Here is a 56,687-nt window from a genome sequence, read left to right as displayed (position 1 = left end):
TTGTTTGGGTCAAGCAAAAGCTGTGATACAGGTAGGCGATGTGACCATGCCTCGAAACGACGTACAGCAGAGAAGTTGGATAATCTGTTGAACGGAGGTCAATATGGGCGAAAAAGGCGTACCGAATCGTCGCTACACGGATGAGTTCCGAGTGGAAGCGGCGAGGCTGGCAAATTCTGTGGGACACAATGAGGCGGCACGCCGTCTCGGCGTGCCGGTGGCAACCATCGGCAACTGGGCGCGCAAGCTGCGCGAAGGGGTGGCGAGCACGTCTGACGCGGCAGCCTCTGTGAGCCGTGCCAAGCCCGGCGTATCAGAGCTGGAAGCCGAGGTCAGTCGGCTGCGCAAAGAGTTGGCCAGTGCGAAGCTTGATGTGGAAATCCTCTCAAAAGCGACGGCATACTTCGCGAAGGGGTCGCGGTGAAGTATGCGTGGATCGACGCTCACCGCGACCAATACGGTGTAAGCCGTCTGTGCCGAGTGCTGGCGGTCTCGAGAAGTGGCTACTGCCAATGGCGGGTGCGACGGCCGAGCGAGCGTCGGCAGCGGCAGGCTGCCTTCGATGACGAAGTGGCGCGCCTGCACGCGCAAAGTCGCGGCTGCTACGGACGCCCGAGACTGGTCAAGGCGCTGGCCGCACAGGGTACGAAGACGAGCGCAGAGCGTGTGCGCCGCAGCTTGATACGTCAAGGGTTACGGCCGGTGTACCGGCGAGCATGGCAGACAACCACAGACTCGGCGCACCGCTTGCCGGTGGCACCGAACCTGCTGGCGCGACGCTTTGATGGCTGGGCGCCGAACCAAGCGTGGGTGGCGGATATAACGTACCTGCCCACAGACGAAGGTTGGTTGTATCTGGCGGCCATTCTGGACTTGGGAAGTCGCCGCATCGTCGGGTGGTCAATGTCCGAGCGCATCGATGCGAAGCTCGTGTGTACGGCGCTGCGCTCGGCGTACCGGCAACGTCAGCCGCCTCGGGGCTTGATTGTGCATAGCGATCGCGGCGTGCAATACGCGAGCTGGGCACACCGCGAGCTTGCCCAGGGGTACGGCATGGTCATGTCGATGAGCCGGCGCGCCAATGCTTGGGACAACGCGCCGATGGAGAGCTTTTTTAAGACGCTAAAAGTCGAGCAAACGTCGCGATGCCACTACGAGACGCGAGCGCAAGCACGATTGGACGTGGTTGATTGGGTTGAAGGCTTTTACAATCGCCAACGCATTCATTCGTCGATCGGGTACCGCACGCCGTCCGATTACGAAGCGATGCAACAAGTGGCGTGAGTTGCTGTACGTGAAATCGAGGCAAGGTCAATGCGATTGAGTTTGCATGTCTTCTCCGTTCATCGAATTGGCACATTCGAAAAGAAACGCCGATGTTCTTAGCGGAATTTCGTCGTAGGCACATTATCGCTCATTTGCAGGCTCGAGCACGTCGAGTTCTCGAAGCTACTTAATGTCGCCGGCGGGTTTCGGTGCGAATTTGAGTAGCTCGTCCACCTCGCGGTCACGCGCATCGGTGGAAGCAGTGCTGCTGGTTCCGGCAATGAGAGTTGCGTCGATAGGCCTTTGCCGGCGTCGCGCTTCGGATGGATACCGCCAGTGCTCGACGATTAATTTGCTGATTGGCGTCAGCGATTGCGACCGATCATGCTTGTGGGCCTTCCAAGTAGACTAGATGAGTGACCGTTCTCTAGCAGCGAAGCAGCCGTTCGATCGCCCAATCGAGGGTGCGGGTGAACGTGGCCTCCTGGCCGACTTCAGCCTATCAAAAATTCTCTCCGCACTGCCTCGAAAGGGAGTAGGAGTGCCGGGGACCAGAACCCTATAACCAATCAGATCAATAACATCGCGCCAATCGGTGCACATTTGGTGCACCGACGCGAGAGTTTTCGCCGAGGGAAATTAGTCGTCGTGGATGAACGATTCCGACCCCAAGCTGCCGGTCGCGACGTCTCGCAGCAGACATTCCGGCCCAACTTCAATGAGGCTATTAGCGCCGGGAACTAGCCAGCGGGCTGCCAGCGATGCGTCCCCAATTGATCTGACCGAGTGCGGCACCCGTACCGATCCTGAACTCGATCTCGCGAGGGTCAGAACTTGAGGCTGCTGGGTGCGGCCGTGCCCGAGGTGCTGGCTTTGGCCTTTTGCTCGGCCTGCCATTTCCGGTGCTGTTGGATGCTTTTTTCTGCGTCAGCGATGCGCAATTCGTAGCCGATGACCGCGTCACCGTTGAGCACCACGCGCACCGCCACGTACTGGCCGCCGATGCGTTCGGCATCTTCGTACGACGCAAACGCCATTTTGAAATCCTTGGCCGGCAACGTCTTCCCGCCCCAGGCGTACGTCCGCTCGGTCAAGCCATCACGGTGGACATCTTGACCCGTCAGGTACACCGCGTCGGGCTTACCGTACGTGCCGGTTAGGCGCTCCAGAAACGCGGGCAATGCCACCGGCTTGCCAAAACTCTGATCTGCCGTAATTTGCAGCACCTGGATGCGATCGTCGACGAGCCGAAGGACCACCATCGCCTTCAGGCAATCGTCGCGCAAAGGACCTTTCGCAGAGATTGGGCAACGGTTGCGTGACATTCCGTCTTTGTCGCCAGCGTTGACCGACCAGAAGTCTCCCGGGAATTTCTCAATCGCCCTGACGAGGGGGAACTGTTCAGGCATCACTTTTTGGACGTGCTCCGGCGAGTCGCCCAAACCGATTCCGCGGAACTTGTACGGGTTGTCTTGTGCAAAGACCGGGCCAGCCAGCAGCAGGGCAAGAGCAGGGACGAGGACTTGAAAGGTGCGCATGTTGTTGAACTTTTTCAGGCTTTGGATTTATCAGCGCGTGCTGTTATTTAGCGAGGTTCTAACCGTTTCAGATTCATATTTTCTAGTGACAACCGGCTAGCCAAAAGCTTGACCAGTAGTGAATAGTGGCACTATCCCGTGAGCGGCAGCTTCTGGCCGAGATCTGCCTGATGCGGTTAGCCGAGATGAATTCGATAGTCAGGTACGCTGGACTTCGTGGTTGCGCTTGATGTCTGTTGCAAGCTCCCACGCCTTAGTTCTTAAGCCATCTATCTTATCGTTCAGTTCAACATAACCGAGTTTCCCGGTGGGCTGCCCGACTATAGCGCTCGGTGCCGCAACAAAGTCGTTAAACGAGCCCATACCTCCGTACGCTTGAAGCAAATATTCAATACCGTAGTAATCTGCGTTTTCTAAACGAGCTTTGGCACGAAGCAACCAAGCGCGCCAGTGCTGTCCGCCGTTAGTTTCAAGTAGGTCGGCGAGTTTGGCTAACACCTCAACCAGCTCTTGTTTTTTTGGTCCCATATTTGCCTCCATCCGTTCAGCGCCGCTCTTGATAAAGTCGAATTGTCGACGATCTGCGCGGGTCACGTCGACTGATCGAAATTGGCCGGAAACGGCCGTCACCCTGTTGGCCGCTTCCGACTGTGGATTCAACCGGAGAGAAGCCGGATGAGCGCGTGGAGCCAGTGCGTGATGCGCCGTAGGTTTGAGAAACACTCTCCCGAGGCTGCTTTGCCTCAGCTGCCGCGAAGATATTTGATTCTCAATGCGAACGCACGCTGGCGGAGACGCTGAGAGCAGCCCCGTCGATCCTCCGAAATGGTTAGTAGCAAGTCAGCGACCTCCGTGTCCAACGGCGCTCCCTGTTCAATCCAGCGTACGGCCAAGTCTCGCCAGTACTCACTTGGCCATCTCAGCCCAGCCAGGACAACTTCACGAGCGAATGATTCTCCAGGAGAGAATTCGCCGTATGGGCGTTCGAGCGGAAGAACCATCGATGGTGAACTCATATGCTAACTATCTCGACGAATCGCTTCGATCCTGAGTGCTGCGTTGGTCGAAGCGAGTTGATATGAAAATGGGCGGGCGAAGTCGTTTGCTTATGTATATGTATTCCGGGCTGGATCGATTGACGCATCACCCAAATCTTAGCTTAGGATGGGTGACTGCTTCTGGCTGTGGATTCAATTGGTCGTCGCGTCTGAATCAATCTCTCGCGCGCGGACGTCCAACGCATTTTCTGCGGTGTGAGTCGACCCAGTCTATTACCTCAGTCGCTTTCCATAGCGGTTGTCCCGTCGACTTGTCCGAATGTGGTTGCGCAATGCTCTTCGACGTCGATCGAGTGGAGGGAAGCCGAATCGGAGGTGGAAAGCCGGGAAGGGTGACGACGCGTTCCAGTACAACTGCTGGCGAGCGTTGCAAGTAGGCCGCGATTATCTTGGCGTTCCAGAGCTGGATCGACAGAGGTAGCGGCGGCGTCAGTCGCTCCGCGACTGCTTGAGCAATGAGTTCGACGAGATGGCGATCGTCGACCTCGGCTGATTGGCTTTCGGCATTATCCATTTTCGCTCTCCCGAGTTGCCAGCCAAAAGTAGCCAAGATCCTGGCTCCAAAACGTCTGGCAGCGGTCAAGCGTCGCGCCAGTCAGTTGTGCGGCTTCGAACGCAGTCACGATAGCTTTCACCGGGTCGTCGCTCAGGATGTGGTCGATTGGATGGCGCTCGGGGATCACGATCCCTCGGCTCGACCAATATCGCTTCTCGTTCATCTTGTGCTCGGCGAAGTCCTTTGTAAGGTACTTTCCGAGGTAAGCCGCCAGCTTGTGTTGCTGACCGCGCTGACGAAATGGATTGCGGACATTGACGTTGCCGTTATCTGCGCCAACGATGGATATCCAGATCGCACGAAGCACTCTGTAGTTTTGTCTCCCTCTAACCGCGATGTGCAGGTGCCACGCTCCCCGCTTCTGACGTTCGGGGACGGCGACGTATTGGAAATCCTGAATTTTGTTGAGGCGACGGCGTAATGCATCGAAATGGCGCTTCAGGCGATCCCGATCCTGCATGTTCTCCCGGTAGGTCAACGTAATCATGCGATCCGCGCCGATGGCCTTGCAACGCAATCGGACCTGTTGCTTCGCCCGTTTGGCCGCTGCCATTTGGTTATCTTCCGAGTTTTCAGATTCTCCGCGCTTGGCTTTTGGCAGCGTGTGAAGCTGCTGAGCTCCCATGTAGCGGTCGAATCGGGTGACTGTGACCTCCACCTGGCCATCTCCGAAATTCCGTCCTCTGATGATCCACTCGCGTCGGAACGGGGAATAGTTCATTAAGCTCGGTTCTTGCATGGCAGCTCCTGTCATGTTTGTCGTGAGAGGTAGGAGGTTGGCCCCGATGTCGTCCGCATCGGGGCACTTTTTTTTTTCGACGAAAGTGGTTCAGTCCTCGCTTGGGCGGCTTTGCCGTGTTCTCGTACGTTAAGTGTTACGGATATAAATTTAGGGCGCGCTTCGCGCGCCCCCGCCGTCCTCGACCCTGAGGGCGGCGGCGGTCGCGCGAAGCGTCGTTCCGTCTTCGATCCGCGTCACTTTGTCGGCGGGGCCGGAAAGGCGGTTTTCAGTGAGGGGAGGTGTGGCCAGCGGCGCTGCTACGACCGACGCCAGAGGTGCTACCCGCTGCTCGGTCGCGCGAGCCGCGCTGAGCCGCGCGTCAACGGCCCGGACGTTGCAGGTACGTCCGTGGGCATCCCTGGCTTCGGCATCGGCGCCGACACTCCCGACGCTAGACGGCCTGACGCGCTCAACCTGGAGAACGAGAAGGATCTCCGTGTTCGACGCCGTGTCGGAGTGGCTATCAAGGAACCTCGGAAGGAAAGACAGTCCCGTATTGTTGTCGGCCGCCTTATTGGTCGTCAGGCCGCCGATGAGGATGATGTCACGGTCCTGCAGGCTGATTTCGGTGCTCACTTCGCGTGTGTTGAGCGTTGGCGACTTGTTGACGCCTGTCGTTGTCTTCACGAAATCGCTGATTTGTTGCGAGACGTGTAGATCGATGACGCAATCCTTCACGGTCGGTCTCAACTCAAGAATCACGCCCGACGAGTGGTATTCCACCGATTGGACCGGGTCGCCGCCCCCACGGGGGTATGACACGGACTTGAGCACCGGAACCTTTTGACCCACGGTCAGCTTGCCTCGCGCACCGGATCGAATGCGCAGGTTGGGGCTGTTGATGACCTGAAATCGCGTGTCCTTCGATAGCGCTGAGAACACCGTGTCGAGGTCTCCCGCTTTGATGCGCACGCCGTTGCTCAGCCTCTCGCCGGTCATCTGTATAGATAGCCCCAAGCCCTTTGAGAGCAGATCAAGGGCAAGTTGAAAAGCGGAGCCGTGTTCCGTGCTTTGTGTCACCTCGTAAGCGGTTGCGCGCACCGCGACTTCGCCGACGGGCGTATCGACTTGAGAAAGGAGATCCTGGAGCGTCGAGATTTCAATTGGCGTCCCTCTGAATACAAGCGTGTCGCCCTTTTGATCTATGAGCGTCGCCGCAGACCCATCCGGAGCGTTGCCGCTTGCTCGGGCCTCCGGTGGCGCGGGCACCTCTCGGTTCACAGTGAACTGGCCCCGAAACACCGGTCTGACAAGATTCGCGAGATAGGCGGTGTCTCGGTACTGGGGGTGATAGACGTAGGTAGACGGCGGTTCCGGCGGGGCGCCAATGTTTGGTCGCTTGAAGACAAAGTCGACACCTTCGCGCCTTTCGATACCGAACCCGAGCGATTCCAGAAACGTCACCAAGAATGGACGTATGTCGCGGCGCTTCGTATCGAATCGCATCGAAACCATCCGTTGATCATCGAGCACTTCCGGGGAGATGACGTAGGACGTTTTGATGGCTTCGCCGTAGAGCAGTGAGACGAGCTGCGCGACATTGACGAACTGGAAGTCGAATTTCCCGGACGGTGTACGCCATTCTGATCGGTGTGTCGACATCCCATCTCCTCGCCAACCGGAGGAGTGGAGGCTTGCAATGTCGTCGCGTGGCGTTGGACCGTCATCGTGAAGCGCTGGCCCTCGGTAATCGATGGGTGCGGGCACGGTGCGTGGTTCGGCAGAAAATACCTGAGTCGAGGCAATCAGTAGCGCGGCGGTCATGACGCGTTTCATGGCGTCTCTCCGAACAACCGAGACGCAGGCTTTTGCCCCGACCACATGGTGACCTGCTGCCCGTCGACTTCACCGACGATTGCAAGGCCGTTATTGCTAAATGCCGATGGGGATTCGATGCGTAATCGGCCCGTGTTGTCACTTAGCACGACATAGCGCTTACCGGTAACCGAATACTGCCCCGCGACGCGCCATCTCTCGCTGAACGTTTGCAACCTCGGGGCGAGATCTGCCGCGGCATTCGCCGGAGCCGACAGGCGGCGAGACGATTCGACCGTGTTTGACGGGGATTCGACAGCCGCTTTCGGTTGAAAGAACCGCCAGAGGAACGCCCCAATGCCGATCCAGCAGGCAAGGAAGAATAGAGCCGTCATCCACAGTTTTGGGCTTCGCAGCAGGTTCTGCCTGGCATCAATGGCGCGTTCCTTACCTTTGCCGCCGGCATACGATTGATACAGGGGAAAAATTGCCTTGTCGTATGCCGTGGTGGTGGTTCCAAGACGTGCGGCCTTTGTGATCCTCCCGCCACCAAACATCTCGACGCGATAGCGATTGCCGAGTCCCAACTCCTTGAGCTTCTTCGTCACGAACGTGACCTCGATCACCGAGCGCAATTGCCGGTGTAGATCCGTGATCGATTGAATCATCAACGCGACGTCGCACGACAGGCCGGTCTCCGGATGCACGTAGTGTCGATGCATCCGAAAGAAGCGCATATGCTCGGGGCTAATCTTGTGCGAGACCGACCAGAATTCCCATGCCTCGTCGATTGCCACGAGATCGCCTGCCTTGACGAACGAATCGATGTCGGGCTTCGTTTCGTCGGGAAAGAAGCCGACTTTGAGCACGTCGGCGTTTGGGATGGGAATCACCGGGCCAAGTGTCATCGGATCTGCTTTCTTAATGTCAGTGCAGTACGCGTGAATGGCGTCCGCGTTGATGCCGTCAATGTTGGTCACCACACGCCGACCGGCCAGAACGGCGGGCACGATGACGCTGCTGACGACCTCATAACTCTTCCCGGAGCCCATCAAGCCGGTGTACGCGTTGATTGCCATGGTGCTTACCCAATGATCGGCAAGCGCCGGATCAGAAAGCGCGCTGCTATGGCGCTGATGATCATAGGAGCGCCCTGAGAGACGGCAAACAGGTCGAGCCAATACCAGACGCCGGTGGGGATGCCCGAGAACGCCTCGTTAAGCTTGGATACGTGCGGAAACAGGTTGCCTGATTTGATAGCGATGACGAACTCGGTGACGACGTACCAGAGTGCGAAGAACGTCGCCCACTTGACCACCGACGCGCGGAACATAAAGCCCAGCACGGAGTTGAGGACGCTCGCGATAATGGCAAACAGTGGCATAAAGACCTCACGCGGAAAGAACGATCAGAAGCGCCATTACCGCGAAGGCTGCGACCATGACCTGACGAAGTTGTGGCGCAATTCGCTCGGCAATCTCGCAGTGAGCTTCTATCGGAATAGCGTGATCGAAGACTTGGAGCGTTGTGCGCGGACAGGCAGCGCCGTGCGACGGCATCGTCCAGGAATTGAAGTCGGACGTCAGACCCAAAATCGGATCGATGATCATCTTCGCGGTAGGGGGCTCTTCCAATTTGGGCTGATCCACCTCGGGGGCCTTACCCAGGTCCACGTCAACCTTGACTCGATTCCCGATATCGACAACCGGGCGGTTGACGACATTCACGTCCTGGACACCCTCGGTGTTCCTGTTTCTGTTGGACCCCGATTCCGTCGCTTCGTCGGGATTGGGAGCGATGTCCGGCCCCGTCTCCGGAACAGGATTAGGTCCGGTGTTAGGGTCAGTTACCGGATCGGTCTGCGGATTCGGGACTTCTTTAGAGCGGATTCGAGGCGAAATCGGAACCTTGCGTTCGTCCGGCGGATTTGCTGGCTCAAGCACGTCACCGATGTACGGTATTTCCGTAGGATTCTCCACCATCCATATCACCACGTCTTCTTCGGTGATCGGCTCCGATTCGCGATATGGGAGCCCTGCGTAGTCGGGCTCTTCCGCTGCCAGCCACCAAGCTCCGTCGACAATATCGGCGAGTGTCTTGGGGGTAATAGGCATCTTCAGGAAGTCGCTGTTGATGGCCGCCCGTGCGGCATCTAGGTCCGGATACACCGTTGTCGTCTTAAGTCGATTCAGTCCGTGAAAAGCGTCGTGGCTGATCTCGGCCATATCAGGGATGAAATCGATCGTGCTCCACGCATGCGGAGCGGGACAACCGGGTGGGACATCCTTACTGCAGCCTTGATATTTGTTAGTCCAAATTCGTTCAGCAAATCCGTCGTGCACGCCTTCTTGATCAAACGTTTCGACAATTGTTAGTTTGGCTTCCGGATCTTCGGGATAAAGCAGCCAGCGCTTACGAAGATCCTCCAGTTCCGCAATCGACGTGAACAGGACGCGAATACCATCCTGGGGATATGTGAAGGCAATGCCCGTCGAAATCTGCGGTTCTAATGGAAATTGATGACACGCGACTCGGGTCCGCAAAGGTGAGCATCCGTCGGTCCGATAGACGTGCCCCCCGAGGCTCCTGAGCTTTTCGAATCTGTCATTCTCCGTGGGGTACGTCTTGAAGTCCGGGTAGGGCGGTAAGGTGACCGGCTCATTGCGAGGGATCTTGCTCACCACTGCCACGGAGCCCGCTTCTGTTTGTGCGATAGCGACCTCGGCGTCGCCCAATGCGGCGATCAAAGCGGTACCCGTGCCAAAGATTCCGAAGCCCGCGATAATCGTCATCCAAACAGGAGCGCCAAGAAGGGATAGGCCGATTCCTGCGCCGGTTGCGACGACGTTAAGCGCGGTGCTCGTCGACGAGATTGCTTCGAGTGTTGCGATGACTCGAGGACTGTTGGCGGCGAAACCTCGGGACGCCGCGACTCGTGTGATCACGCCTGCGATAGCGCGATTGATCGCGTAGTTCGCGACAGGGAGGGCTTGCGGGGTCGCAGGCTGTTGTGCGAGGAGCGCCAATAGAATTAACGTCGCCATCGTTCGCTTCATCGTTATCCCCTCAGACCTTGGACGACAGCCCATCCGCATGTGATTCCCCAGGCGAAGAAGGCCAAGTCCCACAGTTCTTGCGTTGGCATGATGTTCTCCAGCAGCGCTCGCGAATGATGCGACGCACTGTTCTTGATGGCCGAGCGCTCGTCACGCGCGATGGAGCGCTCGGCCAGGCCAAACGATTAGCCCTTGATGACCCCGAGCACGATCTTCGCGCCGCGAAGCGTGGCATACACGGTAGCCAGCGACAACGCGACCGCAAGGATTGCGGTGATCGTTGAGCCCATGCTGATGCCGTTGGTCAATGAGGACAGATCGGGGCCGCCACCGCTGTCTGCCGCCTTGGCCATGCAGGATGCCGTACCCACGGCGATACCGATGCTCGTTCGCGTGCCGATCGAGCGGAGTCGTTGAAATGCCTCTTTCATAGATGATTCCTCCGATTGAGATGCCGGGATGCGCCCGGCGCGCTGGCTCAACCTCGGCGGACAAAGCCGAGGAATGCGCCCACATGAGCGCTCACGAACCACAGTCCGACGACGGTTGTGAGTGCCAATGTCCAGAAGACGCCCGACTGGGCGTAGTCGAGCGGTTGCTGAGGCTCACCGTCTACGGCGACATAAGCCGGCGTCATTTCCAACTTGAAGCGCGCATTGCCAGAGCCGGGACACACTTGCGCGTCGACTGCGGAAATGGGCTCGCTGGGCGATTGCTGACGGCAGATAAGGATGCTTGTCACGGAGCGTAAGGGCGTCATGATTCGACACGTCTGACATCGGTGGCGCTGTCTGCGGTACTGCGCGCATGAGCCTTCTCGCAGGCGATCCCGATCTCTAAGATCCGTTCGACTAACCCCCTCAAGTCGTTGGCGGTCGCGATGACGGGTCTGCTTGCGCCAACGTATCGATGTGATCCCTCCAGCGAGTAGGCCTCGAAGACGCCGTGCTTCTCGTCGAGGGAAAACTCAGGTGGGGGATCACAGGCTTCAACGATGTGCCAGACGCAGGTCATCGGCCGGTCTCGGTGTTTTGTATCGTCCATGCCGTCACCACTCAACTTTCAACGTCAGCACGGGGCTGGACGGCGATCTGGCGGTAATCGATGATCGTGGAGGCGAGACCGTTGCGCGCGGTGGATGTGCCGATGAGTTGGGACGCGTGATTGCATCTGGGAGATCGGGCGCGGATTTTCCCCTGGACGACGACAGGTCCGATTGCGGCGTCGGTGGGATTGCGGCGGGAAATCAACTGCGGGATGGATCGAATCATTACAACCCCCATGTGCGCCGCTATGTGTGAGCGACGAAGTGAAAAACTGGCGGGGGGCCGGATGCTGGTTTGAAAGGCCGCTAGGACTATGCGGCTGATAACGCGGTGGGCGTCACTGAGACGCTTTCGACGTGATCGGTTTGGCAGAAGTGGGGAAAGGTAGGAGCGATACAATTCGAGGGACAAGCGAGCCGTCCATCGATTGCGACAGCGCGAACTCGGCGATGTAATCACCTTTTTCGGTGTCTTTCAGCGAATTGGGTAGCGTGACCGTGCCTACAACGGTTTGCTCACCCTCGCTGGTCGTTTGCCAAAGGATGCACTGTGCAGTCCGCATGTCGTATGGACGTCCCGTTTTGGAAGAAACGCCCTCACGGCGGATGACGTCTACGATCGTGAGCTTCTGCTTGCTGGTCATGTGAATCCTCCATTCCGTCGTAAGAAATTTACTGATTCGTAAAACCTGTACGAATCATATTGGGGATCCCTGCCTCGTGGTTTGGGAACGTTCCGACAATGCGCGAAAGAATCATGGAGATCATCGATGCGGTCGTCCCGACCCATCGCAGATTTAAGGCATTAGAAGAGTTGAGCGGGGTGCGCGCGCAGACCTGGCGCAGCATCTACGAGGGGCGTCAGCGTGCGACGGAGGACGCGATTCTCGCGCTCTGCAAACATTGGCCGCGATACGCGTATTGGCTTGGAACGGGAATGACGGATGAGGAACACGGGCACTCGTCGCCAGTGTTGGAGCGAGTGGAGCGTGATCGCAAGACGTTGCGGGATTCAGCGGCGCTTCGATTGAAGTGATTGCGCGGGGGAGGGCGGTACGAGGGGGCGCGTGGTGACTTGCCCGTTATATGCCGAGAGCTTCAGGTCGATTTGGCGTGCGGGGGGCCAATTGGGGGAAGAAAATTTACGACGCCAGCGCGGCCTGCGGCAGGAGATAACTCAGATCTTCATCGAGTCGATGGCACAGGTTGTACACCTCGCTGGAAAGGTCGCTCATCTGATCAAAATAGGCTTCGTTGAATTGCTCGGGGATGGCGGTGGGGCGCTGATTCGCTCCGACCATCGAGAGCGCGACGAGCCTTTCGGACAGCTCGTTCAGACGGTCTAGTGTGTCGCGAGAAGGGATAGGAAGGTGCGGATGGGGTGTCATGCGGGGTTCCTCGTGCTTACCGTTTGAATCCCACCACCCGCTGCACATAGCAGGGGTGGGCGGGCATTGGACTGGGTTAGCAGACCGCAGTGAACATGGTTTCACGGCACACCCGAAGGCGTCCCAATCCAAGCCCACCCGTAGTGGATGCACGTTGGATGCCGCACACGAGGGCCGCAGTACTGCGCGGCCGTGTGCCCATGGAGATCGCTGTCGGGCTGCTAAACCCGGTCACGTTTGGGACGTGACGAGGGACAGCTTAGGAGAACTTGGCGAGTGCGGCAATGGGCGGCAGCCGTGATCCTACACGTATCCCCATAATTCGGAACGCACCCAAATCCAGTTTGGGACGTTGTGGCCTAAATTGCCCACCTTTCCTTGCGGCGAGCGGGAGCCGGCAGGATATTGTGAGAGATATTCGGCGCTGGTATCACGCGTGAATGGCTCGATCGGGGCCGCCATGCATGAGGCGCAGGGTCGTGGAGGAATGGGTCGCCAACATCAGCGCGCGTCAAGCGCTGGCGGGTCCGTTCGCATTTGATCGCGAACGAATGACGCATACGCCTCGGTGTCAATGAAACGTGCGAAGGAAATGTGGGCCGTCGCAAACAGTGCCGAGGTGGACCAGTCCGCCAGCGCTAGGGCGGGTGCCCCCTTTACGCGTCGAGACGGGTAAACAAAGCCGTCAGGACGATCTGTAACGTCGAGCATAAGCATTGCCTCACGAATCGCGTAGCCCAGCCATTGGCAGGCTTCGTGATCTTCGCTCGAAACAATGTCATGGATGCCCAATCGGCTGCTATTGTCCTCGGACAGACTCCAAAGATTCAGCGGGCGACGGAAGCGCACCGTTGCAATGAGACCATCTGATTCAGCCCTTCTTGTCACGTGAAAGCCGTTGCCAGCACCGCGGTTGTTCTTTACAAACTGGCTCTCCCAGGCAGCCACGTTTGCGGACAATCCAAGATAGACCCAATTGAACGCTAACTTACTGTCTTCCGTCAGAAATTGCGGCAATGGCGGCCCAAATCGGTGCGACACATACGGCGATGCGGATCCGACGAATGCCGGATTGTCCACCGCCCGCGTGAATGTCGTGTCAACACCATAGCTATACTGCTGGCGGCCAAGAGCACGATGAATTTGTTCCTTAGAGGGAACGAATTCCTTCAAGTAGCTCGGCAGCGATTTATTAACATCATGTCGTGTTGGCATCGGCGACCGTTTAAACCGGGTCTGCCACCTCCAGCTTTGCAAGAGCGAGCACTTTCTCTAGCCGAATTTCGGACGGCAGCGAAAGCATCCGTGCTTGAGGTGCCCCAAGAGCCCCTCTGTCTTCGAACGGCAATCCCGCGAGCACCTCTGCGGGGGACAATTCGTTCAAAGCATCTTGCTGAGAAACCAGAAAGGTGTTGACCTGCAATCTCGATTTCCTGTTCAGGACGCTCAGCACTTTCGGCAAATAATGTGGAACATCGCCCACGAACTGCCACGCAGGATAGGCGCGGCCGTTCTGCATCCCAGGGGGAATCACACTATAAAATTTCGTGTGATCTCCCCGATAGAGAGTGCTCTTGGACATGCCGGTATGCTTGAGTACCTCCTCAGGCTCCCATTTCCAAACAGGCAATGACGGGCTATTCGGACGTGGTGCGGACACGCGTCCCGAATCGGCCAACAGCACGGCAGCGAGCGAGCAAGCCAAAGCCTCTCGCGTATCACGACTCTTAAGCAGAACTGAGTCGTCACTGCGGTGCATCTTACGAAGCGTCGCGAGTGTGCGCTTGAGCAAGTCGACTGCAACTTGGTCAAGCAGTGCTTTCACATCCCCCGAATACTGCCCATTCATCAAGGCAGCAAGATCCGACGCTGGGGATTGCTTGATTCGCTTGGCGGTCAATTGCATGTTTCCTCCTTTATGCGTAGCACGTGGCGGGCGGAGCACAGACCGGTGCTATTTGACGGGTATGGGCGGCGCGGCTACGGGTTTGGACCTGTTTCACCTCGCCAGCAACGGAGATCTTCAGGCCGTTGAGGAGAGCCTTGAAACGTTGCATACCGGCCAAGGAGCGCAAAAAGGCGTGGCCGCAGAACACGCGCGCCTCGCCTTCAAGACATGAGAGCCAGAAGTCCGCGAACCGCGATGTAGCGGAGCTGAAGGACGAAAACAACGCGTCCAGTCTTGCCCGGATCTGTGCTGAATCGAGCACCGCATTTCGATGTAGCCGCTGGGAAAGTTGGTCGAGTCGCTCTTGGCGCAAAGCCAGTGCGGACTGTTGCGCGTGAATGACCTGGGCAAGGAGTTCGGCGCGTGAGGGTGAATCGACCGGCAGCGCTTCAAGGGTCGAGCGCGTCTGCGCAAGAAGCGCGAGAGTACGATCAATCGCGTTGGTCGCAATCTCACTGACCCTAAGCGTCTCGGCCGCAGAGAGTATCAAATCGTCTTCCCAATTGAGCATCGCACCCTCAGAGATCTGAAGTAATGGGGGCAGTTTATCATGTTTTCCCATTTCTCCCATTTGTTTCATTTTTCCCGGATCGTGCTCGATCGTCATTGGTTGCCAGTCGCAGCGCCGCAAAGGCAGTCGACCCGCAGCGTATCGGGAGCTTGGGCTCGTGGACCCTCGTCGCGGTGTGGCAAATCGCCATCCCCAAATACCCATCTGAAATCCCCCTGACTTCTTTGATTTCATGGGAATCGTGCTTCCCATGCCGCGCAGCGCGACAGGGGGCACGTGAGGCAATCATCCGGTGTCGTGGCTGAAGTTGCGTGATGTCCCTGTCTGCGGCGGGAATCTAGAACGAATCCGGCGGCAAGTCGACGGGGGCGCAACCTTCGTGGTCGATAGGGCAAACGCATTTGTCGCGCGCCAGCGTGGGGTGTTGGGGCCGGCGAACGAGAAGCATGTCATCGATGGACGAGCGATCCTTGCGAGGCAGTCAGCAGGACGCTCCGATATCGATTGATTGCGGCGCTGGCAAACCGGACATGTGCGCGACAGCCGGTTTTAACCATTAGATTTATGTGCAAGGGTTCGGGTGCCTCCCAAGGACTCGAACCGCCGCACTTTGCGGCCAATCCCCCGTCCCCATCTGCTCCCCAAAACTCTGCAACTATATTGATTGCAAAGGGAAAACGTTTCCCCTTCCTCGCACCAACTCCCCGTTTTGGCATCGGTTACGTAGGTCTCACTTCTTCCCGGAAAATCTCGCAAACGCTCGCCGAATAAGGCGGGGCGGGGTTTTTCGTGGATTCTGATTGTTCGTTGTCGGCGAAGAATCTCACCTCTTCAAACTTAAAATCGATGCGTCGGCCCAATCGGGGCCCGTGGTGACTTGCGCGCTATATGCCGAGTGCTTCAGATCGATTTGGCGTGCGGGGGGCCAATTGGGGGAAGAAAATTTATGACGCCAGCGCGGCTTGCGGCAGGAGATAACTTAGATCTTCATCGAGTCGATGGCACAGGTTGTACACCTCGCTGGAAAGGTCGCTTATCTGATCAAAATAGGCTTCGTTGAATTGCTCGGGGATAGCGGTGGGGCGCTGATTCGCTCCCACCATCGAGAGCGCGACGAGCCTTTCGGACAGCTCGTTCAGACGATCCAATGTGTCACGTGAAGGGATGGGAAAATGTTGGGGCGTAATCATGCGGATTTCCTCGTGCTTGCCGGTTGAGTCCCAGCCACCCGCTGCTAATCGCAGGGGTGGGTGGGCATTGAACTGGGTTAGCAGACCGCGACGGGTATGGTTCAGCGGCACGCCCGAAGGCGTCCCAATCCAAGCCCACCCATAGTATGGATGCACGAAGGGTGTTGCACACGAAGACCGCGATGCAACGCGGCCGTGTGCCCATAAACTCGTCATCAGGCTGCTAAACCCGGTCACGTTTGGGACGTGACGAGGAACAGCTTAGGAGAACTTGGCGAGTGCGGCAATGGGCGGCAGCCGTGATCCTACACGTATCCCCATAATTCGGAACGCGCCCAAATCCAGTTTGGGACGTTGCGGCCGAGATTGCCTATCTTTCCTTGCGGCCAACGGCATCCGGCAGGATATTGTGAGGGATATTCGGCGCTGGTATCACGCGTGAATAGCTCGATCCGGGATCGTCGACAGCTTGATGCCCAGCGCATGCATGACTCGCAGTATCGTGGAGAAACGAGGCTGTGCGTTTGGGGCTAGCGCCTTGTAGAGACTCTCTCTGCCAAGCCCTGCCGCGGTTGCGACTTGCGTCATGCCTTTCGCTTTGGCAACGTCTGCAATCGCGGACAGAAAGATCGCTGGGTCATTCTCTTCGAGCGCGGCGTTGAGGTATTCGGCGATCATTTCGTCGCTGTCCAAATACTCGGAAGCATCAAAGCGTGTGATGTCGGCTTTACTCATTTCGATCACTCCTTCGTGATGGTTTCCCACAGTGCCCTGGCCCGCGCGATATCGCCTTGCTGAGTCGACTTATTCCCTCCGCACAAAAGCAGGTAAGTGATCTCACCCGCTTGCCCGTAATACACGCGGTATCCCGGACCAAAGTCGATTCTCATTTCCCAAAGCCCAGCCCCAAGCGACTTCGAATCACCAAAGTTGCGGAGCACTGCGCGCTTTAATCCCGATGCAAGACCACACGCTTAAGAAGTGCCAACGCCGCTGAGGATACACGCGAGCAAATGGTAGCGGGTCTGGCGCCCGCTTCGTTCCCGTGCCATGGGGCTGGCTCAGGCGATGACCTGCTGCTCTACAGTAGTCTGTTCGCGCATCCGACGGGCTTCGTCGCGCAGGAACTGCTGGTAATCGTCCAGATCGCCGTCGAAGGGCTCGACGCCGCCCTTGGTGACCAGCCAGAACTCGTCACAGACGGCGCGCAGGAGCGCCCGGTCGTGACTGACCAGCATCACCGTGCCTTCGAATTCGTTGAGCGCCACGGCGAGCGCTTCGCGTGTGGCCAAGTCGAGGTGGTTGGTCGGCTCGTCCAGTAGCAGCAGGTTGGGGCGCTGCCACACGATCATGCACAACACAAGCCGCGCCTTTTCGCCACCGCTCATCGTGCTGACCACCTGGTGGACCATGTCACCACTGAAGTTGAAGGTGCCGAGGAAGGTGCGAAGCGACTGTTCGGTGCCACTCTGGCCCGGGGCCCGCATATGCGTCGGTGTGTCCCTGGCAAGGCGAATCATGTGTTCCATCGGCGTGTCGAGCGGGCGCAGCACGTCGAGTTCCTGCTGTGCGAAGTAGCCGATGTTCAGGCCCTTGCCTTCGCTGATCTCTCCGTCGATCGGCGCCAGCGCGTGCGCCACCGTCTTCACCAACGTGGACTTGCCTTGGCCATTGGCGCCAAGAATTCCGATGCGCTGCCCCGCCAGCACGGAACGGTTGATGCCCCGCACGATGACCGTGGGCGGCGTGCCCGGCAGTGCGCCGGTCGGCGCGGGGTAGCCAAAGCTTGCGTCCAGCATCGACAACAGTGGGTTCGGGACGTTGAGAGGTTCCTTGAATTCGAAGTTGAACTCGGCATCGGCGAGCACCGGTGCGATCTTCTCCATCCGTTCGAGCGCCTTGACCCGGCTCTGCGCCTGTTTCGCCTTCGAGGCCTGCGCCTTGAAACGGTCGATGAATTTCTGCAGGTGGGCCATCTTCTCCACCTGCTTGGCCATCGCGGCCTGCTGCAACACGAGCTGCTCGGCGCGCATGTCTTCAAACTTGCTGTAGTTGCCGCCATAACGCACGAGCTTGGCGTTGTCGACGTGCACCGTCACCTGCGTCACTGCATCGAGGAATTCGCGGTCGTGGCTGATCACGACCAGGGTTCCCTGATAGCGCTTGAGCCACGCTTCCAGCCAGACCAGTGCGTCGAGGTCGAGGTGATTGGTCGGCTCGTCGAGCAGCAGAAGGTCAGACGGGCACATGAGCGCGCGCGCCAACTGCAGTCGCATGCGCCAGCCGCCGGAGAAACTGTTGACCGGCTGGCTAAGCTGCGCCGCACTGAAGCCCAGACCCAGGATCAGCGCTTGCGCACGTGCGGAGGCATCGTGAGCGCCGGCGTCGTGCAGGCTCATGTAGGCGTGCGCCATGCGCATGCCGTCGTCGCTGGCCTCGGCGGCGGCTACTTCTGCCTGCGCGGCCAGCAGCACGGTGTCACCCTCGACAACGAAGTCGGTCGCGCCCTGCTCGGTCTCCGGCATCTCCTGCGCGACCTGGCCCATCTTCCACGTAGTGGGAATCGAGAACTCCCCGCTGTCTTCATGCAGCGTGCCGTTGAGAAGACCGAAGAAGGAGGACTTGCCGGCACCATTGCGGCCAACGAGACCAATCTTTTCGCCGGGGGCGAAGGTGACGGACGCGCGGTCGAGTACGACATTGGCGCCGCGGCGCAGCGTGAGATTACGAACGGAAATCATAAGGGGCTACTTCAGGGAGGACTGGCATGATAGCCGACCGGACGTGCAGGGCGTCGATTTTCTGATCCGCTTGCGCTTTGCTGAGCGAGCGAAATTGTGGGGAATGACAGCGCTTGGCCGAACCCGGAAGGTCGTCATCAGAATCTCCCAGGCATTTAAGGGGGCTCCATTCGCTCAAGTGTTTAGGTCCGGTCAAATCCCGAGGTGGTTCGCGTTCGACGCCCCTCGCGCCGCAACAACGCTGCTTCCGCGCCGCGTTTGCGGGCCGCCCGGGTCTTGCTGGGGGAAGTCCCGCCGGCACCGTCAAGTGATGCTCCGGACACCCTGCCAAGCATCGGGAATCTGCGTTTGTGCTATTCTTGAACTATTCATGAATTATTTAATTTGCCGTGAAATGGGGGGCATATGGCCGATGAGCTGCTTCGTGTGGACGAGATGCGTCGTCTGCTGCGGCATGAGCCACGGACGGCACAAGACATCATGTCGGCGTTGTCCATCAGCCAACCGACGCTATCGCGAACGATTCGGGGAGCCTCCGAAGTATTCACGAGCTTCAGGGTTTCCGGTGAAAGAACGCCAAAGTATGGCCTGTTAAGGCCGCTTCCAGGGGGGCTCAATCCGCGACAAACGGTATATCGCGTGTTGGCCGACGGGGCGATCGAGCCGTTTGCTGGCGTCGAGTTTTTCAGCGGTGGCACCACCCTGGAAGTCTCCGGTCACGCAAACACGCTCTACGACGGTTTGCCGCCATACATGGCGTTTGTTTCCCCCTCGGGATTTCTCGGTAGAGAAGTCGCTCGGACGGCGGCGCTGGAGATGCACTTTCCAGAGAGCCTTAGAGACTGGCGCGACGAACATCGCATCGCCTACCTTTTTACGCGAGGACTAAACCTGCCCGGGAATCTGGTGTACGGCGACACGTCCTTGCAGAAGGAGATGGAGTTTCGTCAGCTTCTGCCAATCCCGTCCGAGCAAAAAACAGAGCAGTACGACGGCATGGCCAACCAGCTCAAAGACGCCGCGTTTGGGTCGAGTGCTGGCGGAGAACAGCCAAAGTTTCTCGCGCTCACCGAAGACGCAGGGCATGTGATCGTTAAGTTTGCCAGGCGGGGGAGTCGCATGGCCGACCTCCTTTCGTTGGAGCATCTAGCGTCGCAATCGCTTCGCGTCGCCTCGGTGCCGGCAGCGGAGTCGACGATCATCGCTTCGGATGATTATGTTTTTCTGGAGGTGCGGCGCTTTGATCGTGTGGGGCGCCATGGTCGTATCGGGATGCTGTCCGCAGGGGCCGTCGACGACGAGTATTTCGGGAAGCGCGACACATGGTCGGAATTTGCGGTGCGCTGCGAGCAGGCGCGATACCTCTCCGAGAACGATGCATCGACGATTCACGTCATGGCAGCGTTCAGCGAACTTATCGGGAACGGAGATAGGCACTTCGAGAATATTTCAGTGCTCTTGGACGAGCGCGGGAGGTTCGATCGCGTGGCCCCAGCGTATGACATTCTGCCAATGCGTTATGCGTCATTGGGGGGAGGCGTGGATCCCGATCTTTTGCCGATCACCCCGAAAGTCGGCACTATCGGCGCAAGGCCGTTCGTGTGGGGCAGGGCGATCGAGGCGGCGAACGCATTTTGGGCAAGCGTTGCGCAAAGCGATTCCCCGTTGATTTCTCGCGAGTTCAAAGCGCTTGCGCTAATCAATCTGCAGGTGGCGCAGGACTTCATCGCGCCATTGGTGCCTAGCGGACGCAATGCCAACAGGTAGCGTCGCTTTGAATCCCCTAGGGGAAAGGGGGCAGTTACGTGTCAGATTCTCGTTGCCACCGCGCGATTCATGTATCGCCACTTGTGGCCGCGGGCGACAACCGGGCACAAGTCTGGCAATATACGTTTCGTATTCATTTCGTATATAAAAGGTCCCCAACATGGGTATCGTCAAGATATCGGAGCAAATGCACGCGGCGTTGCGCAACACCAGCGGCGCGCTCAGCCGCTCGATCAACGCGCAAGCCGAGCACTGGCTGCGCGTCGGCATGCTCGCCGAACTCAATCCCACGCTGAGCTACGGCGACATCTGCCGCAAGCTCATCGAATCCGATGGCGTCCAAACCGGTGAGGTCGAGGTCGCCGCTCCCCCAACATCCGGTGCCCCCGTCACCGCATTCAATAAGGTGGCGTAATGGTGCGCGAACGCGTTGTCATCCGATCCAAAGAAGAAATTGCCCTGTCGCGTCGCGCAGGCGACATGGCCGCGCAGGTGCTTGCGATGATTGCCGAGCACGTCAAGCCCGGCGTCACGACCGATGCGCTCGATCGCCTCTGTCATGACTTCATCGTGGACGAGCTGAAGGCGATTCCCGCCAATATCGGCTATCACGGCTATCCGAAGACTGTGTGTGCGTCAGTGAATCACGTCGTCTGTCATGGCATTCCCGGCGAAAAGACACTGCATGACGGCGATATCGTAAACATCGACGTCGCCCTCATCAAGGACGGCTGGTTCGGCGACACGAGCCGCATGTATTACGCCGGCAAGCCGAGCATTCTTGCCAAGCGTCTGGTCGACACCACCTTCGAGGCGATGCTCGCAGGCATCAGGGCCGTGCGCCCGGGCGCAACGCTGGGTGACGTCGGCTACGCGATCCAGACGGTGGCGCATCGCGAAGGCTTCAGCATCGTGCGCGACTACTGCGGGCACGGCATCGGCACGACCTATCACGACGATCCGCAGGTGCTGCACTACGGGCGCCCGGGCACGGGACTCACGCTGCGCCCCGGGATGATCTTCACCATCGAACCGATGGTCAATGCCGGCAAGCCGGACACGAAGCAACTGGCGGATGGCTGGACAGTCGTCACGCGCGACCGCTCGTTATCTGCCCAGTGGGAGCACATGGTGGCCGTGACGGAGACTGGCTTCGAGGTGCTTACGCAATGGCCCGACGGCCTGGGCGAGTATGCCCGCTTCGGCACGCTCGACAGCAGCGCGGCAACCGCCAACGCTGCCTGACAGTGGATGGCAGCGGCTGGGGCGCACGGCGCGCGCCTCAGACGTCGTCCGGTGCGTCGTCGAGCGTCAGCAGTTGATTGGCGAAGCGGCGGTACAGCCATGCGGCGCTCCCCGTGGAGACCGCGATCCATGCCACCGACATCACCGTTTGAAGCACTAGCGTGCCAAGCGCTACCGACTTTGCGGCCGGCGCGACGCGCAGCAATGCGGTGAACAGGGCCGTCGCGACAATGCCCGCAATCATCAACGGCAACACCGTCCCTATCGTTGTGCCGAACATCGTCCAGAAGTGCCCGCGCGAATCCTGCCAAGCGGCGCGCCAGCGCTTACTGCGTCCCGCGCCAATCTGCGCAAAGATCAGCGATACGCGCGTCAGCACGTAGAGCACCATACAAATCAACAGCACGCAAAACGTGGCAAGCCCGGCATACGAATTGCCGTGTCCCGTCGCCCGCAGCGCCAGCACCGCACCGACGCCGACGATCAGCCACACCGTAGCGAAGCCGACGAAGACTTGGGTCGATGTCCAGAGATAGCGCCAGAGATCGCGCCCATACCACCGGCCTTGCCGTGCGGCGTCGGGGCCGAGAATCGTGTAGCGAAAGACATGGATGACGAGCACGGAGAACGCGACCAGGTTCGCGAAAAAGACGCCGAACGACATGAGCGCAATGCGCAGACGGTAGAGGGCGGGTTCGCCGACTTGCGATGCGGTGCGTGCGAGCTGATCGAGCGAAACGCTAAGTCCAGACGTCACGAGGAACACGACGGAAATCGCCAGGCATAGCCATGGCCGTTGGCGCAACGCGTTGAAGCCGTCGCGCCATGCCCCCTTGAAACACTGTTTGAACGTGATCGGTTCCATGCTCTCCCTTGAGCGAATTTCGCTTCGTTAAACGAAGCACTACGGCGTCGGTGCGTCATGCTGCCGCCATTCTTGCAGATCGGCTCAGGACTGACAATTGCACGCAGGGAGGGGCGGTGTCCGGCGTCGACAGCACCACGACGGGCGTCGGATCAGGGTGGGGTGGGGCGGAGGAAACTACGCCTGCGCTGCTTGATGCGCATCGCAGGCGTTTGACGCTCAGTGCTCAGTACCTGGCGCCTGGCGTTTCATGCGGCCATGACCTTGCGAAGCACTTCGGCGTGCGTGACAACGCCCACGAGCCGGGCGGCTTCGTCGAGCACGGGCAAGGTGCCGTGACGTTGCGTCATCAGCAGCGGCACCAACTCCGAGAGCGGCATGCCGGCCGTGGCCGACTGCGGCTGCGCTTGCATGACGTCGCGAACCGCCGGGCGCTGCCCCGTGCCGATCGACATGCCAAAGCGCGGCCAACGCTGACGGCGCGCACGGCGCGTGTGAAGGTCGTGACGCGTGATCAATCCAATGACGCGTGCGTCGCCGTCGACGACCGGCAGGGCCTCCAGTCCGTGGCGCTGCAACAGACGCCACGCCGCCGGCGCTTCGTCGTGCGCCTGAACCTTCGCCAGCGGCGGCGTCATGACATCGGCACAGGTCAACTCGCGGGCGCGGCGCGCATAGGCCTCGCGCTGGGTGTCGCGGAGCAGGCTGGCGAGATCGTCAGCGGAAATGTCGAGCAGTTCGCTACGGCGAGCAAGCGCCTTCTCGGCGTCGGCCGTCGTGACCGGTATGGCGGACGCGTTGACCGGACGCACCGTGGTCTGCGCACGCATGGCATGCGGGTAGCGATGGCCGGTGAGCGCGTGATAGCCGATGGCCGCGCCGAGCAGGACCACCGACTGGACGGCAATCGGCTCGAGGACGAAACCGTATCCAAGGGCGTGGACAGCCGGGCCGCCGAGCACGGCTGTGAGCGCAACGGCACCCGACGGCGGGTGCACACAGCGAAGTGTAAACATCAACGCGATAGACACGCCGACCGCCGTGGCCGCCGCGGCGATCGGCGACGGAATGTATATTGCGCACGTCACCCCGACGATGGCGGCGACCAGATTGCCGCCGAGTATCGACCAGGGCTGGGCCAGAGGACTGGCCGGAACCCCGAAGAGCAACACGGCGGACGCGCCCATCGGCGCAACGAGCCAGGGGATATACGTCGCGGGGCCGAGCATCCACAGCATCAGGCCGCCGGTCAGTGCAATCCCGCACAGCGCACCAAAGCCCGCGCGAAGCCGTTCGCGCCAGTGAACGGCCACCACGGCAGGCAGGAAACCTGCCAGCCAATCCCTCACGTCGCGTCGTGTCATTGCCATGTCGTCCCGCTCCACCATCTGCACCCGTTTAGGGCGGTGTGTTGATATTTTGTGCATGATATATCGTATATCGATGGATTGGGAGAGTGTGAGCGCGAGATTTTAATGCTGCGCCGCAGCGAAATCTCGGACAGGAACCGGTTGACACTGAAGCGGCGCACCAAAATCAGGAAAACGAGACGCGAAAGGCGTGAACCTTGCAGGCAGGGGAAGCGGGGGCACTTTCCGGCGGATGGGCAGACGCGAGACGTGTGCGTTCATCCGGTGTGCGCCCGTAAAAAAAGCCCGGGCACGCCGAACGTCGATTGACGCAGGGCAGGCACCGGGCAAGCAGGGACGCAGGGAAGAAACTTTGACGCAGATGAAATCTATCGGGCGGCTACCGTGGCGTTGGCAGCGGAAGTCGCCGCCGTCGGGCCGTTGGCCGGCCCGTTGGGCGCCCCCGGCGTTGTCGACGTCGCTGGGGCATCGGCCACCGGCGCGTCACCCCAGCCACCGCCGAGGGCGCGGATCAGGTTGACGGTCGAGACCGCGTTCGCGCCGGCGAGTTGGACCGCACTGCGCCGCGCCTGGAGCACCGTACGTTCCGCATCGATGACATCGAGATAGGCAATCGAGCCTTCCTGATACTGCATGCGCGAGAGTTGTGCGGCACGGTTCGACGCTGTCACCGCCTCGTTCTGCGCCCGCGTCTGCGCGGCAAGCAAGCGCAGGTTGGACAGGTTGTCCTCGACTTCCTGGAACGCGACGAGGACTTGCTGGCGATAGTTCGCGACGTCTTCCTCGTAGCGCGCCCGCGCCCGCGACAGATTGCCGCTGCGCGCGCCGCCATCGAAGATCGGCATCGAGAGCAGTCCGCCCACCAACGGTCCGAGCAGGAAGGTACGGCTCGACCAGTTGAACAGGTCGCCCAGCGTGGCCGCTTCGAAGCCACCCGCGCCAGTCAGTGACAGCGACGGGAAGAACGCGGCTTTCGCCACCCCGATGCGCGCATTGGCGGCTGCCATGGCACGTTCGGCCGCCGCGATATCCGGACGCCGTTCGAGCAAGGCAGACGGCAGACCCGCCGGGATGTGCACGGCGACCGGCGTGAGCGGCGACGGCGCGAACGTGAATTGCGCAGGCGCCTTGCCGAGCAGAATCGCGAGGCTGTGTTCCGAGGCTGCCCGCAGACGCGCGACCGCCAGCGCGTCGGATTGCGCCGTGGCCAGCTCGGCCTTGGCGCGCGCCACGTCCAGCTCGTCGATATCGCCTTCGGCAAAGCGTCGCTGTACCAGCTTGAGCGCTGCTTCGCGCAACGTCACCGTTTGCGTGTAGAGCGCCTGTTCGGCGTCGAGTTCGCGCAGGCTGAAGTAGTTCTGCGCGACATCGGCTTGCAGCGCAAGCTGCACCGAGCGGTAGAGCGCTTCGCTCTGCTCGGCGTCCGCGCGGGCCGCGGCCACGTTATCCGACACGCGTCCGAACAAATCGACTTCGTAGCCCACACTTGCTTGTGCGCGCCACAGGGTGTAGGGCGCGATGTTCGTGCCGTCCGGCTGCATCTGCGAGGCGGGCGAGAGCTTCTGCCGCGTGGGGCCGAACCCGGCGTCGAGCGTCGGGAACAGCGCCGCACGGGCCTGACGCTGCACCCCTCGGGCTTCCTGCACGCGGGCGGCGGCCGCCTTCAGGTTCTGGTTGGCCGCCAGCGCATCATCCTCGAGCGTGTTCAGGGTGGCGTCGCCAAACACCTTCCACCATTGGCCGCGCGCCATTGCTTCGGCGGGCTCGGCAGGCTTCCACGTCCCGGCTTCACCAGCCGGGAGCGACGCTTCCTTGAATGCCGTCGGCGTCCCCTTGTCGGTCACCGTCGGCACTTCGTACGTGGGGGCCATCGAGCAGCCCGCCACCACCAGCAGGGCCCCGAGCAGGCTCGAGACACCCAGACTTCGTTTGATCCATTGCGATTGCATGATTGGCATCCTTCAGACTTCGGCCTTGACGTTGGCGGGCATGGTCGATGCGTGAGCGCTGTGCAGCGGCTTCTTGCCCGCCAGCGTGCGCAGCAACACGTAGAACACCGGCGTCATCATCAGACCGAAGCCGGTCACGCCGATCATGCCGAAGAACACGGCAACTCCCATCGCGTGACGCATTTCCGAACCGGCGCCGGTCGATGTCACCAACGGCACCACCCCCATGATGAACGCGATCGACGTCATCAGAATCGGGCGCAGACGCAGGCGGCTTGCCTCGATCGCGGCGGCCACGGGGCTGCGGCCTTGCATTTCCAGCTCTCGTGCGAACTCCACGATCAGGATCGCGTTCTTCGCGGAGAGCCCCACCAGCACCATCAGACCGATCTGCGTGAAGATGTTGTTATCTCCTCCGGTCAGCCACACGCCGAACAGCGCGGACAGAATGCTCATCGGCACGATCATGATGACGGCGAGCGGCAGCGTCAGGCTTTCGTACTGTGCGGCGAGCACCAGGAACACCAGCAGCACCGAGATCGGGAACACCCACAGCGCCGAGTTGCCCGCGAGAATCTGCTGATACGTCAGGTCCGTCCATTCGAACTTCACCCCGCGCGGCAGCGTCTCGGCGGCAATGCGCTCCACGGCAGCCTGCGCCTGACCCGACGAATACCCGGGGGCCGGACCGCCGTTCACGTCGGCGGCGGTGTAGCCGTTGTAACGCACCACCATTTCCGGGCCGAACGTTGGCGACACTTTCACCAGTGACGAGAGCGGCACCATGTCGCCATGGCTGTTGCGCGTCTTGAGCAGTCCGATGTCATCGGCATGGGCGCGGAACGGCGCATCGGCCTGGACACGCACCTGATACACGCGCCCGAACTTGTTGAAGTCGTTCACGTACAGCGAGCCGAGGTAGATCTGCATGGTGTCGAACACGTCGGTGATCGGCACACCCAACTGCTTGGCTTTCACGCGGTCGAGATCCACGTTCAACTGCGGCACATTGATCTGGTACGACGAGAACGTCGGGCCCAGTTCCTTCGTCTGCGAGGCCTTCTTGATGAACGCCTGCGTGGCGTCGTTCAAGGCGGCGTAGCCGAGCGCGCCGCGATCTTCGATTTGCAGCTTGAAGCCGCCGAGCGTTCCCAGACCCAGCACCGGCGGGGGCGGGAAGACGGCGATAAACGAGTCCTTCATCTTCGAATACGCGCCGTTGAGCTGCCCGGCGATGGCTGCCGCCGAGAGCGTCTTGTCGTGACGCTCGGCGAACGGCTTGAGCGTGACGAACACGATGCCGGCCGACGACGAGTTGGTGAATCCATTGACCGACAACCCGGGGAAGGCCACGGCGCTCTGCACGCCCGGCGTTTTCAGGGCAACGTCGGTCATGTCGCGAATCACCTTCTCGGTACGATCGAGCGACGCGCCGTTCGGCAACTGGGCGAACGCGACCAGATACTCCTTGTCCTGCGCAGGCACGAAGCCGCTCGGCACGACCTTGCTCATCAGCATCGTGGCGCCGAGCAGGACGGCGAAGATCGCCATCATGATCGCCTTGCGCCCGATCACGCGCGTCACACCTTGACCGTACTTCTCCGAGCCGCGATGGAACACGCGGTTGAACGCGTTGAAGAAGCCCCCCAGGTATCGGTTCATCTGCCGCGTAAGCCAGTCGGGCTTGGCGTGATGGTCCTTGAGCAGCAGCGCGGCCATGGCCGGCGACAGCGTGAGGGAGTTGAAGGCCGAGATCACCGTCGAGATGGCGATGGTCATCGCAAACTGCTTGTAGAACTGCCCCGTGAGACCCGACATGAAGGCGAGCGGCACGAACACGGCCACCAGCGTGAGCGCGATCGCGATAATCGGACCGCTCACTTCGCGCATGGCCTGATACGTCGCTTCCTTGGGCGAGAGCCCGGCCGCGATGTTGCGCTCCACGTTCTCGACCACCACGATGGCGTCGTCCACCACGATACCGATGGCGAGCACCATCCCGAACAGCGACAACGCGTTGATCGAATAGCCGAAGCCGAGCAGCAGGGCGAACGTCCCCACAATCGATACCGGCACGGCGAGCAGCGGAATGATCGACGCGCGCCACGTCTGCAGGAACACGATCACCACCAGCACCACGAGGGCGATGGCTTCGAGCAGCGTGTGCACCACGGCCTTGATCGACGAACGCACGAACTGCGTCGGGTCATACACGATGCGGTATTCGACGCCCGGAGGCATGTCCTTTTGCAGTTCCGCCATCGCTTCGCGCACTTGATCGGAGATCTCCAGCGAGTTCGCGCCCGGCGACTGGTTGATCGCCAACGCCACCGCCGGCTGGTTGTCGAGCAACGAGCGCAGGCTGTATTGCGAAGCGTCGAGCTGCACGCGGGCCACATCGCCCAGGTGCGTGACGGCACCGTCCGGCGAGGTCTTCAGGATGATGTCGCGGAACTCGTCTTCCGTATTCAACCGGCCACGCGCGTTGACATTGAGCTGCAACGGCGTGTCCGGACCGGCCGGCGATGCGCCGATGACACCGGCCGCGACCTGCACGTTCTGTTCGCGAATGGCCTTCACCACATCAGAGGCGGTCAGGCCCCGTTGGGCAACCTTCGCCGGATCGAGCCACACCCGCATCGAGTAATCGCCCGCGCCCCATAACTGCACTTCCCCCACGCCCTTGATGCGCGAGAGGCGATCCTTGACGTTGATGAGCGCGTAGTTGCGCAGATAGGTCATGTCGTAGCGCTGGTTCGGCGAGAGCAAGTGCACCACCATCGTGAGCGTGGGCGAGGACTTGATCGTCGTCACACCCAAACGCTGCACGTCGTCCGGCAGACGCGGCAGCGCTTGCGAGACACGGTTCTGCACGAGCTGCTGGGCCTTGTCCGGGTCGGTGCCCAGGCGGAAGGTCACGGTCGTGGTGAGATTGCCGTCGCTGTTGGCCTGCGACTGCATGTACAGCATGTTCTCCACGCCGTTGATCTGCTCTTCGAGCGGCGCGGCAACGGTCTCGGCGATCACCTTCGGGTTGGCGCCGGGGTATTGGGCATGCACCACGACCGACGGCGGAACCACTTCCGGGTACTCCGAGATCGGCAACTGGAACACGGCGATCAGGCCGGCCAGCAGCGTGATGACCGAGAGCACCCCCGCGAAGATGGGCCGGTCGATAAAGAATTTTGAGATGTTCATGACGTGACTCTTGGGGGTCGTTCAGGACGCGGTTCGTGCGTGCGCAGGCGTGCCTGGGCGCATTTCACGAACGCGTCGCCGTGGTGGCCGTGGCGACCGATCGGGTCGTGCCCGGCTTGGCGCTTGCGCTGTCCTTGGGAGGGGTCTGAGGGGGCCGGCTGGCGGTGCCGGTATCAGCGGCGTTGGTGGCCATGGCCGGCGCGACGATGTCGTGCCCGTCGCCCGTATCGCCCGCCATCTTCACGGCTTTCGGCGTGACGGGATCGCCCGGACGCACGCGCTGCAGACCGTTGACCACGATGCGCTCGCCGTCCTTCAAGCCACCGGCAATCTCGATGAGGCCGCCGTGTCGCTCGCCCAACTGGACTTCGCGATACTGCACCTTGTTCTGCGGGTCGACGACGAGCACGAACTTCTTGCTCTGGTCGGTGCCGATGGCCGCCTCGTCGACGAGCAGTGCCGGATGCGGCTCGCCGCCGCCCACGCGAATGCGGGCATACAGGCCCGGCAAGAGCGCGCCGTCGGTGTTATCGAAGCGCGCACGCACGCGGATCGTGCCCGAGGTCGTATCAAAACGGTTATCGACCGAATACACGGTGCCCTTGCGCGAATAGCCGGACTCGTTGGCCAGGCCCAGGTCGACCGGGACGCCGTTCGTCTTCGCGGTATCGCGTGCGAGATAGCGCAGATAGGTCTGCTCATCGACGTCGAACGCCGCGTAGATCGGCGAAACGGAGACCACGGTGGTCAGCGCAGGCGATTGTGCGCCGGCCGATACCGTATTGCCCACCGTGATTTCCGCGCGCGAGACGCGACCTGCGATCGGCGCCACGATGTGCGTATAGCCGAGGTTGATGCGTGCGGTTTCGAGCGCGGCGCGCGCCGCTTTCACGTTGGCGGCGGCCTCGCGCGCGGCGTTTTCCTTCTGGTCGAAGTCCTTCTTCGCGATGGCGTTATCCGCGATCAGCCGCTGCGCGCGGGCGAGGTCGGTGCTGGTGAAGACGTCGCGCGCCTGCGCCGACGCGAGTTGTGCCGCCGTGCGGTCGACTTCGGCCGCATACGGACGCGGATCGATCGTGAAGAGCGCATCGCCCTTTTTCACGAGCTGTCCGTCCCTGAAATGCACGGCGGTGATGGTGCCCGACACGAGCGGCTTGATGTCGACGCGATCCACCGCGTCGAGGCGGCCGGAATAACTTTGCCAATCGGTCACGGTGCGTGAGATCACGTTGGCTACGTCGACTTCCACTGTCGGCATGACTTGCGCGCTGGGAGGCGTGCTGGCGTCGACGCGCACGACCGTGAGCGTGCCCAGGGCCACGAGCGCCACCGTAACGGCGGCGGCAATAAGAACGGGTTTGCGAGCGAGGGTGGTCATTTTTTTAAGATCTCCGGAATCGGATGGACTCACTGGGTGGCACCGGTGGCGGGTGGCGCCAGCCGGCGTGTCAGGAACGCGGCCACTTCCCGCAGTGCGGCGGGCAGGGCGGCCAGGCCGTGATGGGACGCGCTGCGATGGCGCGTGACCTGTGTCGGCACGCCGGCGGCGATGAGCTCCGCCGCGTATTTTTCGGCTTCGACGTGCAGCAGGTCATGTTCGGCAGAAGCGATCAGCGTGGGCGGAAGGCCCGCGAGACGGCGCGATTCGAGCGGCGCGGCATACGGATGCAGACGCTGCGTTGCGTGCGGCAAATAGGCGCGATAGCAGCGGGCGCACTCGCTGGCTTCGATATCGCTTGGTGTGCGCCCGTCGGCCAGGCGCGTCATGCTGGGGTCGAGCAGCGGGGCGAGCAGTACCTGTGCCGAGATGGCAATTTCACCGCGATCGCGAGCGATCATCGTCAGCGCAGCGGCAATGTTGCCGCCGGCGTCGTGCCCGGCCACGGCAAGACGGCGCGGACTGGCACCGTAGCGCCGGGCGTTGCGGTGCAGCCAGCGCGCGGCGCACCACGCATCTTCCGGCGCGGCGGGGAATGGATGTGCCGGGGCGAGCGAATACCCCACCGAGACCACCAGCGCGGGGATGTGCAGGGCAAGATAGCGGGCCGCGGCGTCGCCGTCGTCGAGCGAGCCGTGGCAGAAGCCGCCGCCGTGGAAGTACAGCACCACCGGCAAATGCGCTTCGAGCGGCACCACGACGCCCGCCGCCCCGGCGCGCGCGGCGTCGGCGCCGGCGTGGCCGGTCGGCCGATACAGACGCAGGGTGACCGGGCCGGCATGACCGGCGATGCTCACCTCTTCGATGCGCAGTCCGTCGTCGGTACGGTGCGTTTGGCCCGGACGTCCCGAGGGCGACTTGGCGTTGGCTGACATAGGGCGTTGGGCTCGCGAGCGCGATACCCCTCTGATGACATTCGATGGATCGAAGTCTAGAGGCGACGGACATCGGGATAAACGCCTATAATTTGGCAACACTATTCGGTCAGATCGACTAATCGATGTCGGCCTTGCCGGTATTGGCTTATGCCGCCGACCAATTTGCTTATGCACTTACGAAGCGCGTGAAATAAGCCGGATTGGCTGATGCAACCACGTTTTCGAATGGGGAAATGTCATGGATCGCTTGCAAGCGATGCAGGTATTTACGCGAGTCGTCGAGGCAAACAGCTTTTCACGCGCGGCCGACAATCTCGGTTTGCCGCGCACCTCGGTGACCACGATTATTCAGAACCTCGAGGCGCATCTGGGGACGCGGCTGTTGCAGCGTACGACCCGGCGGCTCAACCTGACGCCTGACGGGGCCGCGTATTACGAGCGATGTCTGCGCATCCTCGCGGATATCGAAGAAACCGAATCGTCGTTCCGGGAGAGCAGCCAGCGCGTGCGCGGCAAGCTGCGCATCGACATGCCGGGCTCGCTCGGTAAGCTGGTGGTGCTGCCGGCGCTGTGCGAATTCCACGAACGCTACCCGGAAGTAGAACTCATGGTCGGCATGGGCGACAAGCCGGTCGACCTGATTCAGGAGGGCGTCGATTGTGTGTTGCGCGTTGGCACGCTTCAAGATTCGAGCCTGGTCGCGCGACGCGTGGGCCTGTTCCAAAGCCTGACGTGCGCGTCACCGGCTTATCTCGAGCGCATGGGCATGCCGCATTCGCTCGACGACCTGCAACGGCACACAGCGGTGCACTACTTTTCGAGCCGAACGGGGCGCGTCGTCGAGGACCAGTTCCTGGTGGACGGCAAGGAAGTCGAGATCCCCATGCCGGGGGCGGTCGCGGTCAACGACGCCGAGGCGTATCTGCAACTGGGACTCGCGGGGTTCGGGACGGTGCAGCTCGCGCGCTTCATGGCGCTGCCGTATCTGCAATCGGGCCAATTGGTCGAGATTCTGCACCAGTGGAAGCCGCCCCCCATGCCGATATCGGCCGTGTATCCGCATAACCGGCATCTATCGCCGAAGGTTCGCGTGTTTGTCGACTTCATCGCCGAACTCTTCGAACGTTGCCCGTTGCTGCAAGGGCTCGACGAAACCGCGGGCACATGCAAGCCGACCGTGGCCGCCGACGACGCCGACGGTCACTGGGCCTCGTACGGCACGCAAATGGCGCCGCAAGACGTCGTGGTTTGACGGATTGGCCGGCAGTGCCGGTCCACTTCGCAACGCCGGAAGACGCGCCCGCGCAGCCGCCCATCAAGCGCCGCGCGGGCGCTTCGTTTTGGGCATGCCGGCGCGGGGGGGGCGGCCCACGGTGATGGGATGCCGCTGTCACGGTGATTGGCAATGCGGGCATGGTCGCATTCAACTCGCCAACTGTCGCTATCTTCGCGGCGACGCAAAGCGCACCGCGCTTGGGATAATTCTTAATCGAAAAAACCCAAACGTGCCTCGGCCGGATTAATTGCGTGTCGCGCTTGCCGCCCGGCGCCGTGTGCCGCGATGCAGTAAGGCGCCAGCGCTGCTGCGGGTGAGCGACAGTATCTCGTCCCTCTATTGCGTCTCCTTCCCGACTTGAATCGATGGCTCTCGCGGCGCGTTTGCGAGACGACACGCCGTTTGGGTCTGTCGGAATTCATCAGAATCGCTTTCGCAGGTGTCCGATGTTTAATTGATTCAAGGAGCGAAGCACCATGAACGAGAACGATCTGGAACTGCAACTCAACGAAGACCAAATCCGACACATTCAAGCGATCACCGGGCAGCGCGTCGGCGCGATCCGAGTCGTGTCGAGTTTCCCCGAACTGCGCGGCGTATACGGTGGACAAGGGGCCGGGGAGCAAGGCCATCTGAACGGTCAGGGTTTGCAAGGCGCGCAGGGCGTACAAGGTGTACAGGGCGTACAGGGGCCGCAAGGCCCTCAGGGGTATCAGCACGCCCAGGGCGTTCAGGGCATGCAGGGCCCGCAAGGTATGCAAGGTGTCCAGGGCATGCAAGGCCCGCAAGGGGCTCAGGGCGTGCAAGGCCCTCAGGGATATCAGCACGCCCAGGGCGTTCAGGGCATGCAGGGCCCGCAAGGGGCTCAGGGCGTGCAAGGTCCTCAGGGGTATCAGCACGCTCAAGGCATTCAGGGCATGCAGGGCCCACAAGGTATGCAAGGTGCTCAAGGCATGCAGGGCCCGCAAGGAATGCAAGGTGTCCAAGGCATGCAGGGTCCACAAGGTATGCAAGGTGCTCAGGGCATGCAGGGTCCACAAGGTATGCAAGGTGCTCAAGGCATGCAGGGCCCGCAAGGTATGCAAGGTGTCCAGGGCATGCAAGGCCCGCAGGGTATGCAAGGTGCTCAGGGCATGCAGGGCCCACAGGGTATGCAAGGTGTCCAGGGCATGCAGGGACCGCAGGGTATGCAAGGCGTCCAGGGCATGCAGGGTCCGCAAGGCCCGCAAGGCGTGCAAGGCGTGCAAGGCGTGCAAGGCGCTCAGGGCATACAAGGTCCGCAAGGACTCCACTGATTCGACGTGACACCTTGGTCGGACACGGGCGCGAAACCGCAGGGGTTATCGGCGGCTTGTGTCTATTGCGTGTGATGCGGCTCGAACCGGTAGTGCGTCGAGCCGCGAATTCCGGGTGCCCCGGCGGGCACCCGGCATGGGAGCCGCCGTCATGTCGTCAACGCTCTTACCTTTGTCAGCAGAACAGCGCTCGCGGTTGTTCAACGCGACCGGCGCGCCGTTACGCAGACTCCGTGTGGAACCTTCCACTGGCATCGGCGTTGCCGTCGATCGCTACTGTGCCCGGTGCCTGCTCACCGAAGACTTGCCGGGTGTGTATATCGAAGCCGACGGCATTTGTCAGGCCTGTCACGCGTTCGCGGCAGAAGCGGCTCGTGGCGACTACACGCAGCGCCGTCTCCTGGACGTTGTGCAATCCTGTCGCGGCGAAGGCACGCCTGACGCCGTAGTGGCCTATTCCGGGGGCAAGGACAGCGCGCTCACGCTGCTCCTTGCCGTAAAGGAGTTGCATTTGCGCCCCATCGCCGTGCTCGTCGACAACGGCTTCATTCCCGATGAGGTCAAGGACAACGCGAGGACATTCTGCGCGCGCTTTGGCGTTGAGCTGGTGATCGAGACGATCGACATTCGCCAGGTGGCCCGCGAATCGCTGGCGTCCAGTTCCGGCAAGATTCCGTGTACCTCATGCATCGGCGGCGTGTTTGCAGCGATGGCAAAGACGTGCAGAACCTACGGTATCCGACTCATTCTCAGTGGACACCGATTTCCGCCGCTGGCGTATCCGGTGAGCGGATTCACGAAGCGTGACGCCGACAACGGCTTCTTCTGTGCCTCGCCTTTGCTCGCGCGAGGGCTGAGCGAGGCCGAGCAGATGCAGTGGATCCGGGACGCCGGTTGGCAACCCACGGCCATGGCGGGCAACACATCGAACTGCAAGCTGATCGGTGTGGTGGAGCAGCATCTCTATGACGTGCAAGGATTCAATCCCCACATCTACGAGGTGTCGAAGGAGATTCGCGCCGGCTTCTACGATCGACGCACGGGGTTTGGCAAAGTCGATCGTCCGGAGATATCCGCCGAGCACCTGCAATGGGTGCGTGAGCGAATGCTGCCGGATGCGCCCGAGACGGCGACCTCACGCGATGCCGACAATGTCCCTGGGGAGGCCGCTGTGCTAGGGCGCCAGCGTGACGAACCGGCTACGCCAAAGTGAGCGCCATGCACGACTCCATCATCGTGACCGACAGTTTCTATCGCGATCCCGCCGACGTGCGCGATTTCGCGTTGAAGCAGACCTTCGCGGTCAAGGGAAACTATCCCGGTGCGCGTACCGAGGCGTTTCTTCACGACGGCGTCACGTCGGCAATCCAGGACATCGTGAAGTCTCCCATCACCTATTGGCCGGTCGACACCTACAACGGTGCGTTTCAATACAGCGTGCAGCGCGATATCACGTGGGTGCATGCCGACCACACCACGGTGTGGTCCGGCGTCGTCTATCTCACGCCCGACGCACCACCGACGGCAGGAACGGCCTTCTTCCAGCATATCGAAACCGGCTTCGACCTCTACCCCGAAGACGACGACCAGCGGCAACGTTGCGACGCCGATGCCGCCGCATGGGAGCGCTGGGAGATGACCGACCGCATCGCGAATCGCTTCAATCGCCTCATCCTGTTTCGCGGTAGACGGTTTCACGCGAGCCAGGGGCATTTCGGCGACTGCAAGGAGAACGGGCGCCTGTTTCAAACGTTCTTTTTCAACACGCAGTATTGACGTTCCCCTTCTTTTCGATCGGAGGTACTTTCATGACGGCTTCGGAACTCTTCTTCCCGGTGGGTTCGCTCGACCTGAGCGAGGCGCAATCAGCAGAGATCAAATCGGCGTTCGGGCATGAGATGGCGGCCGTGCCGCTCTTTCGTGTAGTGCCTGTGTCGTCAAGTGACCGGTACGTTGCGTTGGAGGGCGTGCCGGGTTTGCCGGGAATTCTGGTGCACTATCGCGACGAAGATCCTGCCCAAGGCGGAAAGATCATCGCGTCGGTCAGGGCGGAAATGGCGCGCGGACCGGACGACTCCGCTGTATTCGCGGCACACACGAAGCTGATGGCGCCGCGAGCCGAGAGCGAGTCCGCCAAAAGCGGGCCGCCGGCGGCCGGCAAGCGCAAGTGAGCGGCGCCGCGCGTCGTCCCGCACCATGCTGACCTCACCCGGCGCGACGGCGCAGGGCAACGCTAACGGCGATCTGTTGGTGATGGTCAAGGTCGCCGAGCGTTGCAATATCGACTGTAGCTATTGCTACATGTATCACGGTGTCGATCAGGGCTGGCGCGAGCGGCCGAAGCGGTTGCACGCGTCCCACCTCGATGCGCTGGTAACGCGTCTCGCTGACCATCGCAGCGCGTTTCCCTCCGCGCGCATGACGCTGGAGGTTCACGGGGGGGAGCCGCTGCTGCTCGGCAAATCCCATACCGAGCGCTTCTTCTCGAACTTGCGACGGCGCCTGCCGGCGTCGGACCTGGCCATCATCACGCAGAGCAACGGCGTGTTGATCGACGATGACTGGCTGGATCTTTACGCGCGGTACGACGCGAGCCTGGGCATCAGCTGCGATGGGCCGCCCGACATGCATGACCGGCATCGGTACGACTTAGCGCGACAAGGGACGGGCGAGCGCGTCGAGCAGGCGATTCTGCGATGTCTTGCGCATCGCGCATCGCAGCGGGTCTTCAATGGGGTGCTGGCCGTGATCGATCCGAATCATGATCCGGTGCGCATGCTCGATTACTTTCGGTCGCTCGGACTGACGGCCATCGACTTCCTGCTCCCCGATGCCAATTTCGCAGCACCGCCCCGTCACATCCAGGCCTACACGCACGCTCGGCTGCTCAGCTTCCTGTGTCGAGGGTTCGATGCCTGGCTTGCCATCGACGATCCGGGCTTCAGCGTACGCATCTTCGAAACGTTCATTCGCGGCGTGCTCGGTCGTCGCTCGGAACTCGATGCCTTTGGCGGGGCGCTTGCGCCGATCGTCGTCGTGGAGAGCGATGGCAGTTATCGCTTGCTCGACGTGCTCGCCATCTGCGAGGAGGGGGCAACCCACACCGGGTTCAACCTCACGTCTCACCCGTTGCAGGCCTGCAGCGATTATGCGCGCACTCGCTACCCCGCGCCCCATGCGGCTTGCCTGCAATGCGAGGCATTTGCGGCGTGCGGCGGGGGATACGTTGCCCACCGATTCGACGGGCGCAGTTACGACAATCCCAGTTTTTATTGTCACGCGCTGCTGGGCTTTTATCGCCACGTCAGGGCGCGGGTGCAGGGAGTGACGCCTCCGATCTCGCTCACGGCAAACCAAAAGGGCTGAGTCCGTGACACCTCGAACTCAGCCCTGCCAGGCTCAACGGTGCAAAAGCGTGTTCAGGAACTCGCCTGCGCCACACGTTGCGAGAGATGCGCGAGGGCGTCGTCGACCTGATCGATGAGAATCAGGCAGAGATCGCCGGGTTGCAGGCGCGCGAGCGCCGTGTCGATGGCCACGAACTCGCCGTGAATCTCGTCGATGTGGCTGGCGCGTCGCGCGCCGACCAGACCTTCGCGCAACAGACCCAGCACTTCGCCGTCTTCGCGGCCGCGCTGGCACTGATCCTGGTAGAGCAGCACGTCGTCGAACGCGTCGCCAAGGATCTGCGTCTGACGGCGGATATCCTCGTCACGACGGTCGCCCGCGCCGGAAATCACGACTGAACGGCGTCGCGCCGGCATCGTCTCGACCGCCTGCGCAAGCGCGGCAATGGCGTCCGGATTGTGGCCGTAGTCGGCAATCACGGTCGCGCCGTGGTAGTCGAACACGTTGAAGCGTCCCGGCGCGGTGCCAGCGTCGTTCACGAAGGTGGCCAGCCCGGCCCGGATTGTCGCCGGATCGAGATTCAGCGCCCAGGCCGCACCAATGGCCGCCATCGTGTTCTCGACCTGGAAGCCGATGCTGCCGCCGCGCGTAAGCGGAATCGCGGCGAGCGCGTAGCGAGTCTCGTTGCCGCCGTGACACGTCACGATATTGCCGCCGTCGACATAGACCACGCGTTTGCCCTTCGCGCGATGCGTGGCCAGAACCGGATGTGCAATGTCCATGGCGAAGAAGGTCACGTCTCCCGGACAGGCGTCGGCCATGCGCGCCACCATCGGATCGGCGGCATTGAGCACGGCCATGCCGCGCGGTGCCACGTTGCGCACGATCACACTCTTGAGCACGGCGAGATCTTCCACCGTGTTGATGTACGACAGGCCCAAGTGGTCGCCCATGCCGATATTGGTCACCACGGCCACATCGCAGCGGTCGTAGGCCAGGCCTTCGCGCAGCAGGCCGCCACGCGCGGTTTCGAATACGGCGGCATCCACGTCCGGATGCATCAGTACGTTGCGCGCGCTGCGCGGGCCGCTGCAATCGCCCGTGTCGATGCGCTGGCCGCTGATATAGATGCCGTCGGTGCCGGTCATGCCCACGCGCAGGCCTTGCTGGCCGATGAGGTGGGCAATCAGGCGCACCGTGGTGGTCTTGCCGTTCGTGCCGGAGACGGCCACTAGCGGAATGCGGCCATCGTCACCGTCGTCGAACATCGTCGAGACGATGGCTTCGCCGACCGCGCGGCCCTTGCCGTAAGACGGCTGCAAGTGCATGCGCAGGCCCGGCGCGGCGTTGACTTCCACGATGCCGCCCGCCTGATCTTCGAACGGCTTGATGACGGTCTCGCACACGGCATCGACGCCGGCGATGTCCAGCCCCACCTGCTGCGCAGCGGCGATGGCGCGCGCGGCGATTTCGGGATGGACGTCGTCGGTCACATCGGTGGCCGTGCCGCCGGTGGACAGGTTGGCGTTGTTGCGCAGCACGATTCGCGCACCGGCCGCTGGCACGGAGTCGGCGCTCAACCCCTGCTTGGCAAGCGTGGCGAGTGCGATGTCGTCGAAACGAATCTTGGTGAGCGAGGTCGCATGGCCTTCGCCACGGCGTGGATCGGCATTGACCGTCTCGACCAACTGGCGCACGGTATGCACGCCGTCGCCGGTCACTTGCGGCGGATCGCGGCGAGCAGCCGCGACCAGCCTGTTGCCGATCACGAGCAAACGGAAATCGTGCCCCGGAATATAGCGCTCGATGATGACGTCGCGGCTGATGTCCTGCGCGGCTTCGAACGCTTTCTCGATCTCCTCGCGCGTGCGCAGACGCACGGCCACGCCCTTGCCCTGGTTGCCGTCGCGCGGTTTGACGACGACCGGCGCGTCGATTTCCTGCACCAGCTTCCACGCGGCTTCGATGTCGCGCACGGTGCCGCCCAGCGGGACCGGCACGCCGGCGGCGTGCAGCAACGTCTTGGTCAGATCCTTGTCTTGCGCAATCGACTCGGCCACGGCCGAGGTGCGGTCGGTCTCCGCCGCCTGAATGCGGCGTTGCTTGCTGCCCCAGCCGAACTGCACCATCGAGCCTTCGGTCAGGCGACGATACGGAATGCCGCGTGCGACGGCGGCATCCACGATCGAGCCGGTCGACGGGCCGAGGCGCACGTCTTCATCGAGATCGCGCAGGCGATAGAGCGCATCGGCCAGGTCGAACGGGCCGTCGTCGAGGGCAGCGTGGATCAATTGCTGCGCCAGTTCGAAGGCAAGACGTCCGACAGGTTCTTCGCTGTACTGCACCACCACCTGAAACGTACCGGGTTCGATGGTCTGCGTCGTTTGGCTGAACGTGACCGGGCACCCCGCAGCGGCCTGCAGATGCAGGGCCGTCGTGGCGAGGGCGTCTGCCAGGGACACCGGACGCTCTTCGGCGTCAGGCGTCAGCGCCGGCAGTTCGGGAAAGCGTGCACGCAGGCGAGCCTCGAAACCGGCCAGATTGCCGATCGAGTATTCCAGATCGGTGCACGTCACGATCGCCTCGATGGCGGTGTGACGGCTCCAGAGGTTGGGCCCGCGCAATGCGCGGATACGGGAGACTTCCATAAATTGCAATCCCTGTCTGTCCACTTCGCGTCCCTGTATGGCGGTGGGTTGGCGAGAAAAACGACTGTGGCTTGGGTATTCGGTAACGGGCTAAATACGCGAGGGGACGGCGGCAGATAACCCTGCACGCCGCCACTCGCGGTTCACGTTGGTCAGGCCGCCAGCGCACGCATCGGCTGCCCCATCCACTGATGCACCAGATCGAGCATCGCGGCCGCGCCGCCTTCGTCGGCTTGCAACACGAGCAGGTCACCGCTCACGAGCTGGGCGAGCGCCGCTTCGGCAGCGGCACGTCGCTCGCCGGCGTCGATCACCTGCACCTTGCGCTCGGCATCGATGCCCGCGCGCAGTTGGGCCCGCGCCGCCGCCAGCGGGCGTTTGCGCTCGACGCTCAGGTCGTCGCACAGGACTACGCGCTCAAACGTCTGCGCCAGCAGTTTGCCCTCGGCTTGCAGGTCGTCGTCCATCCGGTCGACGCCGGGGCCGTACACCACCATGCGCCGCTCGGCTGGCAGGGTCGCCAGCGCCGCGGCCAGCGCCGTCAGCGCCGGGGCGTTATGGGCGTCGTCGACGATGACCGTCGCGCCTTGCTTTTCAAACAGCGTGAAGCGGCCCGGGGCATCGACCTGACCCACGTCGAACGTGGTCACGCCGGTGCGCATGACGTCGAGCGTCACGCCCATCGACCAGGCGGCCGCGACGGCCGCGAGTACGTTTTCGATCTGGAAGCCGACACGACCGGCATAGGTCAGCGGCATGGTGGCCGTCGCGCCGAGCGTGGTTTCCTCGGTACCGTTGGCCAGCATGACGTCGCCGTTGCGCACGAACACCGCGCGCTTGCCCGCCGCGCGATGCGCCACGATGGCCGGCAGGTGTTCATCCAGCCCGAAGAAGATCACGTCGCCATCGCACAGCTCGGCCATTTCCACGACGAGCGGGTCGCGCGCGTTGAGCACGGCCACGCCGTCGGGCAGTACCACGTCGATCTGGGTGCGCAACACGCTGAACATCCGGTCGACGTCTTCGACGAAGTACTGACCCAGATGATCCGGCCGGTCGATGTTGGTCACAATGCCGACCTGGCAGCGGTCGTACGCGAGGCCTTCGGAGAGGATGGCGGTGTTGTCGTTCTCGAAGACGGCTGCCGTCACGCTGGCATTCATCAGGACACGGTGCGCGGCGTCCCAGTTGGCACGGTCGCCGGCTTGCACCAGGCGCTTGTCGAGGAACAGGCCGTCGCTGCATGCGAGGCCGGTACGCTCGCCCGCGAGTTGCAGCAGGTGCGTGAGCAGGCGCGCGGTCACGGTCTTGCCGTTCGTGCCGGTAATGCCGACGACCGGAATGCGCCCGGCGTCGCCATCGGGGAACAGATGGTCGACGATGGCGCGGCCGACTGGGCGCGGCGCACCATCGGCCGGCTTCAGATGCATGAGCAGGCCCGGGCCGGCGTTGACTTCGACGATGGCGCCACGCTGTTCGACCAGCGGGCGCGAAATGTCTTCCGCCACCAGATCGACGCCGGCGATGTCCAGACCCACGATACGCGCGGCCAGCGACGCATGCGCCGCCACACTCGGGTGCACGCGGTCGGTCACGTCGAACGCGACGTTGCCGTTGCGCTGGATCAGCACGTTCTTGCCCTCGGGCGGCACGGCATCGGCGTCGAAACCCTGGCGCTTGAGTTCGAGCCGGGCCGACGAATCGATGCGCACGCGGTTGAGCGGCTGGTCTTCGGCGCTGCCGCGGCGCGGGTCGCTGTTGATCTGCAACTCGATGAGTTCCGAGACGGTGTGCTGGCCGTCGCCGACCACCGAGGCCAGTTCCCCCATGGCGGCGGCCACGACACGCCCGCCGACGACCAGCAGACGGTGTTCCAGACCCGGCACGAAGCGCTCGACGATCACGCCGTTGCCTTCTTCAAGGGCGACTTCGAATGCCGTGGTGACTTCGTCTCGCGTGGTGAGATTGATGAACACGCCGCGGCCGTGGTTACCGTCGTATGGCTTCACGACAACCGGCAGGCCGATGTCTTCGGCGGCTTCCCACGCATCGTCGGCGTTCTCGACGAGACGGCCTTCCGGCACGGGCACGCCGCACGATTCGAGCAGTTGCTTCGTGAGGTCCTTGTCGCGTGAGATGCTCTCGGCGATCGCGGGGGTACGGTCCGTTTCGGCGGTCCAGATGCGACGGGCGGCGGCGCCGTAGCCCAGTTGCACCAGATTGCCGTCGGACAGGCGGATATGGGGGATGTCGCGGTCGTCGGCGGCGTCGACGATGCACGCCGTGCTTGGGCCGAGGCAGTGTTTGTCGACCAGACCGCGCAACGTTTCCACCGCGGCATCGACATCATAGGGGCGGTCTTCGATGGCCGCCATGACCAGATCGCGGGCCGCGAACAGCGCGGCGCGGGTCACCTCTTCGTGCCAGGCCCGCACGATCACTTTATAGACGCCTGAGATCGGCGTTTCACGCGCCTTGCCGAAGCCCCCGGGCATGCCGGCGAGGTTTTGCAGCTCCAGCGTGACGTGCTCGAGAATATGGCCGGGCCAGGTGCCCTCACGCAGGCGCTGAAGGAAGCCGCCGCGCTCGCCGATGCTGCAACGGTGCTCGACAAGGGACGGCAGCCATGCCGCCAGCCGCTCGGGGAATCCAGGGATCTTATTGGACGGAAACTCTTCGAGTTCGCCGATATCGACCCATGCCTCAAGCACCGGCCGATATGTCCACATATTCGGGCCGCGCAGCGACAGGACATCGAAAATCTCAATGTCTTTCTTTTTCATACTCAAGGCAAATTCACGCGTCAGGGCTGGGTTCGGAGAAGCTGGCGAGGCCGCTTTCAGGCGGCACGGCCGCTTGCGCTCGTGCAGTTAACTGGTTACTTAACGTAAGAATCCGTAAACGGTTGACCGTCGCAACAATATTTCCATGCTGCACTGTGTCATCGCGGAACTCCACGCCGCAAAAGGCGTCGCTGTGGTTATACTTGCGGCAATTTCGCGGACTGACAGGGAAAGTCCGCCTCGCTATTTCCTCGTTTGCCTCGATGTCCGCCCCTTGAGGACACGTCTGCCGCAGCAATGACCGACACCCCCACACCGACAGCGCCCTCCGCGGCGGCCCCGACTGCCCTTTCCGAGGGTGGCCCCTCCGGCGCGGCTGCCGAGTCCTGGTATCCCGATGTCGCGGCACAACTGGCCGACGACGAAACCGTACTGGCCTGGCTGACAGTCGATCTCGACGCACAACTGCATTTCGCGCATGGCGTGGTCGTTGCGACCGAGCGCCGGATCCTGGCGCTCGACGCGCGTCGCGACGCGCATGCGCAACCGGGCGGCCAACCGGGTTGGCAGTCGTGGCCGTATCGCGCCGACCTGTCGCTGACGCATTCCGATCATGCGGGCGTTGGGGCGCTGGAGTTGTGCGACGCGCGCGAAAAGCTGGCGAGCTGGCGCTATACCCTGGGCCATAATCCGGCCGCGTTGATGCTGTTGGACACGGTTCTGCGACAACGCGACGCGCGGGTGGCGGGCTACGCCGCCAGCGCGGTACCCGACGAGCGGGGTACCTGCCCGATCTGTCAGGCGGAACTGCCGCCGGGGACCGACGAGTGTCCGCAATGCAACCCGGAAGTCGAACCCCCACCGTCGACGTGGGCATTGCTGCGCCTGTGGCGGTTCGCGCGGCCGTACCGCTTCCAGTTGCTGGCCGGCTTCCTGCTCACGCTCTGCGCCACGGGTGCCACGTTGATCCCGCCGTATCTGACGATGCCGCTCATGGACAACGTGCTGATCCCGTTCCAGAACGGCAAGCCGATCGATTACCACCTGGTGGGAATTTATTTGTCGGGCCTGATGGGGGCGGGCGTGGTCGCCTGGATATTGGGCTGGGCGCGTACGTATCTGCTGGCCAAGGTGTCGGAGCGCATCGGTGCCGATCTGCGCACCGCGACGTACTCGCATCTGCTGCGCCTCTCGCTGGAGTATTTCGGCGGCAAACGCACGGGCGACCTGATGGCGCGTATCGGCTCGGAAAGCGACCGCATCTGCGTGTTCCTCTCGCTGCACCTGCTCGACTTCGCCACCGACGTGCTGATGATCGTCATGACGTCGGTGATCCTGGTGTCGATCAATCCCTGGCTGGCTGCCGTCACGCTGTTGCCGCTGCCGTTCATCGCCTGGCTGATCCATCTGGTGCGCGACCGATTGCGTCACGGCTTCGAGAAGGTCGACCGGATCTGGTCGGAGATCACCAACGTGCTGGCCGATACCATTCCGGGCATTCGCGTGGTGAAGGCGTTTGCCCAGGAAAACCGCGAGGTCGCGCGCTTCAAGGAAGCCAATCGTCACAACCTGGTGGTCAACGACCGTGTGAACAAGGTGTGGTCGCTGTTCTCGCCGACGGTCACGTTCCTCACCGAGGTGGGGCTGCTCGTCGTATGGATCTTCGGCATTTGGCAGGTCTCGAAGCACGAGATCACCGTCGGGGTGCTCACCGCGTTCCTCACCTATATCAGCCGCTTCTACACGCGTCTCGATTCGATGAGCCGTATCGTGTCGGTCACGCAGAAGGCCGCGGCCGGTGCGAAGCGAATCTTCGATATTCTCGATCACGTCTCGAACGTTCCCGAGCCGGTCAACCCGGTGCACCTGAAGGAAGTGAAGGGCGCCATCGACCTGCGCGACATCGGTTTCCGCTACGGCAACCGAGCGGTGATCCGGGGCATGGACCTGCGCATCGCGCCGGGCGAGATGATCGGTCTGGTGGGACATAGCGGTTCGGGCAAGAGCACGCTGGTCAACCTGATCTGCCGCTTTTACGATGTGTCCGAAGGCTCGATCCAGATCGACGGGGTGGACATTCGCGCGTTGCCGGTATCGGATTTCCGCCGCAACGTCGGCCTGGTGTTGCAGGAGCCGTTTCTGTTCTTCGGCACGATTGCCGAGAATATCGCTTACGGCAAGCCGGAGGCGACGCGCGCCGAGATCGTGGCAGCCGCGCGCGCGGCACACGCGCACGAGTTCATCCTGCGTCTGCCGCACGGTTATGATTCGCTCGTCGGCGAGCGCGGGCAGGCGCTGTCGGGCGGCGAGCGTCAACGCATCTCTATCGCTCGCGCCCTGCTGATCGACCCGCGTATCCTGATTCTCGACGAGGCGACGTCGTCGGTCGATACGGCGACGGAGAAGGAAATTCAGAAGGCGCTGGACAACCTCGTCAAGGGCCGTACGACGATCGCCATTGCGCACCGGTTGTCGACGCTGCGCAAGGCCGACCGGCTGGTGGTGCTCGATCGCGGCAAGATCGTCGAAGTGGGCAACCACGACGCACTGATGGCCCGCGAAGGCGCTTACTACACGCTGTACCAGGCCCAGCAGCGCAACGTCGACACGGATATCGACGCGGCACTCGAGACGGTCGAGGCCGCCGCCGTGCTGGCGGCCGTGACCGCGGCACCCGCCCAGCCGCTTTCCGCCAACTGATCGTTCGCGAAGACACTCATGCAGATTGATTTCACCTTGTCTCGTAACGCGTTCGGCCGCCTGGTGCTGACCGACGCGGCTGGCGTTTCCCATGAAGGCGTGGTGCCCGTGCGCGCGTTTCCGATCGCGGCGCCGCAGGACGGCCTCGCGCTCGTGAGTCAGGAGGGGCGCGAACTGGTCTGGCTCGACTCGCTCGACGGACTGCCCGCCGCGATGCGCGCGCTGTTGCAAGACGAACTCGCCGCACGCGAATTCATGCCGGAGGTGTTGCGCATCAAGAGCGTTTCGACCTACGCGACGCCCAGCACATGGACTGTCGAGACGAACCGCGGCGAGGCGGCGTTCGTGTTGCGCGGCGAAGAGGACATTCGGCGCCTGGGCGGCCAGACGTTGCTCATCACCGATAACCACGGCATTCACTTCCTGATTCGGGACACCGGCACGCTCGACAAGCCGAGCCGGAAGATCCTCGATCGCTTTCTCTGACACGATTCGCGTTGCCGAATTTCGCCGTGCCGCCCGGCACTGGTAAAATCTCGGCTTTTGCTTTTTGCGGTGATGCCGATGTGGTTCAAGAATCTTCAGTTGCACCGAATTCCTGCCGGTTGGTCCATGAGCGTCGCGCAAATGGAAACGGCATTGGAGAAGCACGCCTTCTGCGAAGGCGGTAGCCTCGAAATGCAAGTGCAGGGCTGGGCGCCGCCACGTGAGGGGGGCGAACTAGTGCACAGCATCAACCGTCAGTTTCTGCTCGCCTATCGTGCCGAGAAGAAGCTGCTGCCGTCCACCGTCGTGAATCAGGTCACGCGCGCCAAGGCGGTCGAGTTGGAAGAGCAGCAAGGCTTCAAGCCGGGCCGCAAGCAGATGCGTGAGATCAAGGAGCAGGTCACCGACGAACTGCTGCCGCGTGCGTTCGGCATTCGTCGCGACACGCGCGTGTGGATCGACCCGGCCAATCGCTGGCTCGTGATCGACGCCGCGTCGCCCGCCAAGGCCGACGAAGTGCGCAGCCTGCTCCTCAAGACGCTCGACATCACGCTTGAGAACGTGGAACTCAACGAGGCGCCCGTGGCAACCATGACCTCGTGGCTTGCGGGCAATGACGCGCCGGGCGGCTTCACCGTCGACCAGGACGTGGAATTGCGCTCGAACATCGACGAGAAGGCCGCCGTGCGCTATGTGCGCCACCCCCTCGACGGGGCGGACGTGCGCCAGCATATCGAGGCTGGCAAACGCTGCACCAGGCTGGCGATGACGTGGAACGACCGCATCTCCTTTGTGCTGACCGATGCTTTCGTCATCAAGCGTGTGACGCCGCTCGACATCATCAAGGATGCCGCCGATCCGACGGCTGAAGGTGAAGCCGAGAAGTTCGACGCCGACGTCGCGCTCATGACCGGCGAACTTGCCCGCATGCTCGACGATCTGGTCGAGGCGCTGGGCGGCGAGCGTCAGATGGACAAGGCCGCCTGACGCGCAGTCGTCGCTCGGCGCAGGACGACGAACGCCGCGAGGCCCCTGAGGGTGTCGCGGCGTTTTTCCGTAGCGTGCCGGATTGGGCGTTGGTGGCTACGCCGCTGGCGCTTGAAGGTAGACGCCCAGCGACAGGGCCTGCTTGACCTGTCGCGTACCTTCGTCGACGCAGACCTCCTCTTCGCCTGCTTCGATGGCGTCGTAAGCCTGACGCACCACGTCCGCCGGGTCGAGCTTGTCGGCGTCGAACCCCCGGGTCAGGTCGGTATCGATGTAACCCGCGTGCAAACCGACCACCTGCGTATTTTGGGCGCGCAACGCATTGCGCAAGCCATTGGTCAGCGACCACGCGGCCGACTTCGTGATCGAGTATTCAGGCAGCGCGTCTGAACTGATCCAACTCACGATCGACAGGACATTGAGCAGTGCGCCACCGCCGTTGCGTCCCAAGGCCGGGGCGAACGCCTGCGTCATGCCGAGTACGCCGAACAGGTTCGTCTCCAGCGTCTCGCGCAGCAGCTCGGTAGCGCCCGGGCCGGTCAGCCCTTCGGTGAGGCGTGCAATCCCCGCGTTGTTGATGAGCAGCGTGACGTCACCCGCCAGGCTTGCCGCGGCCGCCACCGCCTCCGGGTTGTTGACGTCGAGCTTGACCGGGATGACACCCGGCAGCGTGACCTTCGACGGATCGCGCGACCCGGCGTACACCTTTTTCGCGCCGCGTTCGAGCGCCTGTTTCGCAAACGCCAATCCCAGGCCACGGTTGGCGCCGGTCACGAACACGACGGCATCTTTGATCTTCATTTCAGTACTCCAGCAGGGTAATCGAGTCACGTCGACCCTGTGGAAGACGTGAGCGTTGGGTTATACTTCATGACGATGGTGATCACAATCGTCATCGTTGACGCATTGTGCCGAGTCTGGCATCGATATGTCAATGGTGATCGTAATTGTCTTTATCGATGATGACGATAGTTCGATGGTGTGGACGAGTCTGGACGAGCGTCGCGAGTCCTGAGGAGCGTGGGATGGGAATTTCAAGAGAGCAGGCTGCGGAAAACCGCGAGGCGATCGTCGCGGCGGCGGAGCGGCTGTTTCGTGAGCACGGCGTTGACGCCGTGGGGCTGACGGCGTTGATGAAGGCCGCGGGCTTCACGCAGGGGGGCTTCTACAATCACTTCAAGTCGAAAGACGCGCTGGTTGCGGCCGTGATGTCGCGCGCGGTGGCGTCGAGCAACGGGCTGCTGGCGGGCGGCGACGCGGCGGCGGAGGCGATGCTGTCGCCGGCGGCGCGCGTCGAGCGGTATCTGTCGACGGCGCACCGCGATGACGTGGCGTGTGGCTGCCCGATGGCCGGATTTGCGGGGGATGCCCCGCGCATCGGCGACGAAGCGCAAGCATGTTATGCGAAGGGGCTGGCCGACATGATCGACCGAATGACCGCGACCGGTATCGAGCGAGGCCTGAGTCAGACGCGGGCGAATCGGGCGGCGATGGCACGCTTTGCGCAGATGGTGGGCACGCTCGTGCTGTCGCGTGCGGTCGTCAGTGCGGATCCGGCGCTCTCGGAGGCATTGCTGGCCGCTGGACGTGAGGCGCTCAACGGGCGCGATTCCGACGGCGACAAGTGAAAGCCGCGAGGCAGCGCGCCGTGGGGGAGACACGCCAGACGCTGCGCAAGGCGTGAATCCCTAGTGCTGGGGCCAGCGCCATGTGGCGCGCAATCCGTCCCGCAGAAAGTCAACGAAGGCGCGTGTGCGCGGCGCGAGATGCCGGTTGTGCGGATACACGGCATGCAGCGGCGACGCCGGCATTTGCAGCGAGGGCAATACGCGCGCAAGTCGTCCCGCCTGGATATCGTCACCCACGTCCCAGATGGATTTCTGTGTGATGCCCGCACCGTGCAGCGCCAATTCGTGCGCGGTATCTCCATCGTCGACGACGTAGGTATCCGGGACCTGGACGCGCAACGTTTCGGATTGCCACACGAATCGCCAGTCGCCGTGCGGCGCGTGGCCGAACAGAATGCAGTCGTGCTGTTGCAGGTCGCCAGCGTCCTGCGGCGTGCCACGCCGCGCCAGATAGGTCGGAGACGCGACCAGCACGCGGTAGTTTGGGGCGAGTTCCTGCGCAACGAGACTGGAATCGGGCAGGGTGCCGACGCGGATCGCCACGTCGATGCCGTGCGCGACCAGATCGACCCATAGGTCGCTGAGTTCGAGATGCACTTTCAGGGCGGGATGCCGTTCGCGAAACGCGACCAGCAGCGGGGCCAGGTGACGACGCCCGAAGGCGCGCGGCGCGCTGATGCGAAGCACACCACCGACGGTGCCCGCCTGTCGCGTCATCAACCGCTCGGTCTCGGCAATCTCCGCGAGGATTCGCTGGCAGCACGTATGAAAGACCTGCCCTTCGTCGGTGAGCGCCTGTTTGCGGGTGGTGCGATTGAGCAGGCGAACGCCAAGGCGCTGCTCGAGCAGCCCGAGCCGCTTGCTCACGACGGCAAGCGACAGCCCCATCTCCCGCGCGGCGGCCGACATGCTGCCCGTGGTAACGACACGGTCGAATAAGGTGAGATCCAGCGTCTGGTCGATCATCTCGGGCAAATTCTCAATGAATTGTAGAGAGTCATTCAGTTTTTAACGGGATTATCGTTCCTTGGGATGAGTATCACAATAGCGCCGTGACATCGCGTGCCAGGGCTGGACCGTCAATCTCACCGGCGGCCACCGGCAGGTCGCGCGATTCCTCCCTCGTTCCAATCGTTTTCAGGAGTCTCATCATGTTCAATTTCGAAGGTCAGCGCGTGTTGGTCATCGGCGGCAGCTCCGGCATTGGTCGCGCCGCCGCCCAGGCGTTCGCCAAGGCAGGCGCCGCCGTGACGATTGCCTCGCGCAGTCAGGCGAAGCTCGACGACGCGCTTGCCACGCTAGGCCCGCCCGCCCGCGCTCTGGTACTGGACACGGAAGACGCGGCTGCCGTCGAACGGTGCTTCGCCGACCATGCCCCCTGGCAACACGTGGTCGTCTCGGCCGCGCAAACCCCGACCGGACAGGTGCGCAAGCTCTCGCTGGAGGACGCGCATGCCGCCGTCGACAGCAAGTTCTGGGGCAGTTACCACGTAGCGCGCTACGCGCGCATTGAAGACGGCGGCTCGCTCACCCTGACGTCGGGCTTTCTGAGCGTGCGCCCGAATACCTCATCGGTCGTTCAAGGGGCCATCAACGCCGCTATCGAGGCACTGGCGCGCGGACTGGCGCTGGAGTTGTCGCCGGTGCGGGTGAATACGGTCTCGCCGGGGCTCACCGTCACGCCGCTGTGGGACAAGCTGTCAGTTGCCGATCGCGAGGCGATGTATCGCAACGCGGCGGAGCGTTTGCCCGCGCGCCGTGTGGTCGCTGCGGAGGACGTGGCCAACACGATTCTTTATCTGGCGGGCACGCCGAGTGCCACGGGCTCGACCGTGCTGATCGACGCGGGCGGTGCGATCGCCTGACGGCGAGCGTCTCGACGATGCAGCGCTTGCGTCTCGATATCAAAAACACCGTTGAATAGTCAATGGTGTGCTGCGTCGCAGCATGCGCGCAAGACGAAGATGAGAGGCGTTTGATGTCGCGCAAACGCGGTATACCCGGATCACATTCGGGTACCTATTTCGATAGGGATTGCCTAGAATGAAAACGTGCCATCCCGCCATGTCGAAGTTAGGAGGCCGCTATGCTGACAGGGAGCTTGATTGCCATGTTGATCATCGTGCTGGTCGTCGGCGCGGCGGTTGCGTGGCTCGTCGATCGCAACTGGTGTCGGGAGCATCCGGGGGCGCGCCATACGTGGCGGCGTCACTCTCGGGGCATTCGGCACGGTTGAATTGCGCCGGTATCGAGGGGGTATCCCCCCGCCCAATGAAAAGCCCGCCTTCCGGCGGGCTTTTGCATCTTACGGACACCTCAACAGCAGGCTGGGCGCTCAGGCAACGGCCTGAAGGACATACTTGCCCTGGACGGTCAGTCGCGGGGACTTCTCACCCGACGCCAACTCTTCCCATTCGATCAATTTGCTTTCAAGCAATGACTCGAGGTCCAGGCGATCATGCTCCACTTGCTCAGGAGCGTCCTTGACCAGCATCAGGGTGGCAAATTCATGATGACTCAGCATCGTCGTCTCCCGGTTTGCGGTTCCACAGGGGGTCCCTCGTCAGGGAATTTAAGGATAGGTCACGAATATGGCACTTGCGCGACAAAATTCGCATTTTCGATGCTGCTTCGCAGCACGTCTCCTGCGACACTTTCCCACAGCCAGCATAGACGTTCCCCGTGTCATTGGCGTGTCGGCGGCGCGTGTTCTTTACCGTCGAAAACGTGGGTTGACGGCGCGTAATGTTGCAATGCGCCAATGGGGATTTTTCAGTCGATGACGGCGGTGAAACATTGATTTGCGGTTGGCGTCTCGCCAAGGGACGGTAGAATGGCCCAATTTGCCAGCAATTCGCGCACAACAACCTGACATGCCGCAAAAGAAAACCCCGTACTTCGAGTTACGCAGCGGTGCCATCGATACCCTGCATTTCGTAGTCAAGACGCCGCAACTGGAGACGCTGCGCACCGAACTGTCGCAACGTTTCGAAGCGACCCCGGAGTTCTTTGCCGGCGATACGGTCGCCATCGACGTTCGGCGCCTGACCGGCGACGAGCGCGTTGCCGTGCCCGCCTTGGTCGACATGCTGGCCGAATTCCGCATGAAGCCGATCGGGGTGGTCGCCAACGCCGAGCAAGCCGAGTGGGCGGTGGTGGACGGACTGCCGCGGCTCGACAGCCACGAGCGGCGCCTGTCGCGTCCGACCCGGGAGAGCGAGGCGCCAGCCGAGACGGCTGCCGCGCCAGCCCAGGCGGTATCGGAACCGGCGGTGCCTGACGCCGTTGCCGTCCCTTCGACCATCATCGACAAGCCGTTGCGTTCGGGCCAGCAGGTCTACGCGAAGGGCGATCTGATCATCCTCGATTTGGTCAGTTATGGGGCCGAGGTGATCGCGGAAGGTAATATCCACATTTACGCACCGCTGCGGGGGCGGGCGCTGGCAGGCGTGAAGGGCAAGCTCGATGCTCGCATCTTCTGTACCTGTCTCGAGCCCGAGCTGATTTCCATCGCCGGTATCTACCGGACCGGTGAGCATGCATTGCCGCCTGATGTGCAGGGGCGTTCGGTGCAGGTGCGGCTGGTAGACGACAAACTGATTTTCGAGCCCCTCGGGCTCAAATGATTCGTAGCTAAATTCATCCTCAAGTTTGGGAAGGCATCGACAGATGGCAAAAGTGATTGTGGTGACCTCTGGCAAGGGTGGCGTCGGCAAGACGACGACCAGCGCCAGCTTTTCCGCCGGCCTCGCCTTGCAGGGGCACAAGACGGCAGTCATCGATTTCGACGTCGGCCTGCGCAATCTCGACCTCATCATGGGTTGCGAGCGCCGCGTCGTGTACGACCTGATCAACGTGATTCAAGGCGAAGCGAACCTCAATCAGGCGCTCATCAAGGACAAGGCCTGCGAGAACCTGTTCATCCTGCCCGCGTCGCAAACGCGCGACAAGGACGCCCTCACGCAAGCCGGCGTCGAGAAGGTCATCAAGGATCTGGCCGACATGGGATTCGAATACATCGTGTGCGATTCGCCGGCCGGTATCGAATCGGGCGCGCTGCTCGCCATGCATTTCGCCGACGAGGCCCTCGTGGTGACGAACCCCGAAGTGTCGTCTGTGCGCGATTCGGACCGCATTCTGGGCATTCTCTCGTCGAAGACGAAGCGTGCCATCGAAGGCGGCGAGCCGATCAAGGAGCACCTGCTCATCACGCGTTACAACCCGAAGCGGGTCAACGACGGCCAGATGCTGTCGCTCGACGACATTCAGGAAATCCTGCGAATCAAGCTCATCGGCGTGATTCCGGAGTCGGAGTCCGTGCTGCATGCCTCGAACCAGGGCACGCCGGCCATTCATCTCGACGGCACCGACGTGGCTGACGCGTATCGCGACGTGGTGAGCCGGTTCAAGGGCGAAGACAAGCCAATGCGCTTTACCGACTATCAAAAGCCGGGACTGTTGCAGCGTATTTTCGGCTCGAAGTAAGGAGTGCCCATGTCATTCCTGTCTTTCCTCCTGGGGGAGAAGAAAAAGACCGCTTCCGTCGCCAAAGAGCGCCTGCAGATTATTCTGGCGCACGAACGCGCGGGCTCGTCGCCGCCGGCGGACTACTTGCCGGCGTTGCAACGTGAGCTGGTCGCCGTCATCTCCAAGTACGTCAAGATCGCACAAGACGACATCAAGGTCAGCGTTGAGCACCAGGACAACCTGGAAGTGCTCGAAGTGAAGATCGAACTGCCGCAGACCTGATCGATTCCGGCACGCTGGCGTTATGGCGGGTTCGCGACCTCGAGGATGCCGGCATCCGATGTGCGTATGGACGAAAGCCCGCCACCTCCGTTCAGAGGTGGCGGGCTTTCGTCGTCCATTTATCGTGCGTCGTCACACAGATGCGATCCACCGGTGCCGGTCGTCGCCGACATCAAGTGGGCAATCAGAACTTATAGTCGGGATTTTTCGGATCGAACGTTGCGTCGGTCCACGAGGCCTTGTGCACCTTCTCGAAGCGCATTTCCTCGACCTTCTGTCCCGACGCATCCCACGCTTCGATGCCGCGCGGACGGCCGGTCTTCAGGTCGAGCAGCACGCGTGACTTGTATGCGTAATGTTGCGGCGGACCGGCGGGGGCGTCCCATTCCAGGGCGAGCATGCGCATGCCATTCGATTCGGATACCGAAATTCTTGCGGGCGTCGCGGGGAGTCCCTCGGCGCGGAAGCTGCGGCCGTCGTGCGCAATTCGCTCGGCAATGAACGCGAAGCCCAGATCGCGCACGGTGTGGTTGGACTGCGAGCGCGCGAGCGGGCCGTCGATACTGCTCCAGATCGATGCGAAGCCGAAAATGCCACCGAGATGGCCGTACATCTCCTTGGAATTCTTCGTCTCGTCATAAATGATTTCCTGACCCGCGTGGGCGCCGCCCGGCAGCCATTTCGCATAGATCTGTAACGGCGTCTCGCGAATCTTCACGAGCATGCGGTCGGGCGTGGTTTGCCACTGGTTGTTGATGCGTTCGTGACGCGTTAGCTCGTACTGGTATTCGGGCAGCGCGGCCGACTCCGTCTTCAGGAACCGCACGAGCGCATCGGCGTGGATCGCCTGCATGCGAGCGACGATCCGGTCGTCGCTCAGCTTCGCCAACTCGCCGGCCTTGATCGTGCGGGACAGCCATTGGGCTTGCGCTGCGACAGGCATGGCGGCCAGCGTGGCGACCTCGGCATCCGCGGTGGCGGGGTCTCCCGTTGCGTGGGTGGCCGTCGGGGCGGCAGGGGCGGCGGACGTGGCGGCGGATGTCCCCGCATCCGCCGAAACGCGGGTCTGGGCGAGTGCGTTCGACGCACTCAGCGCGCTGGCAAAGAGCGCCGTTGGTGTCAAGGCGATGGCCAGTGCGACGCGACCGAAGCGGGCGGGGTGAAACACATGGTGCTTGGACATGTTGATTCTCTCCCTCATGCTTGACCGAGCGGCGCGCGCAGTTCACGCCGCAGGATCTTGCCGACGGTCGTCTTGGGCAATTCGCCGTTACGGAATTCGACGATGCGCGGCACCTTGTACGCGGTCAGGTGTTCGCGGCAGTGGGCGAGCAAAATCTCGGTGGTCACCCCGGGGTCTTTTGCGACGACCACGAGCTTCACGCGCTCGCCGGCAACCGGATCGGGCACGCCGACCACCGCCGCTTCCCGAACCCCTGGGTGAAGCATCACAACGTCTTCGATTTCATTCGGGTAGACGTTGAAACCGGACACGAGAATCATGTCTTTTTTGCGGTCGATGAGCCGTACGTAACCACGCGCGTCCATGACACCGACGTCACCCGTCATCAGCCAGCCGTCGGCGTCGAACGTGTTGGCGGTGTCCTCCGGGCGCTGCCAATAGCCCCGCATGACTTGCGGCCCCCGCACGCATAGCTCCCCCGGCTCGCCGAGATCGGCCCACGTGCCGTCATCGCGTTTGAAGCGCACCTCGGTCGACGGGGCGGGCAGACCGATGGAGCCGGTGAAATCGACGTCGTCCATATGCGAGAGGTCGACCGGGTTCATCGTGACGATGGGCGAGCATTCGGTGAGGCCGTAGCCCTCGATGATCGGCTTGCCGGTGACCTGTTTCCATCGCTCGGCAATGGCACGCTGCGTTGCCATGCCGCCGGCAAGCGAGAGCTTCAGCCGGGAGAAGTCGCGAGCACAGAAGTCCGGGTTCTCGATCAGACCGTTGAACAGCGTGTTCACGCCCGTGACGCCGGTGAATGTCTCGTTGCGGATGATGTAGACGACTTTCTTCACATCGCGCGGATTTGCAATCAGGATGTTGCGCCCGCCCAGGCTCATGAACACCAGGCAGTTCACCGTGAGCGACAGGATGTGATACATGGGCAGCAGCGACAGATTCACCTCGATGTCGCCGTCGAGCTGGCCGGCGGCCCATGCCTCGGTTTGCAACAGGTTGGCCAGCACGTTCCCGTGCGACAGCATCGCGCCCTTGGCCACGCCGGTCGTGCCCCCCGTGTATTGAAGGAAGGCGAGGTCGTCGCGCGCGAGGGGCACCGGCGCAGGCGTGTGCTTTGCGCCCTCGGCGAGCGCTCGGCGCAGCGGGATCGCCTGCGGCAGATCGTACGGCGGCACCTGCTTCGCGATTCGCCGCATGAGGAAGTTGACGAGGCGTCCCTTGACGTTCAAGCCGGTACCGAGCAAGTCGCCGATCTGCGTGACGAGCACGTGGCGCACCTCGGTGCCAGGGATCGCGTCCTGCACGGTTTTCGCGAAGTTCTCAAACGCGACGATCGTGCGTGCGCCGCTGTCCTGCAATTGATGTTTGAGTTCGCGAACGGTGTACAGGGGATTGACGTTGACGACCACGGCCCCGGCGATCAGCGTGCCGAACAGGCCGATCGGGTACTGGAAGCAATTGGGCATCATGAGCGCTACGCGCTCTCCCTTCTGCACGCCGTGGGCTTGCAGCCACGCGGCAAAGGCATACGCCTGGCGGGCGACCTCGCCATAGGTGATTTCGCTCCCCAGACTCACGAACGCAATGCGTTCCCGGTACTTGTCGATCCATTCGTCGAACGCCTGCACCAGCGACGTGTAGCGTGTCGTATCGATGTCGGCGGGAACGCCAGGCGGGTAAGCATCTAGCCACACGCGTTCGTGCTGAACAGCTGAGTCCATCGTTGTCTCCCTTGAGGTCTTTTGGCACGGGCACCCGAGATCAGGCGGTGGCTCTGTTGGCAACTCGCCTCTTGCGGCGGGGCCGTGCTTGTGACTGCCCCTGTAACGTCGTCTCCCTTATCGTTCCAGCATGGCGACCACGCCTTGTCCGCCGGCCGCGCAAATCGAGATGAGGCCACGCCCGCCGCCACGCTCGGCGAGCTGTTTGGCGAGGGTGGCAAGCAGGCGTGCGCCGGTGGCCGCGAACGGGTGCCCACAGGCAAGCGAACTGCCGTTCACGTTCAGCCGCTGCCGCTCGATGCTGCCCAGCGGCGCGGCGAGCCCCAGCCTG

At 62.1% G+C, this 56,687-nt stretch carries 54 protein-coding genes and 1 pseudogene (1 of these 55 cut by a window edge); 20 read left to right on the top strand and 35 right to left on the bottom strand.

From position 1 onward, the window contains the following. The first annotated feature begins 103 nt into the window (after nt 1-103). Nucleotides 104-1,284 (top strand): IS3 family transposase gene (locus tag PSO31014_RS02125; protein ID WP_150550089.1). Its coding sequence is split into 2 segments (ribosomal slippage): nt 104-386 and nt 386-1,284, totalling 1,182 coding nucleotides; the frame shifts between segments, so codons are not numbered across the junction. 809 nt (nt 1,285-2,093) lie between these two features. On the opposite strand, the gene PSO31014_RS02120 is transcribed toward PSO31014_RS02125, so the two are convergent. From PSO31014_RS02120 to PSO31014_RS02060, 13 genes are all read right to left on the bottom strand, one after another. After that, nucleotides 2,094-2,804, bottom strand: coding sequence for a hypothetical protein (locus PSO31014_RS02120; protein ID WP_150550088.1), 711 nt, complete (start codon nt 2,802-2,804; stop codon nt 2,094-2,096). Between the two features lie 198 nt (nt 2,805-3,002). Further along, the gene (locus PSO31014_RS02115) at nt 3,003-3,398 is read right to left on the bottom strand and encodes a DUF6966 domain-containing protein (RefSeq protein ID WP_217424900.1); all 396 of its coding nucleotides are present in this window, start codon (nt 3,396-3,398) and stop codon (nt 3,003-3,005) included. A gap of 618 nt (nt 3,399-4,016) precedes the next feature. Then, a complete protein-coding gene (locus PSO31014_RS22495) occupies nt 4,017-4,376 on the bottom strand; it encodes a hypothetical protein (RefSeq protein ID WP_150550087.1) in 360 nt (119 codons plus the stop codon). Further along, on the bottom strand, nt 4,369-5,157 hold the full coding sequence (locus PSO31014_RS02105; protein WP_150550086.1) for a rolling circle replication-associated protein: 789 nt from the start codon (nt 5,155-5,157) through the stop codon (nt 4,369-4,371). The genes PSO31014_RS22495 and PSO31014_RS02105 overlap by 8 nt, the downstream gene beginning before the upstream one ends. A 150-nt stretch (nt 5,158-5,307) precedes the next feature. Then, nucleotides 5,308-6,975, bottom strand: coding sequence for a type II secretion system protein GspD (locus tag PSO31014_RS02100; RefSeq protein WP_174976347.1), 1,668 nt, complete (start codon nt 6,973-6,975; stop codon nt 5,308-5,310). After that, nucleotides 6,972-8,033, bottom strand: a complete 1,062-nt coding sequence (locus PSO31014_RS02095; RefSeq protein ID WP_150550085.1) for a zonular occludens toxin domain-containing protein — start codon at nt 8,031-8,033, stop codon at nt 6,972-6,974. Before PSO31014_RS02095 ends, PSO31014_RS02100 begins: the two co-directional genes overlap by 4 nt. A gap of 5 nt (nt 8,034-8,038) precedes the next feature. Then, entirely contained in the window at nt 8,039-8,338 is a 300-nt protein-coding gene (locus tag PSO31014_RS02090) for a DUF2523 family protein (protein ID WP_246176188.1), read from the bottom strand. A 7-nt stretch (nt 8,339-8,345) separates the two neighbouring features. Further along, a complete protein-coding gene (locus PSO31014_RS02085) occupies nt 8,346-10,010 on the bottom strand; it encodes a hypothetical protein (RefSeq protein ID WP_150550084.1) in 1,665 nt (554 codons plus the stop codon). Between the two features lie 185 nt (nt 10,011-10,195). Continuing rightward, nucleotides 10,196-10,441 carry a hypothetical protein gene (locus PSO31014_RS02080; RefSeq protein WP_150550083.1) on the bottom strand — a complete coding sequence of 82 codons (246 nt, stop codon included), beginning with the start codon at nt 10,439-10,441 and terminating at the stop codon, nt 10,196-10,198. Nucleotides 10,442-10,488: 47 nt separating this feature from the next. Continuing rightward, nucleotides 10,489-10,752: a hypothetical protein gene (locus tag PSO31014_RS02075; protein ID WP_150550082.1), complete on the bottom strand. Its 264-nt coding sequence runs from the start codon at nt 10,750-10,752 to the stop codon at nt 10,489-10,491. Nucleotides 10,753-10,766: 14 nt separating this feature from the next. Beyond that, nucleotides 10,767-11,054, bottom strand: coding sequence for a hypothetical protein (locus tag PSO31014_RS02070; RefSeq protein ID WP_150550081.1), 288 nt, complete (start codon nt 11,052-11,054; stop codon nt 10,767-10,769). An 11-nt stretch (nt 11,055-11,065) separates the two neighbouring features. Next, the gene (locus PSO31014_RS02065) at nt 11,066-11,281 is read right to left on the bottom strand and encodes a hypothetical protein (RefSeq protein ID WP_150550080.1); all 216 of its coding nucleotides are present in this window, start codon (nt 11,279-11,281) and stop codon (nt 11,066-11,068) included. Nucleotides 11,282-11,393: 112 nt separating this feature from the next. Further along, the gene (locus PSO31014_RS02060; RefSeq protein ID WP_150550079.1) at nt 11,394-11,699 is read right to left on the bottom strand and encodes a cellulose synthase; all 306 of its coding nucleotides are present in this window, start codon (nt 11,697-11,699) and stop codon (nt 11,394-11,396) included. Between the two features lie 113 nt (nt 11,700-11,812). Here PSO31014_RS02060 and PSO31014_RS02055 point away from each other — a divergent pair, with 113 nt between their 5' ends. Next, a complete protein-coding gene (locus tag PSO31014_RS02055) occupies nt 11,813-12,091 on the top strand; it encodes a DNA-binding protein (protein WP_150550078.1) in 279 nt (92 codons plus the stop codon). A 106-nt stretch (nt 12,092-12,197) separates the two neighbouring features. Here PSO31014_RS02055 and PSO31014_RS02050 read toward each other — a convergent pair whose 3' ends face one another. The 8 genes and pseudogenes from PSO31014_RS02050 to PSO31014_RS02015 form a co-directional block, all read right to left on the bottom strand. Beyond that, nucleotides 12,198-12,443 carry a hypothetical protein gene (locus tag PSO31014_RS02050; protein WP_150550077.1) on the bottom strand — a complete coding sequence of 82 codons (246 nt, stop codon included), beginning with the start codon at nt 12,441-12,443 and terminating at the stop codon, nt 12,198-12,200. A gap of 501 nt (nt 12,444-12,944) precedes the next feature. After that, entirely contained in the window at nt 12,945-13,616 is a 672-nt protein-coding gene (locus PSO31014_RS02045) for an RES domain-containing protein (RefSeq protein ID WP_174976346.1), read from the bottom strand. A 52-nt stretch (nt 13,617-13,668) separates the two neighbouring features. Continuing rightward, entirely contained in the window at nt 13,669-14,349 is a 681-nt protein-coding gene (locus PSO31014_RS02040; RefSeq protein WP_150550075.1) for a hypothetical protein, read from the bottom strand. A gap of 10 nt (nt 14,350-14,359) precedes the next feature. After that, nucleotides 14,360-14,998: a hypothetical protein gene (locus PSO31014_RS02035; RefSeq protein ID WP_150550074.1), complete on the bottom strand. Its 639-nt coding sequence runs from the start codon at nt 14,996-14,998 to the stop codon at nt 14,360-14,362. A gap of 848 nt (nt 14,999-15,846) precedes the next feature. Next, nucleotides 15,847-16,092 (bottom strand): hypothetical protein, encoded by a 246-nt coding sequence (locus tag PSO31014_RS02030; protein WP_150550073.1) that lies wholly within the window; start codon nt 16,090-16,092, stop codon nt 15,847-15,849. Between the two features lie 432 nt (nt 16,093-16,524). Then, nucleotides 16,525-16,827, bottom strand: coding sequence for an addiction module antidote protein (locus tag PSO31014_RS02025; protein WP_150550072.1), 303 nt, complete (start codon nt 16,825-16,827; stop codon nt 16,525-16,527). 5 nt (nt 16,828-16,832) lie between these two features. Further along, nucleotides 16,833-17,039: pseudogene (locus PSO31014_RS02020) on the bottom strand (type II toxin-antitoxin system RelE/ParE family toxin); the annotation flags it as partial. A gap of 114 nt (nt 17,040-17,153) precedes the next feature. Then, on the bottom strand, nt 17,154-18,833 hold the full coding sequence (locus tag PSO31014_RS02015; RefSeq protein ID WP_150550070.1) for an ABC-F family ATP-binding cassette domain-containing protein: 1,680 nt from the start codon (nt 18,831-18,833) through the stop codon (nt 17,154-17,156). Between the two features lie 405 nt (nt 18,834-19,238). Here PSO31014_RS02015 and PSO31014_RS02010 point away from each other — a divergent pair, with 405 nt between their 5' ends. The 3 genes from PSO31014_RS02010 (at nt 19,239) to map (ending at nt 21,845) form a co-directional block, all read left to right on the top strand. Beyond that, entirely contained in the window at nt 19,239-20,600 is a 1,362-nt protein-coding gene (locus PSO31014_RS02010; protein ID WP_150550069.1) for a HipA domain-containing protein, read from the top strand. Between the two features lie 160 nt (nt 20,601-20,760). Then, entirely contained in the window at nt 20,761-21,015 is a 255-nt protein-coding gene (locus PSO31014_RS02005) for a ParD-like family protein (protein ID WP_150550068.1), read from the top strand. Further along, on the top strand, nt 21,015-21,845 hold the full coding sequence (gene map, locus PSO31014_RS02000; protein WP_174976345.1) for a type I methionyl aminopeptidase: 831 nt from the start codon (nt 21,015-21,017) through the stop codon (nt 21,843-21,845). Before PSO31014_RS02005 ends, map begins: the two co-directional genes overlap by 1 nt. A 37-nt stretch (nt 21,846-21,882) precedes the next feature. Here the strand turns inward: map and PSO31014_RS01995 are convergent, their stop codons facing one another. The 6 genes from PSO31014_RS01995 to PSO31014_RS01970 all read right to left on the bottom strand — a co-directional run bounded on the left by PSO31014_RS01995 (nt 21,883) and on the right by PSO31014_RS01970 (nt 31,540). Further along, nucleotides 21,883-22,710, bottom strand: a complete 828-nt coding sequence (locus PSO31014_RS01995) for a hypothetical protein (protein WP_150550067.1) — start codon at nt 22,708-22,710, stop codon at nt 21,883-21,885. Between the two features lie 248 nt (nt 22,711-22,958). Continuing rightward, complete coding sequence (locus PSO31014_RS01990) at nt 22,959-24,074, bottom strand: HPP family protein (RefSeq protein WP_174976369.1); 1,116 nt, start codon at nt 24,072-24,074, stop codon at nt 22,959-22,961. Between the two features lie 374 nt (nt 24,075-24,448). Beyond that, nucleotides 24,449-26,029 (bottom strand): efflux transporter outer membrane subunit, encoded by a 1,581-nt coding sequence (locus PSO31014_RS01985; protein ID WP_150550065.1) that lies wholly within the window; start codon nt 26,027-26,029, stop codon nt 24,449-24,451. Between the two features lie 12 nt (nt 26,030-26,041). Then, nucleotides 26,042-29,227 (bottom strand): efflux RND transporter permease subunit, encoded by a 3,186-nt coding sequence (locus PSO31014_RS01980; protein WP_150550064.1) that lies wholly within the window; start codon nt 29,225-29,227, stop codon nt 26,042-26,044. Nucleotides 29,228-29,291: 64 nt separating this feature from the next. Beyond that, the gene (locus PSO31014_RS01975; RefSeq protein ID WP_150550063.1) at nt 29,292-30,605 is read right to left on the bottom strand and encodes an efflux RND transporter periplasmic adaptor subunit; all 1,314 of its coding nucleotides are present in this window, start codon (nt 30,603-30,605) and stop codon (nt 29,292-29,294) included. 29 nt (nt 30,606-30,634) lie between these two features. Then, complete coding sequence (locus PSO31014_RS01970) at nt 30,635-31,540, bottom strand: alpha/beta hydrolase (RefSeq protein WP_150550062.1); 906 nt, start codon at nt 31,538-31,540, stop codon at nt 30,635-30,637. Between the two features lie 241 nt (nt 31,541-31,781). Between PSO31014_RS01970 and PSO31014_RS01965 the strand changes: the two genes are divergently transcribed. The 6 genes from PSO31014_RS01965 to PSO31014_RS01940 all read left to right on the top strand — a co-directional run bounded on the left by PSO31014_RS01965 (nt 31,782) and on the right by PSO31014_RS01940 (nt 37,480). Then, nucleotides 31,782-32,795 (top strand): LysR family transcriptional regulator, encoded by a 1,014-nt coding sequence (locus tag PSO31014_RS01965; RefSeq protein ID WP_150550061.1) that lies wholly within the window; start codon nt 31,782-31,784, stop codon nt 32,793-32,795. Nucleotides 32,796-33,295: 500 nt separating this feature from the next. Then, nucleotides 33,296-34,114 carry a collagen-like domain-containing protein gene (locus tag PSO31014_RS01960; protein ID WP_150550060.1) on the top strand — a complete coding sequence of 273 codons (819 nt, stop codon included), beginning with the start codon at nt 33,296-33,298 and terminating at the stop codon, nt 34,112-34,114. A 235-nt stretch (nt 34,115-34,349) separates the two neighbouring features. Beyond that, the gene (locus tag PSO31014_RS01955; protein WP_150550059.1) at nt 34,350-35,327 is read left to right on the top strand and encodes an adenine nucleotide alpha hydrolase family protein; all 978 of its coding nucleotides are present in this window, start codon (nt 34,350-34,352) and stop codon (nt 35,325-35,327) included. A gap of 5 nt (nt 35,328-35,332) precedes the next feature. Next, nucleotides 35,333-35,890: a DUF6445 family protein gene (locus PSO31014_RS01950; protein ID WP_150550058.1), complete on the top strand. Its 558-nt coding sequence runs from the start codon at nt 35,333-35,335 to the stop codon at nt 35,888-35,890. 32 nt (nt 35,891-35,922) lie between these two features. Continuing rightward, on the top strand, nt 35,923-36,285 hold the full coding sequence (locus PSO31014_RS01945; RefSeq protein ID WP_150550057.1) for a hypothetical protein: 363 nt from the start codon (nt 35,923-35,925) through the stop codon (nt 36,283-36,285). A 25-nt stretch (nt 36,286-36,310) separates the two neighbouring features. Further along, entirely contained in the window at nt 36,311-37,480 is a 1,170-nt protein-coding gene (locus PSO31014_RS01940; protein ID WP_150550056.1) for a radical SAM protein, read from the top strand. 53 nt (nt 37,481-37,533) lie between these two features. Here the strand turns inward: PSO31014_RS01940 and cphA (PSO31014_RS01935) are convergent, their stop codons facing one another. Further along, a complete protein-coding gene (gene cphA, locus PSO31014_RS01935) occupies nt 37,534-40,110 on the bottom strand; it encodes a cyanophycin synthetase (protein WP_150550055.1) in 2,577 nt (858 codons plus the stop codon). 152 nt (nt 40,111-40,262) lie between these two features. Beyond that, a complete protein-coding gene (gene cphA / locus PSO31014_RS01930) occupies nt 40,263-42,893 on the bottom strand; it encodes a cyanophycin synthetase (protein ID WP_150550054.1) in 2,631 nt (876 codons plus the stop codon). Between the two features lie 297 nt (nt 42,894-43,190). Between cphA (PSO31014_RS01930) and PSO31014_RS01925 the strand changes: the two genes are divergently transcribed. From PSO31014_RS01925 to PSO31014_RS01915, 3 genes are all read left to right on the top strand, one after another. Continuing rightward, nucleotides 43,191-45,593 carry a cyanophycin metabolism-associated ABC transporter gene (locus PSO31014_RS01925; RefSeq protein ID WP_150550053.1) on the top strand — a complete coding sequence of 801 codons (2,403 nt, stop codon included), beginning with the start codon at nt 43,191-43,193 and terminating at the stop codon, nt 45,591-45,593. A gap of 18 nt (nt 45,594-45,611) precedes the next feature. Further along, entirely contained in the window at nt 45,612-46,079 is a 468-nt protein-coding gene (locus PSO31014_RS01920) for a cyanophycin metabolism-associated DUF1854 family protein (RefSeq protein WP_017234169.1), read from the top strand. 78 nt (nt 46,080-46,157) lie between these two features. Next, nucleotides 46,158-47,066 (top strand): recombination-associated protein RdgC, encoded by a 909-nt coding sequence (locus PSO31014_RS01915; protein WP_150550052.1) that lies wholly within the window; start codon nt 46,158-46,160, stop codon nt 47,064-47,066. Between the two features lie 96 nt (nt 47,067-47,162). On the opposite strand, the gene PSO31014_RS01910 is transcribed toward PSO31014_RS01915, so the two are convergent. After that, nucleotides 47,163-47,867 carry an SDR family oxidoreductase gene (locus PSO31014_RS01910; RefSeq protein ID WP_150550051.1) on the bottom strand — a complete coding sequence of 235 codons (705 nt, stop codon included), beginning with the start codon at nt 47,865-47,867 and terminating at the stop codon, nt 47,163-47,165. A gap of 224 nt (nt 47,868-48,091) precedes the next feature. On the opposite strand from PSO31014_RS01910, the gene PSO31014_RS01905 reads away from it, so the two are divergent. Then, entirely contained in the window at nt 48,092-48,694 is a 603-nt protein-coding gene (locus PSO31014_RS01905) for a TetR/AcrR family transcriptional regulator (protein ID WP_150550050.1), read from the top strand. 60 nt (nt 48,695-48,754) lie between these two features. On the opposite strand, the gene PSO31014_RS01900 is transcribed toward PSO31014_RS01905, so the two are convergent. Next, nucleotides 48,755-49,660, bottom strand: a complete 906-nt coding sequence (locus PSO31014_RS01900) for a LysR family transcriptional regulator (protein WP_150550049.1) — start codon at nt 49,658-49,660, stop codon at nt 48,755-48,757. A 182-nt stretch (nt 49,661-49,842) separates the two neighbouring features. Between PSO31014_RS01900 and PSO31014_RS01895 the strand changes: the two genes are divergently transcribed. Beyond that, nucleotides 49,843-50,559: an SDR family oxidoreductase gene (locus tag PSO31014_RS01895; RefSeq protein WP_174976368.1), complete on the top strand. Its 717-nt coding sequence runs from the start codon at nt 49,843-49,845 to the stop codon at nt 50,557-50,559. A 221-nt stretch (nt 50,560-50,780) separates the two neighbouring features. Beyond that, nucleotides 50,781-50,930 carry a hypothetical protein gene (locus PSO31014_RS22290; protein WP_174976344.1) on the top strand — a complete coding sequence of 50 codons (150 nt, stop codon included), beginning with the start codon at nt 50,781-50,783 and terminating at the stop codon, nt 50,928-50,930. 99 nt (nt 50,931-51,029) lie between these two features. Here the strand turns inward: PSO31014_RS22290 and PSO31014_RS01890 are convergent, their stop codons facing one another. Continuing rightward, nucleotides 51,030-51,218, bottom strand: coding sequence for a hypothetical protein (locus tag PSO31014_RS01890; RefSeq protein ID WP_017234163.1), 189 nt, complete (start codon nt 51,216-51,218; stop codon nt 51,030-51,032). 349 nt (nt 51,219-51,567) lie between these two features. Here PSO31014_RS01890 and minC point away from each other — a divergent pair, with 349 nt between their 5' ends. Genes minC through minE form a run of 3 tightly spaced genes read left to right on the top strand, consistent with a single transcriptional unit; the run spans nt 51,568 to nt 53,443 of the window. Continuing rightward, complete coding sequence (gene minC / locus PSO31014_RS01885) at nt 51,568-52,320, top strand: septum site-determining protein MinC (protein WP_150550047.1); 753 nt, start codon at nt 51,568-51,570, stop codon at nt 52,318-52,320. Nucleotides 52,321-52,363: 43 nt separating this feature from the next. Beyond that, complete coding sequence (gene minD, locus PSO31014_RS01880) at nt 52,364-53,179, top strand: septum site-determining protein MinD (protein ID WP_017234161.1); 816 nt, start codon at nt 52,364-52,366, stop codon at nt 53,177-53,179. Nucleotides 53,180-53,188: 9 nt separating this feature from the next. Beyond that, nucleotides 53,189-53,443, top strand: coding sequence for a cell division topological specificity factor MinE (minE, locus tag PSO31014_RS01875; protein ID WP_017234160.1), 255 nt, complete (start codon nt 53,189-53,191; stop codon nt 53,441-53,443). A 184-nt stretch (nt 53,444-53,627) separates the two neighbouring features. On the opposite strand, the gene PSO31014_RS01870 is transcribed toward minE, so the two are convergent. The 3 genes from PSO31014_RS01870 to PSO31014_RS01860 all read right to left on the bottom strand — a co-directional run. After that, a complete protein-coding gene (locus PSO31014_RS01870; protein ID WP_150550046.1) occupies nt 53,628-54,626 on the bottom strand; it encodes a DUF1571 domain-containing protein in 999 nt (332 codons plus the stop codon). Between the two features lie 14 nt (nt 54,627-54,640). Continuing rightward, nucleotides 54,641-56,356: an AMP-binding protein gene (locus PSO31014_RS01865; protein ID WP_150550045.1), complete on the bottom strand. Its 1,716-nt coding sequence runs from the start codon at nt 56,354-56,356 to the stop codon at nt 54,641-54,643. 117 nt (nt 56,357-56,473) lie between these two features. Continuing rightward, nucleotides 56,474-56,687 carry the end of an acetyl-CoA C-acetyltransferase gene (locus PSO31014_RS01860; RefSeq protein ID WP_150550044.1) on the bottom strand. It continues 1,106 nt past the right edge of the window, so only the last 214 of its 1,320 coding nucleotides appear in the window; its start codon lies off the right edge, out of view — the gene reads right to left on this strand; its stop codon occupies nt 56,474-56,476.

It is taken from the genome of Pandoraea soli (assembly GCF_902459595.1).
Lineage (GTDB): Bacteria > Pseudomonadota > Gammaproteobacteria > Burkholderiales > Burkholderiaceae > Pandoraea > Pandoraea cepalis.
This window is presented reverse-complemented; position numbering and strand designations above follow the sequence as displayed.

Bases quoted from the DNA above. Each gene is read 5' to 3' on its own strand.
- map (WP_174976345.1), top strand. From the start codon at position 21,015: ATGGTGCGCGAACGCGTTGTCATCCGATCCAAAGAAGAAATTGCCCTG.
- PSO31014_RS01900 (WP_150550049.1), bottom strand. From the start codon at position 49,660: ATGATCGACCAGACGCTGGATCTCACCTTATTCGACCGTGTCGTTACC.
- minE (WP_017234160.1), top strand. From the start codon at position 53,189: ATGTCATTCCTGTCTTTCCTCCTGGGGGAGAAGAAAAAGACCGCTTCC.
- PSO31014_RS02055 (WP_150550078.1), top strand. From the start codon at position 11,813: ATGGAGATCATCGATGCGGTCGTCCCGACCCATCGCAGATTTAAGGCA.
- PSO31014_RS02025 (WP_150550072.1), bottom strand. From the start codon at position 16,827: ATGAGTAAAGCCGACATCACACGCTTTGATGCTTCCGAGTATTTGGAC.
- PSO31014_RS01950 (WP_150550058.1), top strand. From the start codon at position 35,333: ATGCACGACTCCATCATCGTGACCGACAGTTTCTATCGCGATCCCGCC.
- PSO31014_RS02030 (WP_150550073.1), bottom strand. From the start codon at position 16,092: ATGATTACGCCCCAACATTTTCCCATCCCTTCACGTGACACATTGGAT.
- PSO31014_RS02070 (WP_150550081.1), bottom strand. From the start codon at position 11,054: ATGGACGATACAAAACACCGAGACCGGCCGATGACCTGCGTCTGGCAC.
- PSO31014_RS01980 (WP_150550064.1), bottom strand. From the start codon at position 29,227: ATGAACATCTCAAAATTCTTTATCGACCGGCCCATCTTCGCGGGGGTG.
- PSO31014_RS02100 (WP_174976347.1), bottom strand. From the start codon at position 6,975: ATGAAACGCGTCATGACCGCCGCGCTACTGATTGCCTCGACTCAGGTA.
- PSO31014_RS02120 (WP_150550088.1), bottom strand. From the start codon at position 2,804: ATGCGCACCTTTCAAGTCCTCGTCCCTGCTCTTGCCCTGCTGCTGGCT.
- PSO31014_RS02060 (WP_150550079.1), bottom strand. From the start codon at position 11,699: ATGACCAGCAAGCAGAAGCTCACGATCGTAGACGTCATCCGCCGTGAG.
- minD (WP_017234161.1), top strand. From the start codon at position 52,364: ATGGCAAAAGTGATTGTGGTGACCTCTGGCAAGGGTGGCGTCGGCAAG.
- PSO31014_RS01865 (WP_150550045.1), bottom strand. From the start codon at position 56,356: ATGGACTCAGCTGTTCAGCACGAACGCGTGTGGCTAGATGCTTACCCG.
- PSO31014_RS01890 (WP_017234163.1), bottom strand. From the start codon at position 51,218: ATGCTGAGTCATCATGAATTTGCCACCCTGATGCTGGTCAAGGACGCT.
- PSO31014_RS01995 (WP_150550067.1), bottom strand. From the start codon at position 22,710: ATGGAACCGATCACGTTCAAACAGTGTTTCAAGGGGGCATGGCGCGAC.
- PSO31014_RS02080 (WP_150550083.1), bottom strand. From the start codon at position 10,441: ATGAAAGAGGCATTTCAACGACTCCGCTCGATCGGCACGCGAACGAGC.
- PSO31014_RS01925 (WP_150550053.1), top strand. From the start codon at position 43,191: ATGACCGACACCCCCACACCGACAGCGCCCTCCGCGGCGGCCCCGACT.
- PSO31014_RS22495 (WP_150550087.1), bottom strand. From the start codon at position 4,376: ATGGATAATGCCGAAAGCCAATCAGCCGAGGTCGACGATCGCCATCTC.
- PSO31014_RS02035 (WP_150550074.1), bottom strand. From the start codon at position 14,998: ATGACGATCGAGCACGATCCGGGAAAAATGAAACAAATGGGAGAAATG.
- PSO31014_RS02010 (WP_150550069.1), top strand. From the start codon at position 19,239: ATGGCCGATGAGCTGCTTCGTGTGGACGAGATGCGTCGTCTGCTGCGG.
- PSO31014_RS02065 (WP_150550080.1), bottom strand. From the start codon at position 11,281: ATGATTCGATCCATCCCGCAGTTGATTTCCCGCCGCAATCCCACCGAC.
- PSO31014_RS01920 (WP_017234169.1), top strand. From the start codon at position 45,612: ATGCAGATTGATTTCACCTTGTCTCGTAACGCGTTCGGCCGCCTGGTG.
- cphA (WP_150550054.1), bottom strand. From the start codon at position 42,893: ATGAAAAAGAAAGACATTGAGATTTTCGATGTCCTGTCGCTGCGCGGC.
- PSO31014_RS02005 (WP_150550068.1), top strand. From the start codon at position 20,761: ATGGGTATCGTCAAGATATCGGAGCAAATGCACGCGGCGTTGCGCAAC.
- PSO31014_RS01945 (WP_150550057.1), top strand. From the start codon at position 35,923: ATGACGGCTTCGGAACTCTTCTTCCCGGTGGGTTCGCTCGACCTGAGC.
- PSO31014_RS02040 (WP_150550075.1), bottom strand. From the start codon at position 14,349: ATGCAATTGACCGCCAAGCGAATCAAGCAATCCCCAGCGTCGGATCTT.
- PSO31014_RS01870 (WP_150550046.1), bottom strand. From the start codon at position 54,626: ATGTCCAAGCACCATGTGTTTCACCCCGCCCGCTTCGGTCGCGTCGCA.
- PSO31014_RS01985 (WP_150550065.1), bottom strand. From the start codon at position 26,029: ATGCAATCGCAATGGATCAAACGAAGTCTGGGTGTCTCGAGCCTGCTC.
- cphA (WP_150550055.1), bottom strand. From the start codon at position 40,110: ATGGAAGTCTCCCGTATCCGCGCATTGCGCGGGCCCAACCTCTGGAGC.
- PSO31014_RS01990 (WP_174976369.1), bottom strand. From the start codon at position 24,074: ATGACACGACGCGACGTGAGGGATTGGCTGGCAGGTTTCCTGCCTGCC.
- PSO31014_RS01965 (WP_150550061.1), top strand. From the start codon at position 31,782: ATGGATCGCTTGCAAGCGATGCAGGTATTTACGCGAGTCGTCGAGGCA.
- PSO31014_RS02085 (WP_150550084.1), bottom strand. From the start codon at position 10,010: ATGAAGCGAACGATGGCGACGTTAATTCTATTGGCGCTCCTCGCACAA.
- PSO31014_RS01960 (WP_150550060.1), top strand. From the start codon at position 33,296: ATGAACGAGAACGATCTGGAACTGCAACTCAACGAAGACCAAATCCGA.
- PSO31014_RS02090 (WP_246176188.1), bottom strand. From the start codon at position 8,338: ATGCCACTGTTTGCCATTATCGCGAGCGTCCTCAACTCCGTGCTGGGC.
- PSO31014_RS01905 (WP_150550050.1), top strand. From the start codon at position 48,092: ATGGGAATTTCAAGAGAGCAGGCTGCGGAAAACCGCGAGGCGATCGTC.
- PSO31014_RS01970 (WP_150550062.1), bottom strand. From the start codon at position 31,540: ATGTCAGCCAACGCCAAGTCGCCCTCGGGACGTCCGGGCCAAACGCAC.
- PSO31014_RS02015 (WP_150550070.1), bottom strand. From the start codon at position 18,833: ATGATTTCCGTTCGTAATCTCACGCTGCGCCGCGGCGCCAATGTCGTA.
- PSO31014_RS01975 (WP_150550063.1), bottom strand. From the start codon at position 30,605: ATGACCACCCTCGCTCGCAAACCCGTTCTTATTGCCGCCGCCGTTACG.
- PSO31014_RS01915 (WP_150550052.1), top strand. From the start codon at position 46,158: ATGTGGTTCAAGAATCTTCAGTTGCACCGAATTCCTGCCGGTTGGTCC.
- PSO31014_RS22290 (WP_174976344.1), top strand. From the start codon at position 50,781: ATGCTGACAGGGAGCTTGATTGCCATGTTGATCATCGTGCTGGTCGTC.
- PSO31014_RS02105 (WP_150550086.1), bottom strand. From the start codon at position 5,157: ATGCAAGAACCGAGCTTAATGAACTATTCCCCGTTCCGACGCGAGTGG.
- PSO31014_RS01940 (WP_150550056.1), top strand. From the start codon at position 36,311: ATGCTGACCTCACCCGGCGCGACGGCGCAGGGCAACGCTAACGGCGAT.
- minC (WP_150550047.1), top strand. From the start codon at position 51,568: ATGCCGCAAAAGAAAACCCCGTACTTCGAGTTACGCAGCGGTGCCATC.
- PSO31014_RS02050 (WP_150550077.1), bottom strand. From the start codon at position 12,443: ATGACACCCCATCCGCACCTTCCTATCCCTTCTCGCGACACACTAGAC.
- PSO31014_RS01910 (WP_150550051.1), bottom strand. From the start codon at position 47,867: ATGAAGATCAAAGATGCCGTCGTGTTCGTGACCGGCGCCAACCGTGGC.
- PSO31014_RS02095 (WP_150550085.1), bottom strand. From the start codon at position 8,033: ATGGCAATCAACGCGTACACCGGCTTGATGGGCTCCGGGAAGAGTTAT.